We start from the raw sequence: 57,671 nt of genomic DNA on the forward strand, positions 1-57,671 counted from the left end.
TCCATCGTCACCAGCGTCGACATCGACCACATCGAATACCTGGGCGACACCCGCGAGAAAATCGGCTTTGAAAAGGCAGGTATCTTCCGGGCTGGCAAAACCGCGGTGTGCAGCGACCCGGTGCCGCCGCAATCCCTGATCGACCATGCCAACGCGATCGGCGCCGACCTCTGGCTGCTAGGCCGCGATTTCAACTACACCGGCGACAAGCAGCAGTGGAATTACGGCGGCCGCGGCCAGCGCCGCAATGCGCTGGGCTATCCCGGCCTGCGCGGTGCCAGCCAGCTGCTGAATGCCTCAGCAGCATTGGCTGCGCTGGAAGTGTTGCAGCGCGAATTGCCGGTGAGTCTCAACGCATTACACGATGGCCTTCTAGGCATAGATTTGCCAGGGCGTTTCCAGATTTTACCTGGCAAGCCATCGGTCATATTTGATGTTGCACATAATCCGCATGCAGCAGTTGCCTTGGCAAAAAATCTAAAAGACACGGATTTTCATGCACAAACCTATGCGGTATTTGGCGCAATGTTGGACAAGGATATCAAGGGCATTGCAGCACAGCTAAAGTCATGTATCGATCACTGGTGCTTGACGGCATTGCCACCGCCACGTGCCGCCAGCAGTGAACAATTGAAAGAGTGTTTACTTGAGATAGGCGTCCATCCCGATGTAGGGCCAAATGCACAATCCCGTATTACTTCTTTCGACTCTCCCGGGCAGGCCTACGCAGATGCCTTAGATAGAGCAAATGCGAATGATCGAATTGTAGTTTTCGGATCGTTCCTGACCGTGGCCGGCGTAATGGCGGTGAGAAAATTTAATGAAACGCAGGAGTGAACAATACGGTAGCAAGTCAAGAATGAAGAGTCACCAGAAACTGACATGGAATGCCGGCTATCCGCTTGTAATGGGTACGAAGCAGTTAGCGTCGAATAATAATGGTGCGTGGATCAATTATTTTGGCCCGTAAAATGCTTGTATTTGCAAGCATTTTTTGCTGGCTCGTATGCTGTGTCAGCATATTTTCTGTGACTTCTCGAATTTTTTTTCGAATAAAGCAAATTCGCTTGCTATCGATGAGATGATTTTGTTTTTCGGTATTCGTTTTTGAGACTCTAGGTGAATTGATTGGCCCCATAAAGTTGGACTGTTAAAGTATTTTAACTACCCAGATGATCTACTTGGATTTTCTGGACCATTTTCAGAGTTAGTTTTCGGCCGTTATCAACCATGCTGTGGACCGAAGAGTCCCACAGCATGGTTCTCCGGCGATCGGCCATGGCGAGCCATGTGGGCGTAGTCATCGGCGGGGTCTCGCAAACGCGTCGAAGAAACACAAATTGAGTCCGTTGCGACGAAGTGGAATGCGCGCTACGCAAGACCGATTCAGCAACGGTGCATATTGCCCGCATGGGAACCTGGTCTTGGGCGACGCCATTGACATTGGCGGCTCGAACTAGCGGCTGGTAGCCGCTAGAATGAGATCCCGTTTAAGAGGGGGTAAGACAACGTACCCGATGTGGCGCCAGATTCCATAACGAATGATGGAGCTGCAACGCAGGTAGGCAATACCTGCGTTGCCGAGTTCTTCGTACAATTTCCCTCAGTTTCAGTTGCTTGCGAATTTCATCATTCATTGCATCAATTTCAGTTGAAATGATATCTTGCATCGCACACGTGAATCAGACACCTATAGATTGCCTATGCGATCTCAGGCGTGTCGAGTATCGCTTGCTTAAGTTCTGCAGGAAATTTAGGAAGAGTTTTTGGATTGCTTGACTCGTATCGTTCCAAGAAAAGTCTAGCCCGCTCGTAAGGATCAGGTGTTCGCCGAAGTTGATGGGCGTCAACCGCTGAAATCTCCCCGTCAAAGTACGCATAATCTATCAGGCGCGTGAGAGTACCTTTGTTACTGTCGGCAGACAATAATTTAATTAATTCCTTGCGATGTGTTTTCATCGTCGCTTGGTCAAATGGGCCGTTGGCTTCCAGTTTCGCTGGGAGATCTGCAAGTGCGTTCCGATCTTTGACAGCAAAATCAGGCCGAATTCCTTCTTTGGGCGCAAATTCAGGTGTGTCGAGAATCGCCTGCTTAAGTTCTGCAGGAAATTTAGGAAGAGTTTTTGGATTTCTTCCCTCGTATCTTTCCAAGAAAAGTCTAGCGCGCTCGTGAGGATTGGGCGTTCGCCGAAGTTGATGAGCGTCAGCCGCTGAAATCTCCCCGTCAAAGTACGCATAATCTATCAGGCGCGTGAGAGTACCTTTGTTACTGTCGGCAGACAATAATTTCATTAATTCCTTGCGATGTATTTTCATCGCCGCTTGGTCAAATGGGCCGTTAGCTTCCAGTTTCGCCGGGAGATCTGCAAGCGTTTTTCGTTCTTCTGCAATTAACTTCGCCACCGACTCTTTTGCCAATGTCACTTCAGTGCCATTGGCAATCGCCTGCGTCAGTTCTGCTGGAAATGTAGGAAGAGCTTCTGGACTGCGTGATTCGTATAGTTGCAAGAAAAGTCTAGCTCGTTGATTAGGATTCGATTCGGCCAATATTGCGGCACGGTCGTCCAAGCTAATATTACCTTTGGCTGCTTGTATATCGAGCAAATTGGAAAATGTGTCTTTGTTGCTGTCGGCAGACAGTAATTTCATTAATTCCTTGCGATGTATTTTCATCGCCGCTTGGTCAAATGGGCCGTTAGCTTCCAGTTTCGCCGGGAGATCTGCAAGCGTTTTTCGTTCTTCTGCAATTAACTTCGCCACCGACTCTTTTGCCAATGTCACTTCAGTGCCATTGCCAATCGCCTGCATCAGTTCTGCCGGAAATTTAGGAAGAGCTTCTGGACTGCGTGACTCGTATAGTTCCAAGAAAAGTTTAGCTCGCTCATAAGGATCCGATGCGACCAATATTGCGGCACGGTCGTCCAAGCTGATATTACCTTTGGCTGCCTGGATATCGAGAAAATTCAAGAAAGTCTCTTGGTTACCCTCAGTAGACAGGTAATTTATCAGCTCAATGCGATAGTGCATTAAAGCATTCTCATCAAATGGGCGACTGGATAGGTCGGTCGGCAACTCAGCATTCCTTTCTGCACGTGTTTTAGACGGCTTTTCTGGGATCGCGACTTCCTCCTGGAGCTGCGGCACCCACTCTTCGCCAATCTTCTTCATCTCCATGGGTTCCAACGGATTTTGCGGATCGCGAATAAAGCGTTTTTCACCTTGAGTAAATGTTTCAACCCAGGTACTTCGGTACAAGAGATATTGCTTATTGGTGGATGGATCAGCAAAGATATTCTTACCGACATGCTTAAGCTTTGTCGGATCAATGTCGGCGGACAATCTTCTCGAGCTGAGTGAATTCGTTGAGCTTGACGTGCTCGATCTCGGTAACAGATCGATCGTATCTTCTCCTCTCGGACCTCTTTTCTTGAACAGGCGTGGCAAGGTCTTTAATTTCGCGAGTTGCGAACGAATGTTTGGAGATCGGAATAATCCCCTCACTCCGCCAGCTATTCTCCCTGCACCAGGGATCATTAAAAGGTAATTTACTATATCGACTGCAGTGTTAAAAATATTCAGCGCCGACTGCTTGTTACGTTCGGCATTGGTCGTCGATTGGACATTCGCGTTGGCAATCATCATGTTAACGTGGGCGGTATACATTTCGTCTTGTACATTACCCCGAATCTCATGTGTGCCGACCGTGGTAGGCCCTCGGTAGGGTCCACCTGTCGCCGGACCACCTAATTTTGCGACTTCGACCTGACCGTTCTCCGATACGCGTGCCATGAGGTACGCTACCATCTCAGGCGTTCTCAACCGTGGTGACTGCGCCATTTCTTCCCGACTCGCAAATACCTGCATTGTCAAACCGTCGGGCGCCTCAGGAGTGCACAAGACGACGGCGCCATTCTTAGGCCCAATGGCCATCACGCCATCAACACTAAAGCCACGTCGGTAATGTGGCGCTGAACCTCCAATGATCAATGCTTCGGCCTGTATCGCTTGTCCACTAATCTTCGGTCGGGTTTTTGCATCCGGGTACTGAATCACACTTTCGACCCAATCATATGCAGGTCGTTCAGGACTATCTTCCGAAAAAACGCCTTGGAGCCGTGCTTCTTTAGCATCGACGTCCATCTTGGCCGTTTGATACTGCGTCCACGCAACGCGAAGATCTTGCCCGCCAGAAGAAAGAAATGTCTCCTTGAGTTTGTCCTGATATTTCTGACCAACATTCGCGTCAGTCACCATTTTCTTGATCTCGTCGCTTGATAGCTTCTTCCGATTTCCTTTGCTATCGATCAAGGTCATCGATAGTTCTTGTCGTCGAGAACTCGCGTCCCAAGGGGGATTGTTCCCCAAAAAATATTCGACGACCGGAACTTGCTTAACATTAGTCGTTGGTGTCGGCGCCCCAGCTGAACCAACTGTGCCAGGAATCCTAGCTCCGGGTGTGAGTTCAGTGATTGAAACTGTCACTTGCTCAGGATAAATCCGCCAACCAGGGTACTTCTTTTCTATCGCGGCATTGATTTCGTTATTTGTGAATTCTGGCAGAGGCGGTATTTTCTTCTCCGCCGCTAAGTCACGTACTTTTTCTTCGCTTGCCTCGCGTTTCTTCTCTACCTCTTCAAGTTGCCGAAGCTGTGCGTCGGTGGCATTCTGCCGCCAAGCTGGCGAATTGGCTTCCAACAGCTGTGCGTCACGCTCTTCCAGTACACCTCTCGTATCGAAGGACTGTCGCAACGGTGCATTGGCCGACTTGCCTATTGCATCGAATACATTCAAGTCGGCACGCTGCACCTTCGCCTGTCCAAATTCATAGCGGATATCCGCATTTTGTTGATCGATTTGCCCTTGAACACTGTACTCAAAAAAATTGCGATTCGCATCGATGCGAGGTTTTGGGGAATCCGACGGACTTAGGGTAAATCTTGTTTCCCCTACGGCAGATCTTACCTGTGCTTGCAGCAAATTTAGCAGAGATTTACGCTCCTCAGGATGATGTGACCGAGCATCGATATACCCGTTCATTGCGTCTTCGGAGTCGAACTCTCTGAGCGCCTCACCTGGAATGGATAAAACCAACGCTGCATCATCCGCCCCCGAACCTTTCCCTGCGGCTTGAGGAGTCGACATATAAAATGCGCCCGGTATTGGCGTATCGGCCACTTGAGAGTTCAGATCAAACCTGATGCTTAAGGGCGTTACATTGGGTCTCTGATCCACCGGCAGCTTCTCCAGTTCAGCGAGAGTAGGATTGGCCATTACCGTATCGATCAGCTTTTTACTTTTCGGCTGAAGTGTACCGTCGCCAACACGCAGATCTGCTTCTGTACGTATCCGCTCTTTTCGCGTATTAACTAGCCATTGCTTAACGCTTAGGCCACCTGTTTGGGAATTAGGCTGAGAATAATACTCATTGTTTTGATCAATAGCTGTCTTCTCAAGGTCATCGCCCGTACCAGGCTGATCAAGGAAGCGCTGCAAATCACGAACACTAACCCCTCCGATTTCCGCGCTCTCTTCGACGGCCGTCGGATCCGAATAGATTCCTCGACCTAACGTACTATTCGCTAGGATATCGTTATCAAGGGGATTGACACCTGGTCCGCTTGCATATTTATCCGCAATCCAATCAGCCACGCTTTTTGACGACTCCAACGTACGGACAGTTTTGCCGAACACGTATACACCGTTTTCATCGGTATGGCCAGGTACCCGCGTGATCCGATAAGTATTCACATAGGTTTTAGTGAGATCAATCGGTCGCGGTACTTTTGGGTGCTGTGCTGCGAATTTCTCGGCGAGTTTTTCCATCAAACTCGGTTTCTGCGCAAACACCTTTTCACTGTTCGCCGAGGATTGTTCCAGTTTGTCGATTTGTCCATTGACGACATCTGCGCCATTGGTCGTTGGTTGCGATGACGCGCCGCTGCCAGATACGGAAGAACCAGTTAACGCAGAAGCGGTGCTGACGCTGTTCGTCGATCGAGAGGGGCGCTCACTGCCTTTGTCATCGGTTGCTTCATCATTCGGCTCAGGCGCTTTCGATGCACTGACGGACGGGCCGATTGGAGGAGGATTATAGGGCGTGCGAATGACCGGTGGAAATTGTGAAGAAGAGGAAATACTCATAGTCAAGATAGCCTTTCAAAGAAAAAGATAGTGGGAGGACGTGACAATCAGGACTTGCCGATGCGTGCCGTCATCAGACGATCGCGTTGATGTAGTTGGCATTCACCGATTGATGCAGGATATTTTTTGGCGATTCTTACAGTGTTTCGTCAAGGAGTATAGATTTCGCAGTCACTGCAGAGGTGGTGGATATGTATTAAATACATTCCACTGATCTTGCCTTTGTTGATGCATTCCGCTTTCGGCGCATACAGCTTGTTCTTGTCTTTGGGCTGCTGAGCCAGGATGTTTTGGGTGTTATCGGAGTTTTCCTACATTCTTTGACGATAAGTCTGCTAGCGATGAACGATCAGCTATCCGATCATGAGAGCACTTAACGGAGATTTTTATAAATTTCACGATGAATCAAAAATGCGGAATGACGAAATGAAGCTTCGAGATGATCAATGGAAAAAATTGGCGCCTTTGCTGATCGGGAAGCAAGGCGATCCCGGTGCGAAGGCAAAAAACAATCGCTTATATATCGAAGCAGTACTGTGGATAGTATTGAATCAGGCAAGTTGGAGCAGCCTGCCGGCGCAATTCGGAAAAATCAATGCGGTCTATATGCGCTTTCGGCGTTGGAATATGTGTGATGTTTGGCGCCAATTGGCGCAAAGCCAGATTGATGACCCGGACTTGCAGTGTATGTTGGAATCGATCGTTCAGTATGGAGACCAGTACACCCGCCGCATCGAGCGAAGACTGAACAGGAAAGCTAAAAAGAAACAATATATGGCCACAATCAATACGGCGAAGGGCATTCAATCTGTGATGCGAGAAATTGCATTGGCTGGGCCATCAACATTGCATTGGGTTGGGTTGGTCACGCCATAGCGATGCGACGGAATAGATTTGAAGGGTGCATTCTTTGGTCGCCGCTGCGGTGTCGATGTGAGGGATTCCAATAGTCGGAGATAAATGACAGCAATAGACAAAAGACGAACTAATTGTAGGGGCAAGTATATGGTATTCAGTGTGATCAAAGTTTCTATTGCGGCGTTAACTATTTCGGTGGGAAGTTGGCTCTCTTTCAGCCAAATTTCTGAGGCGGCCGATGCGACCAATAGAGATAATGCGGAGCTCAAAGTGCAAGTGACGCAACTAGAGGAGAGGATTCGACGACTAGAAGAACGTTTTGGAAAGTTAGTGAAACCCGAACGGCGTCAAACTCCTTTGACGTAATTTTTTTCACGAATGGCGTTTGTCGAAGTGCTCAAATTCTACAGCCAGATGCGCGTGTGCCGTGGGCGAATTCGACTTACTAAGAAAGGCAATACAGTCGTTCTCAACGACTTTGACGAACGATTCAACGAAGCTATTACTCTGCGGGACCAATTTTCCTGGTGAGCTGATTGAATTTCAAATTTCGATCAGAACGACACGTCTTGTTGTTTATATAGCCGTGTCATTGTCAGGAAATCGTTCGATTTCGGCGGTAGCCTCCGGAAAATCAAAGTGTTGTTCGGCAGCGGCCAAAATGAAATTCTGTACCACATTACTGCCATGTCCATTCATGGTCGTAGTCCAGATCATTGCTTACTGATCCAAGTAGAGGTGCCATGAAAGGTTCATTCTGATGCAGGATTCTGAATTCCATTCTTGTGTTAATTTGTCGGCTCTGCTTCAACGATCCATGCGAATAAATGGCCGTTTAACTTGTCTTCGACTCGAGCGGATATATTGGATAATTTTGGATGAAATCGCGAAAGAACAGCAACAATCAACTGCCAAATTACTATCTGATATTGAAATTCAAGTCTCTCTCAAAAGCAAAGAAATAAAGAATTTTAGTGGTTTTATTCGAGTGCTATGCGTTCGAAGTGTGATGAAAAATTATTCGCTTAAAGAGTTGATCGAGTGATCTTACCTGGCCCTCAATGACATTGAGCACACCAAGACGAAGGTTCGGCATCCGCAGACTAATGGGATCTGCGAGCGCTTTCATAAAACCATTCTGCAGGAGTTTTATCAGGTCACATTCCGGCGCAAGATCTATCGCTCGATTGAAGAGCTACAAAACGATCTCGACGACTGGCTGGCTTATTACAACAACGACCGCACACATCAAGGGAAGATGTGCTGCGGTCGGACGCCCATGCAAACACTAATTGACGGAAAGGAGGCCTGGCAAGATAAAATCACGACACTAAACAACTGAATTTGACCTGACAACTGCACACGTCAAACCGGGGAATGTCCGATCAGATCGCGACTACTACACATTATCCGATCCAGTTGTTTTGCAAGAGCCAGATGCTTGCTGTCGATGAAGGTTTGCATCGGGGATATTGCCAAAGCAATGCTTGCCAGAATTCATTCGCTCTTCATTATAGCTTCGCACCCATTCGTCGACACCACTCTGCAGAGTATAGTTTGCGTCGGAAGATGCTGGCGTAAAACTCATTCTGGATGGTCTGGTAGGATCGTTCCTGCAAGGCGGCTTCGCCGCCTTGCAGGAACGATCCTTGAAACGGTAAAAGCTGCTGCGGCTAAATCTCATCACCTTGCAAGCTTTCGATACGCTATCGAGCTGCTCGGCAAGCTTCAACAGCTCCACCTTATTCTTGATGATCTTCTGTTCCGTCATGACGTTCATTTGACTCTCCTTCATTGCTAGTTTCTAAATTTAACCAGAAATGTCAGATTAAGTCATATTGCACTTAAGGAAGCAAAGTACCTCACTACTTCAGTTCGTCGGATGCAGGCAATTGTCCGTACACGGCTGTTCCAGCACAAAGGGAACCACAGTGTGCTAAAAACGGGATTGACGCGATTCTTTAGTACCAGCTTACATCGACTGATTTCCTGCTAGACGGCTTCGCCGCCTAGCTTGTTGAGATACTTGAAACAGTAAAATCTGTCGCGACTATACACTCATTCTGTGTGCCTCTTTAGGTGGCTTTTCTCAATATTCGCAACCGTGTTCTAAGCGTTAACTTACGTCTTTTGACGTTGATTCCGGCATTGGGTTTCCGATCTTGTGGAGGCCGTCCGTTGTCTCCATGGCTAGTTGTTTCTCAAGATCAGCAATCTCGTCTAACTTGTTGTCCGGCTGTTCTGACGCTGATTTCGGCACTAGCTTTTCGAGCTTGTCGACCCCTGACGACAATCTCTCCATGGCTAGTTGGATCTTAAGATCCGCAGCCTCTTCTTGGGCGCTCGCTAGTTTTTCTGATGTTGTAGCCTGTCCGTCATACCACCACACATCTCCGCTGTCCTGCGGCGAAGTACGTGGATACTGTTCAATTAGCGAAGTTGCCCGATATTTTTTACCATCGACAATGACTTCACTGCCTGGAGCATATTGTCGACGCGGGTCCCACCGTTGAGCGCTTAGATTTTCTGGCATTGATTTTTCCACTAGCTTTTCGAGCTTGTCTGCCCCTGTCGATAATGTCTCCGAGGCTAGTTGGTTCCCAAGGTCCGCAGCCTCTTTTTGGGCGCTCGCAAGTTTTTCTGATGGTGTAGCCTGTCCGGCATACCACCACACATCTCCGCGGTCCTGCGGTGAAGTACGTGGGTACTGTTCAATTAGTGAAGTTGCCCGATATTTTTTACCATCGACAATGACTTCACTGCCTGGAGCATATTGTTGACGCGGGTCCCACCGTTGAGCGCTTAGATTTTCTGGCATTGATTTTTCCACTAGCTTTTCGAGCTTGTCCACCCCTGCCGATAATGTATCCATGGCCAGTTGATTCTTAAGATCCGCACCTTTTTTTTTCTTGTCTGTCAGCTGTTCTGACGTTGATTTCGGAGCCAGCTTATCGAGCTTGTCTGCCTCTGCCGAAAATTTCTCCTTGACTAGTTGTTCCTCAAGATCAGCAATCTCGTTTAACTTGTCATCCAGCTGTTCTGACGTTGATTTCGGTGCTAGCTTATCGAGCTTGTCTGCCCCTGCCGAAAATTTCTCCGTGGCCAGTTGTTTCTCAAGATCAGCAATCTCGTTTAACTTGTCATCCAGCTGTTCTGACGTTGATTTCGGTGCTAGCTCATCGAGCTTGTCTGCCCCTGCCGATAATGTCTCCATGGCTAGTTGGTTCTTAAGATCCTCGCCTTTTTTTTTCCTGTCTGTCAGCTGTTCTGACGTTGATTTCGGTGCTAGCTTATCGAGCTTGTCTGCCTCTGCCGAAAATTTCTCCGTGGCCAGTTGTTTCTCAAGATCAGCAATTTCGCTTAACTTGTTGTCCAGCTGTTCTGACGTTGATTTCGACACTAGCTTTTCGAGCTTATCTGCCCCTGCCGATAATGTCTCCATGGCTAGTTGATTCTTAAGATCCACAGCTTCTTTTTTTGCGCCCGCAAGTTTTTCTGATGGCGTAGCCTGTCCGGCATACAACCACACATCTCCGTTGTCCAGCGGTGAAGTACGTGGATACTGCTCAATTAGTGAAGTTGCCCGATATTTTTTACCATCGACAATGACTTCACTGTCTGGAGCATATTGTCGACGCGGATCCCACTGTTGAGCGCTTAGATTTTCTGGCGTTGAATTCGATTGTGCAACTGACGATTTCGGTTGATTAGCATAGGATGGCACGTTGCGTATTGTAGAGAGTGTTTGTGGTAGCGAGGAATTGATCATAATCGAAATATCCTATTCAAAAAAAGGGGGAGGGGAGGAAAGTCAGTGCATCGACTTTATGTCGGCTGCACTCTAACAAGCCTGTTAAGGCGACTCCAGTTCGCACACTGAAATGGTGCTGGCTCCGCAGGCGAGTGGAGCCAAGTATAGCGACGCGTACACTGCAAGAAGTGGTGGATATGTATGAAATATCTACGATAGATGCAAGGGTAAAGATTGACCATCCTCCAGATACGTTGTCCATCGAAAGCAATCCGATTGAGAGCATCATTCGGTCTATCGCGGTCTGTAAAAAGTTGGTCGTTTGCCTGCCCCGAGCGTACGGATCTCCGCCATTCAGAGTCTGCCGGCGACAGCCGAGCTCAGCGACTTAGAACCGCTACGCTGACTTACCTAAACCTTGAAAACTGCAAATCTTACAGAGCAGCAAATTCAATTCCTTATAACCATCTTCACACTCTCCAGAATTCCGAGATTGCTTGCGAGGTAGGACGGCTGGCCGATCGCAATGCTGCGCCCCCCCCTTTTCTGTTGTCGCGTTTGATTGCGTTGACACCATGTGACTGGGACGCTCGGATTAATGCCGTGCTCGTGATTCAACTTCGATACTGAGGTGCCAAGATCACATGTAGCTGTCGTCAATCATTGTCAGAATGTATCGCCAAGATTCGTCGTCCCGTTGCTTCTATCGATGATTAGCGTTGCGAGTGACTGTGATATCGCAATGTCCATCGCCGTCTAATAGGAATTACTTTGAAATCGCTTTACTTTGCCGTGTCGATAGTGCCGATGCGCGCATACAAATAGTATTTTGTCTTTTCTATATATATTCACCACATTGTTTAACGCATGGGTATTTACAATCCAGTTGTCTTAGGCGTGAAATTTTTAATTTTCCATCTCCTGATGGCAACTTTGCGTGTGCCTTTAGATTATCGGGATCCAGCTGCATATCGCACCGTCGGAAACAGAATTTTCGTGAATTTATGAAGTTTCATAAATGAATAAAAAACAGTCATTATGGTTATGATCACTGACATCGACTACGTGATCGAGAAACGACACGTGCGCAAACGGGATTCTATCCTGCAGTTAATACGCGAGGGCGAAGTTTTTCTTTCCGGCCCCTACCATCTGCTGCTCCGCGTGCAGCAATATTCGCTTGCGATGGACAACCGCTATGTGGTCCTGCGTAAAAAGAGTGTGAAGTTTGTGCGTAAAATTTTTCTCGGTTCGGCATCGGCCGCATTATTTCTATTTCTAATTGCGCCAGCGGCAGTAGCGGCTTCGTTTCCGTGGCGTTCGGCGACTCTATCCTACCAGGCGAAATCGTCGCCGATTTCAAGAGTTTTGGACGATATTTTTGTTACCCAATATCGACCGGTGGTTATCTCCAATGCAGTCAAGTCAATGCCGACACTCAATGGCAATTTTTCTCATTCACCACAGGCCTTTTTCGACTATCTCAGTAAGGCGTACGGACTGATCGGCTACTTTGACGGAACCACCATGTTTGTGACGACTTTGGCGGAAAACCAAGCGGTTCTGCAAACCTTGACGCGCGTAAGTGCCCAAGAAGTTGAGAGAGTAGCTAAGGAATTCGGTTATCTCGATAGTCGTTTCTTGTTCCGTAAGGTCAATCAGCCTTCGGCCCTGCAATTGAGCGGCCCTCCAGCTTTCATAGAGCGCATCAACAACGTGGTCTCGATGCTGGAAGCCGGGGCGGTCGATCGCGCACAAGATGCGCGTTTGGCATTCCGAGTTTTACCACTCAAACACGCTTGGGCTGAAGATGTCGTATATAACGTGGCAGGGCGTGAAGTTGTAATTCGTGGCGTCGCAAGTTCGTTACGCGATCTTGTCGAAGGCTTCGGCGCTGCGCCTACCCAGAAGCAACCGGTGTTGGCGCCACCGACAAAGCCTGTCACACCTGTGCGTCGCCCCGTTTCATTGTTCGAAGGTCTGTTGTCAAGCGATATTGAGCATGAGTTTGCTGCACCGAAGCAGCCATTGGCTGCTGACCTGCCACTGACAGAAAGAGGGCAGGCGGTTGGTGCACGCATCGTCGGCGATACTCGCATGAATGCAGTTGTCGTGATGGCACCACTAGAGATGTTGGGCATGCTGGAGGACGTGGTTCGAGAACTCGATGTAGAACCAGAACTAATTCAGATCGAGGCGACAATCATGGATGTGCAGGGTGACGTTTTAAAAGAAATAGGCTTTGATTGGAAGCTGGCTGGCAGTCGTTACCGAATTGGCTCGTCGACCTCCGGTCGCGGGATAGGGGATAGTCGAGACGGACTTGACGCCTACGGTGCAGCCCGTGGGAATGGCTCCAATTTTTCTATCTTTGGTGGTTCGGAAGCCACCAATTTTCTGGCACGTATTACGGCCTTGCAGACCACGGGAAAAGCCAATATCTTGTCGCGTCCCAAGCTGGCGACGCTTAATGGCATAGAGGCAGTGTTAAGTAATCAAAAAGTCTTCTATCCGCAAGTGAGAGGTGAACGCGTTAGCCAACTGTATCAGATCGATGTTGGTTTGTTGATGCGAGTCATACCGATGGTGGTCAAACGTGAGAACGGTCGATCCGACATCCGGCTGCGAATTTTCATCGAAGACGGCAACATCGGCAATATCGATGTGGACAAGATACCTCTAACTAACAGGAGCAATATTAGTACCCAGGCCATCGTTCAAGACGGACAAAGCCTGCTAATCGGTGGATACGTTACGGATATTGACGACAATAGCGAAGCGAAGGTGCCGTTGTTGGGTGACATTCCGGGGCTAGGTGCCTTGTTCCGCTACCGCAAAAATAAGCTTGAACGCCAGGAACGATTGTTCCTGATCACACCGAGGTTGTTGCGCGGCGCAGAAATCGAAGCTCAAGTCGCCGCCGCCACAGCAATGAATCCGATGCTCGCGCCAACTGCATCAGTGGATATGCCGATTGCAGTTAATTCTATTGCGAAACAAACTGCACGCGGAATAGAAAATAGCTCTCAGTTGGCAGTTATAACGGCTGTCCCTCCAATCTCGGCAGATGTTGCAAGTCCTGCGGCGCAAGGAATACAGCATCTGTGCCAGTTCTTAAAGTCATGTGGCAATGTCGAACGAAAAGGACAGCGATGAAGGGCCGTCAGAGTACAACGACAGGCATCGAGGCCGCAGTGCTGTCTGGCTTGCACGCCGGCGCGTGCATTCAGCTTGGCGTTCGCAGTCATACGGTGATTGGGCGCGACATGGCGTGCGATTTAATGTTGCGTGACACCAGCGTGGCTGAACGCCACTTAATGCTGGTTTTTCAGGAAAGCAAGATTTGCGCCGTTGAACTCGACGCAGCCGTCGACATAGATGGCATTCGGTTACAACAGGGGCAAACGGTAGCTTTGCGCAATGGCGCAAGAATTCAGCTAGGTGGCGTGCTATTGGGAGTGGGAACGACGGGTACCGATTGGACTCAGCATGAAGCATTTCAAGCACTATCTGCAGTCGGTCGAGCGCGAAGATATATCCAACGCTGGCTGGCGCATAGTGCGCGGCGGCGTCAGTCTGTCAGGGCAAGTATCGTTGTTCTAGCAGGCATATGCTTACTGACATCGATATTGCTCCCGGTATATCAATGGAGTCAGCAAAGACGCTTACAGGTGTTCAGTCCAGGCACCATGGTGCGGCAACTGACAGAACGTCTAGAACCACTCCAATTGAGCGACATCAACATAACTCTTGATCAAGCGAGCGGCACGCCGGTGCTTAGCGGATATGTGCAGTCTGACGAGGATTTGCGTCGAGTCGAGGCGGTGATCTTAACGACCTCCATTCGGCCGTTCATGCGCATTTTCTCCAGTGAACGGATACGTAGCGAAGCGCAGCAGTATTTGATTCGTCAATTGCCCGATGCGTCAGTGCGTCTATCGGCAAAAGATACCCTGCATGTCGCCTATGCTGGCTCATTGCGAGCGCAATTCAAAGATTGGTTGCAAGGAGAAATGCAGCGCGATATCCCAGGCTTACGCAGGTTGCTGTTCGACGGTCCAACTGCTAGTGCCTTTGCAGAACTTGCGCCGGCTCCATTTTCCATCATGGCTAGCGGTCCACAAGGCTATCTGGTGGACGCTGATGGCGCACGTTTTTTTCCCGGAGCTGAGCTGGACAAAGGTGTGCATCTGCGTTGGGTGGGAGAGAAAACAGTATCGGTTGAAAGAAAAGAATCAAGTGCTCATTAATGGGGAGAAGGTGTGAATCTATTTCCAGTGCTGTTTGGAACATCTCCATCGCCATTTGAACAAGCCTTAGTGCAGCGCGATGGACCCGGAGGCCGGGATGCGACAATTTTAAAGTTGCAGCAGGCGGAAATGGCGGCCAGGGCATATTTTGAACAAGGTGTCACACCAATCGAACGGGCATCTTTGCAAGCCTATATTGATGTGATCGCCTGCGCCAGGAACGAGTTGGAAAAGTTTACCCTCAAGCTTTAGCTCCAGATCATGCTTAGCAATTTTTTAGCACGGGGAAATCTTCAGAAATTGGTTATGAATATTTATTCTCAAATCGCTCGCAATCGGCGGAGGAACCTGTGGGGGTGATTGTGGTATTTTCAGATCGTGGCAAATAGAGATCGCTGTCAAGCAAGCGCTTCCGTTGACACGCTCAGCTTGAATGATGGCAAGAATTTTGCACAGAAAACCTTCATTCTCAGCGAATGTTGTGAGTTCACGATGGACAATTAGTGCGGGCAATTAGTTCGTATCGATGCTCCGAAAAAATTGTAATTGTCGTTATTTGATCTTAGGTCCTGCCTGAGAAAACCCGCCCAAATTGGGTAAGTAACTAGGAGAAATTTTCATGAATATCAATCACGTATCAAATGCACTGCCAATGCAGTTTCCACAAACAGACGGCGCAAAGCATAACTCTATATCGACACCAGCTACAGCTGTCAAAAATAGCGCCGAATTGAATTTCCTTACCGAGGGGACGATTGCGCCGCGCGGCAATCAAACTGCTCCTGTCGCTACCAAAGATCTCCTGGGTCTCGGCAGTGAAAGAAGAGATGCAACGTCAAACAGTATGAAGTCGGATTCAATCATGGGCCAGCAAGATGGAAAGTCATTTAATTTGATGGACACTTTCAAAGCTCTGTTTGATTCTGTAGAACAGCTTGCTGCTAAGGTGGGTTCGATGGCCAGCTCTGGATTGGCCGCAGTAATGTCAATAGTAACTCCCATCATTGGCTCTCTGAAATCGGTGGCGGGGATGATACCGGGCCTTCCAAAATTCTAGGGAGTGATGGTGTCGCAATGAAAAAAAAGTCAATCTTTTCACGCGAATTTTTGATGAACAAATGGAGATTTTAATATGATCAATAACGGGACTGATCGCTTCTTGGGCAGATCAACTGTGGCAGGTGTTGCGCAAGACAGATGCGCAACCAGTAAGAGGGGAGGGGAAGCCGATCCGATTTTGGACTTCGAGACGAGGAGATTCGGGGAGCAAAAGGAATTCTTCCTTGAATTCGCGCAGACTTGGCAAAATCTCGTAAATCAAGGGAAAGAAGAGCTGGCAAAGCGCATTTAGACATCTATAGCGTCGGAATTAATAGGATTCCTTAGGAATGGCCAAAAATCGATGATGTCGCCACGCCTATCTAAGACGCTGTGTTGACAGTGCGGAGGGTAACGACGAATGTCATTGGATCGTCGCCCCCCTGAAGTCAGGCATGGGCTGATAACCAGATTCACTCAGACTTCTCTTAAATGGAATGAGTGGGTACGCAGTGCAGTTGTCCGAATTTTTCGGGCAAATTTTTAATTTAATTGAATGAAGGAGTATGGATATGATTTCAAGTGTCGGTGCGCAAGCAATGGTATTGCTTATAGAAAAAGGAATTGAGGCCAGCAAAAAGGGACTGGAAAAGGCGCAGTCAATGACGGGTGGTGACGATGATAAGAAAATTGCCCTTGAAGCTGGCGAAATGCTGGCTACGGGTAATTTTTTTGGTCAAGTCGCTATGAATTTACAAAAATCCCAGAATGACGCGAAGCAGGGTATTGCGCAAAAAGTATAGCCATCCATCTGGTTGAAATTAGTATGCCAATTGGCAAAGGAGGGGCCATTGCCCCTCTTTTTCAGGAGCTGAGAATGTATGCCTCCAGTACGATACGTTTGATCAATAGTATTGCGTATTTTCTGCGCTTTCAGAAACAGTATCAGGCTGCCACACGTCTATTTTCTGCATTGCAGCGCTTTCAACCGGCGCGAGCTTTTCATCGCTTTGGTCAAGGGTTGGTATGTGCCGAGGAAGGAAAATATATCGAGGCCCAATCTCTGTTTCGCCAAGTATTGATGTACGAGCCTGAACACAGCTGCGCTTTGGCTTGTTTAGGTTTGGCGATGCGATATACCAATCATCCCGATTGGCGGCTACCCTTGGAACAGGCGAGGCGAATAAGTGACGAATTGGGTGGGAAGGAAATGGCAGAAGAATTATTGAATAGCATGGACCTAGTCGCAAAGAAAACACAACAAGTTCAATTATGTAAACCATCGCTGGCGCGCTTGCAGAAAATGCGCGTGCACTTGGGAGAATTGTAATGAGTATCTCGATTCAAGAAATTGCAGCTGCGAGCGCTGTTCCTGATGTGCGCAATTCGTCGCAGCACAATGAATTGCCGCCCGCAGCAGAGCTTACAGCGATTAATTTGCAGAGTGGAAGAAAGCCTCTCTCCGTGTATACCGCAGTGAGGGATGCTGACCAATTTCTTTCTGGGTTAAAGAGTCGCCAATCCATTGCGACATTACATCTGCTGCAGGCTAGGGAGTTGAATATGGTGGATGCATTCCACTTGTCCCAAGCTGCGAGCAATTATCACGTGACGGCGACGGTAATATCGAGTGTGACGAACAGCCTCAAACAATCGATGACAAGTCTCATGCAGCAACAATAGAGAAAGAGTTGACGTGCGTTCGACAATTTATAGAGGGAAATTTAAGTTGCTGGCGTTGCTGATTGTGATGCTGCTGACGGCATGTGGTAACGCGGCCTTGTATGATCAAATTGGCGAGGCTGATGCCAATGAGATGCTCTCGGTGCTGGGAAAAGCTGGTATCGCTGCTGAAAAAAGTCAACGCAGCGCCGACGGCTGGCGCATTGTTGTTGCAAGCTCAGATGTGTCGCTAGCGTTGGAGGTGCTTAATTCGGGCGGCTTGCCGCGTGAGCGCTTTCGCAATATTGGAGAATTGTTCCCGAAAGAAGGCTTAGTCTCGACTCCGGTGGAAGAACATATGCGTACCATCTATGCAGTTTCCCAAGAGTTGAGCCGCACGATCTCTGGTATCGACGGCGTCATCACCGCCCGTGTACATCTCAACATGCCGCGCAAGGAATCACTATTGCAGGCACCGCAAATAGCTACGGCGTCAGTGTTCGTCAAATACCGAGCGGAAGTTAATATGCAGCAGAACGTTCTGGCAATCAAGGAGTTGGTGATTGGTGCAGTCAAGGGCTTGGATCACAGTAACGTCATGGTAGCGCTGTTTCCTTGGTCACCACAATCAGCAACGACGACCTCGACCGAATATACCCAGGTTCTGGGGGTAGCCGTGTCGCCCAGGAGTTATGGCCGCTTAGTGTGGCTGGTGTACTTGCCGTGGGTGCTGCTAAGTCTGGTGTTTGCGGTGGCTTTGTTTGTTGTCTGGCATATGTTGGAAAGCAATTTTCTGGGTGACGGTGTTGGCGGACGTCTCAAACATTGGTGGCGCCAATTAAGGAGGCGTAATGTCTAAACAAACTTGCTCGACCACCGTCAAACGAATGCTGTGGCGTTTCAATGTCGAAGTGATTGCATATGCGCACCCACTTTGGTTGAAGTCATGGCCGGCACGGGCGTCGAAGAAATTGCACTCACAGACTCTGATCACGCAACTGGAGCTTGGCTTGGTCGACACGGCATGGATGACATCAAGGCGCGAGCGTTTAATGTTGCTGGATGCGTATGATCTCAAGAAATTAGCGAGGCTGGGAGCCGCACTTGGAGTTGCGGAACGTCTCAAATTATCGATACGAGGCAAGGAGGTGCGCGCTTGTGTACGAGTACTCGGACGCGAAACAGTCGATATGGCGTTGCAGTTGGAAAGTCACATATTGGCACAGCAATTCAAGCGGTTGACGGGTACCGACAGCATCACATCGCTGCCGCGGCATCTATTGGATATCCAACGACGCTTGTTGCGTACGTTGTGCGACAGCGTACCGAGCGCCGCGGCACAACGCATGCGACTTCGCTTTCGTCCAGGTTATTTTGATCGAGTAGGTGTTTTTGGTAATGACGCCGCACTTGCAGCGGCATTGCTGGATGCTGTGCCATATGCAAATTTGAGCGAGCAGGCAAAATGCATTTTACATTACTGAAGTCGCCTACAGAGGCACTATTTGTAACGGCAACTTCACGTCTGATTAAAGCCGACGCCTTGCGCGAGCTACACTGGGCAGCAGATTTGCGTGAAAGTTTTTTAGATGAGTTAGCGCAGATGAGGCAGCAGCGAGATGAGGCGTTTGACGCCGCGCGTAGCGATGGTTATCGAGCCGGTGAACGCGCCGCGTATAGCGATCTTACCGAGCGCCTCAGCGCATCCCACAAATTTTTGACGCAAGCACATGCCACATTCGAGCACACTTTCGCACGTGCCGTTGCAAGTGTAATTTCGCAGATTGTACGCAGACAACCGGATGCCGCGCTGATTCAGGCCGTCATACGGCAAGCTTATCTGGCTTTGGGGCGCGAATTGATGATGCGCGTAGTTGTCCATCCAGAGCAGCGCGATGCTACCCAAGAAGCGCTCAAAAATCTGATGCTAGATGCTGTGCCTGTTCTTGAGACGGATACCCGTTTGGCCAGGCATGCTTGTCGAATCGAATCGCAGTTGGCCGTGGTCGAGCATGATCTTGATGCTATGTTGGCAGGGATTGAGCGGGCGACACTATTGGCGCTGCAAGACTCCGTTGAATCCACCATGGTGGGTAATCAGGAAACAGCGTCATGAGCGCCACCGCTAACACTAGAAAGTCGTTTCAATGGCCGTTGCAGAGAATATCTAAGGTCGAATCCGATTTGCTCAAACGCTTGGCGCAGTTGAAGCAAGCGCGTTCGAGCCTATGTTGGTTGCCCGGATACCGAAGCGCGGAAGACACGCAGGCGGTACGACTGACCTTGGATATAGGTGGCGAGAGTGTACCTGTGTATGTCTGTCGCAATCGAACTTCAGAACGCTTGGGGCTTCACAGTTTTCCGACGGCGTCGGCAACACAACAGGCGGCATTGTGGAGCATGCGTGGCGGTCGTCTTTGGCAAGCGTTAGAGAAATTTTGTGGCGCACCAGTGTTAGTCAAGACGGCACTTACGGAAGTGCTACCTAGCGGCTGGCTGCGATTTTCCTTGCGTCTGGGGCGCGCAGAAATTGGCTGTTGGCTGGAGGCGGAGTCGCTATTGCGAGCGCTGCTTTCCCGCGTCGTCATACCACGGCCGTTGTTATCTGCGTTGGGCCAGTTGCGTTTCGTTTGTGCGCTACGAGCGCCATCCATTGTACTGACCTCTGAACAGTTACAAGACCTGAGACCAGGGGACTTACTAGTACTATCCTTTGACAAGGAAGCGCCGTTGATAGGCCAGCTGCTATTGCTTGGTTCTACGCTTGCCTCCCCCATTTTATATGACAGGAGCGGAATCATGACGATCGATAATCGTGTGGTGGAAATCATTGAAGATGTGAAATTGCCGTTGCGTGGTGAGATGGAAATAACGCTTTCAGTGGAATTGGCCACCTGCACTCTTTCGTTAGCTGAGCTAGCGGCATTGCGTAGTGGCAGTACGCTGCGTTTAAACAAGCAGTTGGATGAATTGACTGTGTTACTTAAGCACCATGGGCAGCGAGTGGCCAGTGGTAGCTTGCTGGATATTGGCGGCGTTCTAGGCATCCATGTGATCGACGTCGCATTAAGTACGGAAGCATGATTTTCGATCCACCAGTAGACTTAATTGTCTTGTCGCTGGGGTTGGCAATCGTACCTGCCGCCTGCGTATTGGTGACGTCTTTCACAAAGATCGCCATCGTATTGGCATTACTCAAGAATGCCATAGGCATACAACAGGTGCCTTCGGGCCTTGTCACCAATGCGCTGGCGTTGGTGGTGACGGCCTATATTATGGCGCCGGTCGCGCTCGAAGCGTCTGCTAACATGCAACAGCGGCCGGCGGGACAGCAGACAAAGGGCGAGTGGTTACTGGCCAGCATGGCGCAACCATTGAGTCGTTTCATGCTCAAGCATGTCGATCCTAAGGAACAAGAACGACTGCTGGCGACTTCCGAGCGCATCTGGCCAAAAGAAGTGTTTGCAAAGGCCACGCGCGATGATTTTTTTATTCTGGTACCGGCATTTGCTATTTCAGAAATTACTTCTGCTTTCAAAATCGGTTTCATCCTGTATCTGGCGTTCGTAGCAGTTGATTTGATTGTGGCGAATATTCTCATGGCGATGGGCATGATTATGTTTTCGCCGACGGTGGTATCGATTCCGTTGAAGGTAATTCTTTTTGTTGCGGCGGATGGATGGTCGCGCTTAATTCAATCTCTGATATTGAGCTATCAGTAATGATCGATTTTAGCCTCAGTTTCGCCCTGCATCGCTTTTTGATTCTGGTGTTGATGGTTAGTGCGCCTGTTGTGATAGCGGCATTTCTGGTGGGCATATTGGTTGGTATTGCCCAAGCAGTGACTCAGGTGCAAGATCAATCGATCGCATACGGCATCAAGATCGCTGTGGTGATTGTGATCTTAATCGCTTTCGGTAGCTGGATGGCGCAAGAAGTACTTGCGGTATTCGATAACGGTTTCGATTTGATTCCTGAAGTCGGACGCGGTAGTTTGCCTCGATGAGCTCTTTCGGCGATCTTGCCCATGGCATCATGACGCTAGCATTGCTTGTGACGCGTGGCTACGGTATGTTGTTGGCGATTCCGATGCTGATGAAAGCCGGTCAAGGGCGCTTGCTACGTCTTCCGATCGCGCTGGCGATAGCCTTACCGGCCTTTATTCCGGTCTATCAAGTGAGCATGCAAGATTTTTCGATGAGCAATACCGCGTTGCTGGTATTACGTGAATTCTTTTTGGGAGCGCTAGCCGGTGTATTTTTTTTCCCGTTGTTTGCAGTGCCACGGGCGGCGGGGACATTGGTAGATCAACAGGCAGGATTGATGTCTATTCAATTATTCGATCCGACGTCAGCGGAGCGTAGCTCTACAGTATTTGCCGACTTGTTCGAGCAATGCGCTTTGTTTTTGTTTGTTACAGCAGGTGGCTTTTCGGTATTGAGCGAAATGTACGCTGTCTCTTATTTCTTGTGGCCAGTGACGGCTGTTGGTTTCCCATCTGCGCATGACATTATGATGCTGATCCAGGAGGGAAGCAGTCAGATGTTGGCTGGCTCGATTGTCTATGCCGCACCAATGGTCGTGGTATTGATTGCGCTGGAATACGGCATCGGTCTGGTCGGCCGTGCTGCACCGCAGATCAACATTCTGACTACCGCTGTGGCCATTAAAATGGTGGCGGTCGCGTTGGTTTTGTTGGTGGGAGCTCCCCATTTTGTCGATGAATATCAATACGCAATGGCGGCGTTGTTGCATGGTGGCGAAGCGTTTCTAAAACTGACGTTGCAAAAATGAGTAACAAAAGTGAACGACCAACCGAAAGTCGCTTGCGACAAGCTCGGCGCGATGGAAAAACCTCGAAGTCAAAAGATTTAACGCAAGCTTTATCTGCTTGTATCTGGACCGGTATCTTGGTTTTGCTGTTCTTCCCCAGTTTTACGGGGGCATTGCAAATACTGCTAAATTTAATCAGTTTGATAGGAGCGCCGAAGCTGACGCCGGACCAATCGCTTGCCCACGCTGTCGGCGAATTGCTGTTGCCGGTCGTCCTGATGATATTCGGCGTAGCCATTGTCGGGGTAGTAATTGCGGTGACCCTTGAGCAATTGCAGGTCAAAGGGTTGTTCAGCGCAAAGCCGGTCACTCCCGATTTTACTAAGTTGAATCCCGTTAATCAGTTGAAATCTATTTTTTCTCAGAAAACCATCGTCGAGCTAATCAAAAACTTATGTAAGGTGAGCGTGGTAATTAGTATCACGATCGTTGTTATCCGTTTTTATTTTGCAGACGTATTACAACTATTTCGGGGGAGAGTGCTTGATGGCTTGATCGTCGCCGCCCATATGTTGTGTTGGCTAGGGGTGTTTTCACAAGGGACACTTCTTATTTTTTCCATAGCTGATATTTTCTACCAAAAATATGAATACATCAAAGGATTGAAAATGACGAAGGACGAAGTTCGTCGCGACCATAAACAACAGGAAGGCGATCCACATATCAAGGGCGCACGACGCCAATTGCAGTACGAATTGGCCAACGAACGCGGAGGACACGAGCAATCGTCTGCGCCAACGAATGGATAAACACGCATCATGACGACAAATAACAGTATCAGTGGTCGACTAAGAAAAATCGTAGAGCGCTTTGGTGACCATCTACCGATCTTTGCCGTGCTGGGCGTGTTGTGCCTGATTATTTTTCCTTTGCCGACGCCTGTGTTGGATGTTGCGTTGGCGCTCAATCTCACCCTGTCGGTGTTGATCTTGGCACTGAGCATCTACGTGCCACACGCTTTACATCTATCGACTTTTCCAACTTTGTTGCTGGTAACGACTTTATTTCGTCTTGGATTGAATATCGCATCGACGCGGCAAATCCTGCTCAATGGTTATGCCGGCGAAATCATCACCACTTTTGGTCGTCTGGTGGTGGGGGGCAACGTAATCGTTGGCTTCGTGGTATTTATTATTATCGCCATTATTCAGTTTGTTGTCATCGCCAAAGGTTCGGATCGGGTTGCCGAGGTTGGAGCGCGATTTTCCTTGGATGCCTTACCTGGAAAACAGATGGCGATTGATGCCGATCTAAGGGCAGGAATGTTAACCAAAGCCGACGCTTTGGAGCGGCGTCGACAATTGGAACAGACCAGTCAATTTTATGGTGCGATGGATGGTGCGAGTAAATTTGTAAAAGGCGATGCGGTTGCTGGTTTGCTGATTGCTCTGATCAATGTCATTGGCGGAATTTTGATTGGCTCCGCGGTAAACGGTCATCCATTAGCCGAGACTGCTCGGCTATATACTGTTTTAACAGTCGGTGATGGCTTGGTGTCGCAGATACCATCATTGCTGATTTCATTCGCCGCTGGCATTTTGATCACGCGCGTAGCCTCAATTGATAGCGACACGTCGGTTGGTGCCGACATCGGCAGGCAAATTGCAGCGCAACCTAAGGCAATGATGGCAGCGGCTGTCGTCGCAGTGGTTTTTGCGATGGTTCCAGGCTTTCCACTATTTGCTTTTTTGGGATTGGGCGTATTACTCGCGACCGCCGCACTCCTGATACCACGACTACGTGTCACAGGCAACAGTAAAGCGCAATTAAATCAACATTGGGCTCGCCGGGACGGAAGCACCCCAGGTGACGTTGGTATGTCGTTACCGTTGCATGTGCGAGTGGCGCCAGCTCTCCTCAACCGGTTCAGCGCACTCGAATTGGATCGGCGTTTGCTTGCGCTACGTGAGCGATTTCGTGAAAGCGGCGTGCCATACCCCGGGTTGCGCCTGAGTGGTGACAGTACTTTGGAAGTCAATTATTACGCGATTGATATCGATGAGGTGATGATTGCGCAAGGCAGTATTGTCCCGACTGTAGAGTCCAAAATTGGGGGGGCAATGCAACGTGTCACCCGTTCGGCGGCCTCAAGCGAGTCGGCCGCAGGTATCGAGCAAATTGTAAGCGGAGAGGCTGAGTTGATCGATGCTGTGACTCAGTTAGTGTGCCGCAAACCATGGCATTTTCTGGGGATACAGGAAACGAGCTATTTGCAGGAAGGACTGTCGCGCCATTTTCCGCAATTAGTGCAGCTTCTTAGCGAGAAAATCCCGCTCTTTTTGCTACGTGATGTACTGGTAGAACTATTGAAGTCGAACATAAGTATCCGTAATCTGCGTGCCATTGCAGAAGGATTGACTAAAGGGACGACGCATGCGAGTGATTTCGATGGGTTGGTTGCCGCTGCCAGAAATGCTTTGGCCAGCCAGATTTCGAACGTTTGGTGCGATGTTAATAAATCTCTCTCGTTGGTAGTTCTTTCTCCCGCTTTGGAAGCCTTCTTACGTCGTAAATTAATCGTTAGCGATCGTGGAAGAAGGATAGATGTGGATCTCAACGAACATCAAAGATTTTCGTTACGTATTATGGATGGCATGCGAGATGTGTGGCAACAGCATCAAAATGCTGTGTTGATTACAGGGCATGATTTGCGCAGCTCTGTGGAAGAATTATTACGTAACAGTGACATGCGTACCACCATACTGGCGGTAGATGAAATATCCGACGATGTCAGTTATCGGATTGTTCATACGATAGAATTTGACGACATAAGCACAGAGTCGGAATGAGAAAAAATGGATGTAACTGCGCGTAAAGAAACGAAATTACCTTGGGACTTCGTACGCTTTGAACTTCAGTTGCTACGCCATGTGGCAGGTGAGATACAAGGCACACGCTTCGGACGCTTGACGGAAGTAGTGGGCAATCAAGTGAAAGTGGCAGGAATTGCTTTAAGTATCGGCCAAATGTGCTCGCTGTCGCAACCAGGATGGCATCATGATGTGATGGCCGAGGTCGTCGGGCTTAGCTCCAATGGCGCGCTGTTGACCTTGTTAGGAGATACTGCAGGGCTTAGTAACGCGGCGCTGGTACGGCCGCTGTTGGGTGAACATTGTGTCGGTGTGGGGAACGCCTTGTTGGGGCGGGTGCTGGACGGGTTGGGAAATCCCATCGACGGTGGTTTGACGCTACATGGATTGATGCAGCGCCGCAGCAACGCGCCGCCGCCGGCGCCTCTGTCTCGTCCGTTAATTCGGACAGCGTTGACTACCGGTATTCGAGCAATTGACGGCTTCTTAACGACCGGCCGGGGGCAGCGATTCGGCATCTTTGCGCCTGCAGGAGTTGGTAAGAGCACTTTGCTTGGAATGATTGCAAAAGGTACACCGGACTGTATTTGCGTTATTGCCTTGATTGGGGAGCGCGGACGGGAGGTGCGCGAATTTTTGGACACAATACTGACGCCTCAGCAACTGGCCAACTCTGTGGTGGTTGTGGCGACTTCGGACCGTCCTTCCATGGAGCGAATCAAGGCCGCTTATACAGCTACTACTATCGCTGAATATTTTCGTGATCTTGGTCATGAAGTACTGTTGTTATTTGACTCCGTCACCCGATTTGCCCGCGCCCTTCGTGAAACTGGATTAGCTGCTGGCGAGCCGGCGGTACGCCGTGGCTATCCACCATCGGTTTTCACTACCTTGCCGAAGCTGGTGGAACGCGCGGGGCCGGCCGCAAAGGGAAGTATTACCGCCTTCTATACGGTTTTGCTGGAAGATGCAGAAATGGCTGACCCTATCGGCGAGGAAATCCGCTCCTTATTGGATGGCCATATTGTTTTATCACAAAAATTGGCGGGAGCGGGACATTACCCAGCCATCGACATTCGTGCCAGCATCAGCCGTTTGATGCCTCAACTGGTTGAACACGAATTTTTGCAGCTTGTTGCACAATGCCGGAAATGGCTCGTTAAATACGAAGATGCCGAACTTTTGCTGCAGATTGGAGAATATCAGAAGGGCAATGATCGGGATCTCGATAGCGCAATGCAGGCATACCAAGATCTCGCGGATTTCTTGAGACAAAGCGAGGACGAGCAGCCTATGTCAAATGAAATCAAGGACCATCTGTCAATGATCGTGCGGATGCACACCCCTGCTTAAGGAAAGACAGCACCAATGAAGAAACTTCCTCTGCATTCATTGATTGCTGTCATCGACATACGCATCGTACGAGCGCAAAAAACGTTGAATTTTATGCTGATCGAATTGTCCGAAACCCGAGAAAAATTCTCTCTTGCTATAAAAAAAGAACAGGCCTGGAAAAGGAAAAAAACAGAATGGGAGTGTGAATTTTCAAGTGCTAATAGTTTGGCCTTGTCGGTAAGGAATAGAGTCAATGTTTGCGCGAAAATTGATAGCATCGACGGTATGTTGGCGCGCGAAATACAAGAAAGACGTCTGTTGGAGGCTGATCTTCATGCCATTGAGGAGCAATGCCGGCTGCAACGAAAAATCATCATGAAACAAAATAAATTGAAAGAAATATTTCAAGAGAAAATCGGGGAAATTGTGCAACACCATGCGGAAAATTGCTCGCGGTAACACGCCGCGAATATAAGTTGCAGTAGTCGCGATCTGATCTAACATTCCCCTGTTTGACATGTGCAGTTGTCAGGTTAAATTCAGTTGCTCGGCGTCGTAATTTTATCTTGCCAAGTCTCCTTCTCGTCAATTGGTGTTTGCGTGGGCGTGCGACCGCAGACATCTTCCCTTGATGTGTGCGGTCGTTGTTGTAGTAAGTTAGCCAGTCGTCGAGATCGCTTTGCAGCTCTTCATTTGGGCGATATATCTTGCGTCGGAACGTGATCTGATAAAGCTTCTGCAGAATGGTTTTATGAAAGCGCTCGCCTATCCCATTAGTCTGTGGATGCCGAACCTTCGTCTTGGTGTGTTCCATGTCATTGAAGGCCAGGTAGAGCTGATAATCATGTGCTTCCGGCCTGCCGCAATATTCAGTGCTACGGCCGGTCAGCAGGTGGATCAATCCCATATCCCGTTCTGCCAAGAATGGTAACACCCGGTCATTCAATAGATCTGCTGCGGTGATTGGTGTCTTCGTTGTGTAGAGCTTGTCCGTCGCCCACTTCGAGTAGGTGTCGACACAGGTCTGCTGGTAGATTCGAGCTAGGTCCTCGGTGGTGCCGATATAGAAGGTGTTCTTGCTGCCAGATAGTCCGGGTACATTTAATACGTATACACCACCCTCAACTTAGTGGTGGAACCTATGCTTGATGCAGCATTCTGAAAAACAAAAAAATCTCCGAAAAAATCACTGCCGGATTCAACGTCTTCATCGGGCTTTCGGTCGCTCATGTTGTTCCACACATCATAGCGGATCGCCTGATTGCAACAGAACCAATAGGCAAGCACTTCGATTCACGTTTTTGGTAGGCCACTTTGGCATTATTTCTAATTTATCAATAAACTTGGTGATTTATGATTACGATACAATCCTCGACAAATTCCACAGTCAGTCCCTATTACAATAATGATGCGGATGACGATTCCACTAAAAAAAAAACCGGATATCAAGAAAGAAACGACTCAAAACACTAGCGATACTTCTTCAAGAGTTAAGTACGATCCGGATTCAAGATTGGGAAGGGATATTCAATCCCAAGTCAGGCGAGTCGACGACGTGAATAAGGCATTGATTGGCGACAAAGATTTTTCGGCTCTGACCAAGCAATCGAACGAAAGAATTGTAGCGATTAGAGTCGATACTACGGCGAGCGTGATATATGGAGTAAGTAAGGATGGCCGCGACGTCGCGGAATTATATCGTCGAAACGGCAGCGATAGTCAATCCGTGCCATGGAAGGAAAAGGCCGAGAAAAGTTTGAGTGAAAATAAGGCCTTGGAAGACGGATTTGATGTGCTCCCGGATGGCACCGTCCCGTATGCCACCGTGCAGAAATATCACAGCCGCAATGAGTCCGTTTCGGAACAAAACATAGGTAACCCCGGTGCGAACACCACGACCCCCCCCGCTCCGTCGACAAGCTCACGATTGCAAAAAAGAAGCATATCAGATTTAAATAATCAATCAGGCCAAGTTTTAGATTCAGGGATCGACCCGTTCAAAAGCCTGTCGGGGCAGGCCGACGCCGTGTTTGACCAGCAGCCGCGGCCGAACCTCCAGAAAGACGCGCAGCAGGCATTTGAACAGGCGTTCCCAGCGCTGAGGCCTGCGGATCTAAGCAAGATCGTTGTGAATTTCTGGAAGTGGGAACGTCCTGATCCCGACAGCGCTGCTGAGCCCAAGCTTGTGTCTTCGCGCTCCGCAGCCGAGTATATAACGGAGCGCTATAGTGGTGGCCCAGAGATCAGTCTTCAGGAAGATCACCATAAGAACGTTTTTATCGGCATTTACAACTCGCCCGATGCCTCGGGTGAACAGGATCAGATCCAGCAGATCCCCGTACATAAGTTCGAGACGTTTATTAATGATCTGAAGGCGGACAAAGCCGAAGACGTGAGTTTGGAACAGAAGCGATACTTCGAGACGCCGGGCCCAGATGGCAAGAAGCCGATTGCGAATCTGGGCGAGATCCGCCAGAAGCAAATACAGGCAGACGCGGAGCTGCAATACAGCGACGGGACGCTCAGTGAGGAGGGTAAGGCGCTTGTTGAATCGGTCGTGAAGAATCCGTCCGAGGCCGATCTCGAGCGCGCCTATCCCGACGAGAGCAAGCGTCCGCGTGTCGTCGCTCTACAAATCCGGAACCTCGACTACGACGGGGATCCTATTCCTGCTCAGTATCTGCAGGGCCCCTTTGTCATAATGACGCCGCACGCCGACAACCTTCCCGGCGGAAAGGATCGAGCCGTACTTTTCGTGCCGGGGAAAGGCCTCACGGAATTCAAATCGTTGGACAAGCTGAAGGAAAATTTTTCCAGCTCCTCCATGTCGATCGATTCAACGCTACAGCGCAATTTGCTGAATTTCCTGACGGAGCCGGAACAGGCGGGCTTCTCGGAACATCCGCAGTATCAACTTGAAGTTGCGCGTCCCCCTCTCCGCGGGAATTTTTTCGAACATAGCGTTCAGCAACAGATCGACAAGCAAGGACGCGATACCGAGTACCGGATGGAGCGGGCGGGTAAACGGGGCGTGGACCTGAAGGAGCTTGACGGGATCATGGGCGAATCGACGGACGACCTGCACGAATCGTTCGGCGCGGACGGTCCACTAAGGGAGCGTGATCTCCGTCTGATTGAGCTAAACCGGCCTGACTGGTGGAAGACAAGCTCACCGAAGGATAAAGAAACTCTCGGGGTCTACCAGGAGACCGCCGATCAGCTCGAGAGCAACTTCGAGGAACTCGAATCGGACATCCCCACGCAAGACGCGTATGCCGCTAAGAAAACTCGCGAAGCACTGCAACCGAAGTATCCCGGCATCGATCCGGACAAAACCACGGTCACCATCACTTATCACCAACCGCCCGAACCATCAAATGGGGCTCATCGGAGACCGAAACCCGAGCCTAAGACCGTAACGACCACGCTCACCCAGTACATGGTACTAGACAGGCGGCTCGCCCAGAACCCGCCAGACGATGAAACCGGGATCTCAGGCACGATTCTCGATAGCCTTGCGCCCGGCTCTGATGTAGCCAAGCTCTTCAGAGAGAACAAAGTCAGCGTCACCGCGACGTTGAGCGACACGGATGGCAAGGCCATTACGGACAGAGATGGCAATGCGGTTACGCTTGATAAGCCTACACTGGACGCGCTCGGTAAGCAGCTGGATGTCGGCAAGGGTTATAAGAAACTGTTGAACGACAAATATCTAGGTGTCAACGGACAGAAGCTGCAAGCGACCTGGAAGGCGGCCTACCGGGCAAGAATGCAGGTGGACCTCCAGGAAGCCAGGATGAGTGGTGAAATCGACGCTCGCTATGACGACAAAACCCCTTCCAGCATGGTGCAGGCGGTGCTCAAGAGTCCCGACTCCAAAAACCGGGAGAAGGTGAATGGGCACGACATCCAGACGGAGGAGTTCACCGTCGATATCGAGAGAAAATTCCCTCTCCCGTCAAGCGTTAGCGTGAGCTATCCGGTGAACGGCGTGCTCGTGATCGGCGCAGCCGACAAGGGATTGTCCACGGCTGTGCTCTGTACGCCCGACGCCCCGGACGGCAAGGCGTTTCGTACCTATCTCAGCCGGGAGGACATGAAGCAAGACCCCATGTTCAAAAAGCCGGAATGGATCGCGTATTTCAAGGGTCGCGTCTCGCACGGCAAAGTGCCGGTTTCACGCGAGAAGAACATGACCGAGCAAGAAGGCATCGGCCTATACGCCAAGCCTGACCCGAAATTGAACTATGAGGCAAAATTCAATACCAAGGTCGTCAAAGTCGACTTTACTGATCAGCTGTATAAGGCCGGAGTCTCCGCGAAACTCAGCAACGCCGATGCCTTCTCCGTCACGAATGATGAGCTGCACCAGGAATCGTTGCAGAAGAGAATCAGTGCCGGACTTGGAACCGCGTTTGATGTAGGCGATTTCGTACTCGATGTTGTTCCGTTCGGCAAACTTGGCAAGGGTCTCATGGCACTCGCCCGACAAGTGAATCCGCGCAAGGTTCTCTCCCGGCTTCCAGACATACATCTCCTCCGAAAAACCGGCCGTGCGGACCAGGCCCCGTTCGGCGTTGTGCGTAACAACGCCAGCGTCGGTATCGCTGGCCCCTTATTGAAGGGGTATGAAGTCCCGTTCTCGAGCGACGCGCTCAAGCACCTGAAATATAACAAGGCCGATGATATCTATGCGGACGGGGCGAACAATCAGTATATCCGGATCGGTAACAAGTATTACTGGTCGAACCTCCAGCCCGATTCAAACGGCAAGCTGCAGCGCGGCATCTTCCGGCCCAACAATGTCCTCGATCGCTTCGATGTCGAGCGCGTCGATGGTAAATGGGTCGCGTGGTCCAGAAGTGAGAGATTGTTGGGTGGCGGAGCCGGAAAGCGGCCTCATGACGTGGACGATGATGGAGCATCCGCACCAAAACGTGTGTCTGGCAACACGCCAAATCTCAATCTTCCAGATGGTGGATTTGGTGGCAAAGTTATCGATCAACGGGCTGACCCATTGCCATATTACAGTTATGCGGCGCTTGAGACACCTCAGGTAATTGACACAATTACTCGACAAACCAAGCAAAGATTGGACGATCTGTACGGCAAAGACCAGGTGGAAATTATTGGGTACCACATTAGTCCTGCTAAGAATAAGGCTTCGCTTAGAAAGGATGGATTTTCTTCCAATATTAATGAAGGGCAAGGCGAAGGTGTCGCTGGGCATAACATATACGGACCTGGCATGTATCTAAGTACAAAGCCTACAAATGCTCACATGAGCAAAGACGGTTTATATACTATGTATGCGGTATGTCGTCCGAAAAATGTGCCGTGGGGGAGAGGTGTCAAGCCACAAATGTGGGACGTAGAGTCTAACGCCTCATTGCGGGGCGATTTCATTGACGGAGCCACTGGTGAACTTAAAATCAATCCGGCTGGAATCCCCAAGGTGGGTCTGATGGAGATTGGAGAGGCCAGTCTTAGGAGGAGGGGGCCAGACAGCAGTTCTCCAATCGAAGGTCCTAGACCGCGACCGGCGACTCTTACTTATGAACAGGCGAGTATATGGGCGCGTGAGAAAGTTCAAAATCCTAAATATTCAGGACGCTTCAAGGCAATTCAGTCAGAAACCGATGACAAGACTAGGGACAAGTTAATTGAGCACCTTGCCAAGGATATGCTGGCAGATTATCCCGAAAGTGATGTAAGACTACCTCATCTGAAAAAATGGCTCGATGACAACGCAAAGCAAGCGACTCGTTAGCGACGTCTAGCAATTTTGAGCGAAATGTATGAGTCTACGTGCCCATGTGGATGTGAACCTGGACATGTAGACAAATGACAGGGAAGAACACAGAGTTGAAGGAGCGCCTCATCAAGGGGCGCAAGCGCGATGGCCGCTGTATCTACGCGGAGCCAGCGAAGTTGGAATTGATCGGGGGTGCGGCGTAAAACTCGGACTGATTTATTCCGTAAATCCGAGGCTATCTCGGTATTCGAGGGGACTGAGTGAGTCAAGGGATATCTTGATGCGCTTTTCGTTGTGCCAGCGGATGTAGGAATCAACTATCTGAATGAATTACTCAATGGTCGTAGCCTGCCAGTCCCGAGGGTTGAACAACTCCGTCTTCAGCCGTCCGAAGAAACCCTCACAGGCGGCATTGTCGGGTGAGCATCCTTTGCGTGACATCGAACGAATCAGGTTTGCGTCGTGTTTCCTTGAGAGCCACCCAGGCCAGCGATAGTGGGCGCTACGATCGGAGTGAACAACAGGCCGATCTCCGCCGTTGGCTACCGTCTCGATGGCTGCATCCAGCATCGTGTTCACCAGATCGGCATCTGGACGCGTGCCGATGGACCAACTGATAACCAAGCCATCAAAGCAATCGACCATGGGCGATAGATACACTTTCCCAGCCGGGATCTGGAACTCCGTGATGTCGGTAAGCCATTTCTCATTTGGGGTGGCAGCCTGGAAGTCCCGGTTGATGAGGTTCTCTGGCGCTGGGATGATTTCGCCCAGATAGGATCCATACCGACGCCTTCTGTTAGTGGTGACGACCAAACATTCCTGCCTCATCAAACGTTGTACGACCTTCATTGGCCTTCTTCAATAGGTCGTGTTCAAGCTGTAATCGCCGGATGTTCCGTTGAAGCGATTCGACTTGCCGCTGCAGCTCCGTCTGCTCAGGAACTGGCTTTGAATCGTTCTGGCGTTTCATGGATGGGGGGGCTCATGACCGAGTAATTGATCCTTCCAGTTATACAACGTCGGCCTGCACACTGCTAGTCTTTGAGCAATTGCTTATACACTTGTCTTTCTGGTGCACAGATCAATGACTGCCGTACTCTTGAGCTCAGGGGAGTGCTGTACGTTTGCCGCTCTGCCGACAATGCGATTGCATACTTCGGGGGGGGGGCAGTTCATCAATCCACGCAGTGAGCGTTTCACGGCAGGGGTATCCCAGTGTCTTCATAGTTGCAGCAATACGGCGATCGTGGTCTAGGTAATGTTGAACCGCGGCCTGTTTTTGTTCGTCAGAATACTTCTGCCTTGAGCGCATATACTCAACTAGAAACTCAGTGGGAGGGACACGTTCAGCTATGAACGTCTCCTATCCCGATCAAAGAAATTATTTATTTCTCAAGCAACGGCTTGAGCTTGTTTATTGCGTATTCAGCGCATTGTGCGTCGATTCGCCCATCGGGCGCGCCGCCTACACCGACAGCACCGATAACTTCATCGCCGACCATGATGGGAACCCCGCCGGTCAGCGGTAAGGCTCCTGGAATGTGGGCGATATTGGGATTTTTCAGTGATCGTTCCATGAGGGCACTGGTAGGTGTCTTAAAAGATGCTGCGGTGTAGGCCTTACGTTCGCTGCCCGCTACAGATGTAGGTCCGGCTTTATCTGCACGCAGGACGGCCAGTACAGCCCCAGAGCGATCTACGACAGTGGCAGCGACTGATTGATTGTTGTGCGCACAGACTGCCACAGTGATCTGTGCTAGTTGCATAGCGTGTTCATAAGAGAGATTTTTTTGTGATACCACCGCTTGGCTGGGCGTTTGTGGTGGAGACGGCAGAGGTTTCAAAGGCCGTAGTTGATCTTGAGCATGGAGGGCGGTCGTGAAAAGGGCACAGGTGGCAGCAGTAATAAAAAATTTCATATTGGTTCTATTGAGGTTCAACGTATATGTCTCCATTTTTTTGAAATCTAGCGGACTAGATCGAAATAGTCCGCCTGATATTGGAACAGCAAACAGTCTTCACCTTTAACGCAACCGCTGTAATGAGGGAGCTTGGCAGGTAAATTATAGAAAGAGCCGGCCGGATACTCAACACGTTTGCCGTCGATAATTGCATAGAAAATCCCCTTTAGAACTACGGTTGGCAGGTTTTGCGAATGCGCGTGGAACGGATTGTCTTTACCAGCGGGGAATATCACAAAAGCTTCGTAAGGACCTTTACCGGTAAGATTTCCATACACGTTGGCGTACTTGATCCCGCCACTATTTGGGAGCTCAGTCCACGTCAAATCCGAGACAGGAAGAGAAGTCAGTCGGTTCGCTTGTGTAGTGCTTGTGGTCATGCTTTGGGCAAAAATATGAGTGGAGAGCAAAGCCAAAGCTGCGGCCAGGTACAGCAAAGACTTGGTTTTTCCCGAGGCGGTTGCATCTGTAATGGTGCGTATGGTTGAGTGGTTCATTTTGAGACTCCTGATTATTAGGCAGAATGAACGCCAATTGCTCATCACTGCTTTCGTTTTAACTCGCTGTGCTTCTTAGCGCGAGAACAGGACGAAGTATTGGGTTCTGGCGGCAATAACGAAAGCTGTCTGACGGACAAGATACGATAAGATCGGGCCATGTCAACGTGTTCTGTCCGATAGCTGGAAGCGGTTACGAGGTTGGATTTGCCGACGCGTGTGACTAGCGCGGGTAGAACGCACCTAGCGAGGTATTAGTCGGTCTCACATTGATTGCCGCCAGGCAGAAGCCGACGGTGAATCGGCTGCTGGTCTTGCGGGTGTGCGCGGACAGTACTTTGCGGCTGCTGATTTTGCATCTTGGCGATAGCGTAAACTATGAGTTGAAATACTTGGCGGTGCGCCTGCGGCTCAGGCCTGTTCCGCATTCGGCAGTTGCGCGCCAATTTTTCATACCGGGATCGCTTGAAAAACCATGATTTTTTTAAAAATACACATTTCTTATAAGAGTTAACCAACGCCACGACATAAGCTATGCGTATGTGATACCGCGGCAATGGGCTTTGCGCCGGCGCGCTCACGTCATTGACGGAAGGCCGAATGCCAAACTACGTGATCCACATTTTTGGTGATTGGAGCTCGAAAAGCCATGATCGCGATCACGTACCATCTTGCGATGGTTTGTAAACGGCCCATACCTCCATCTGGCAGGCTGGCCACCGTGTCCTTTCACAAAAACTATCTTCTTTCGCCTCAACTCAAGAAGATAGTTTGGCTAAACACACGAAGACGATAAGGACTGCGCCTAAAAAATATCCTTATCTTATTGAATTGTGAAATTTACAGGAGAGACTGCAAAAAATATACTATCCACACAGCTAATTTTGATGCGGGCGCGGGATGTACTCTTGGAAAAGCGGGGTAGCATGACACTCGCGTTACCGATATTTGGAACCGACGCGGCAAGCGGCTTAGGCAAATAAGTGTGCCCTCCATCTACCGACAGATCAATGCGCACTTGGGCGCAAGAGATTGGCGCTTCATTGGTCCTGGCGACGTTCCATCCAATAGTCTGCATTGAACCGCCCGACAACACCTCGATGTTGCTCGGTATGGTCACACCAAAAGGCGTGGGCGTTTTAATGACATTAATCGTGACATCGGCGCTAGCCGTTGTCGCCTCGGTATCGAGATTGTCGCGCGCGGTTAGACGGAACTGAAGTTTGCGATTGGTCGTTGGATAAACCTCACCATTACCAAGTGACTCCTCGCCCAGTACGGCCGCCAATCGCGGGAAAACGCGCTCACCGCTGGTATTTGGCAACATGGAGCGAAAAATCGGACCTTTACTATCGTCTTTGAGGATTGCACCCTGTATCGGACCAGCATCAAACTGCTCCCAGGTATAGGTCATTATTGCATCGGGGTTGCCTGTGGCAATGCCCTTCAAGACAAATGGTGTTTTTGCCGGAATCGTGAGTGTTTTGAAACCTCCTCCAGGCATAGATTTCGGATCTATCCATGGCGCGTTGTTTGGATTGATACGCTTGACCGCACACTCTCCGCCTTTGGAAGAAATCCAGGCATGGATCTGCTCTCGACTAACCGCGTGGAAATAGGGATCAGAATTGCTTTGCAAATTTTCATTCGGCAAGCATATGCCAGCGTATCCCATGATAGTGGAGCCGCTGCCGGGTTCAAGTGCCGAATCTACCAACGTAGACGTCGCATGATTGCAGCTATTGTAGGTGTGCCAGGCGCCAAATTGATGTCCCAATTCGTGGGCCACGTAATCAATATAGAATGCATCCCCAACCGGGTTATTACGACCGGTGGTGCCGGCGGCTTTGTTGTCCTCGTCCGGCAAGTCCAAGCAGGTGCTACCAATACGACCTACGACGCCACCGCTCCCGGTATCGACCACATGCCCGATATCAAAGTTGCGTGAGCCGATTACCTTGTTCAAATTATCGACATTCTGCCGAAGGATATTCTGGCCACTCGAGTAAGGATCCTTGGCTGGATCTGTATAAATGATCTTGTCGTTGTTGGATACCAGGGTCAAGTGCACCCCTAAGTCCTTTTCATAAATCTCGTTGACGCGATTGAGCATATAGCTAACTGCTGCCAGTCCTCCGACAACAGTACCTCCGAATTTCGCTGTATAGGAACTGGTCGCGGCTATCGCGATACGATAATCGCGACGAATATTGCCCGTGACGAGCCTAGCGTTAGTGCTCTTGATTGCTGCGCCGAGCTTTGAACTCGAAGATATACCCGAGAATACGTTTTCTTGAAAAGGTTGGGCCGAAGCTGGCAGCGCTTTTCGACGAAAACTCCAATATTGCGCACCACTTGCTTTGGCATTAGTCACGTTTCCTGCCAGTGTTTCAGCAGGTTGTACTAGCCAGGCGCCATCCTGTTCATACACCATGGCTTTCATCCCCTGCGGGGAAATATCCAGGCGTAAATTGCGCCCCTTGCCATCGCTTCCTTTATAGCTTCTGATTTCTGGATAGCGTTGGGCCAAATCAGGTGGCAATATCGCCGAATCAGATAAGGTGAATTCGGTGAATCCTCCTTCAGGCAAGGGTAAAGACAATCGAGTATTGACGTTTCCGGATCTCGCGGTGACACCTGGAATGTTAGTTGCTATTGCAGTCGCTTCAGATTTTAAGTTGGAAAAATCTAGAGTGAGAACGCGGAAATGCGTTGGTGTTGATCCTTCTATTCTAGCTGCCCCAGTAGTATCTCGCTGTTGCGGAAGATCATGCCACAACGTGCGCGTGTCGGCTGCAAATACTGTGGATACAAGCAAGCTACTCGACAGAAGCAGTGCAACACAAGGAAAAATACAGTATTTTTTTATTTGCATAAAAACATCCTATTGTTAATGGATTGGAACGGGGAAAAACGAAGGGAGATTTATCCGAGAATTGATAGGACGAACTGATTGTTGAAATCCATTTCTCTTTACGCGAGCGCCGCCATCTCAACGTATGTAATCGTGATGATTTTTTCTTGAAAGAGAGAGGAAATTATTTCTTCCAACTTATCTAGTACGAGATACAGAAGCCGCAAATGGAAATCATAAAATGATACTTTTATCATTTGCCTCAATGGTTGGGTACTGATCAATCTAACAGGTGCGGAAGAAAATTTTTAATAGTAGTCTCATGCCTCTAGCTCGAATACGCAAACTGCATTCGCCTCGTTAGGCTTTCAGATTTTGCTCGACGTCGTGGCCAGATCGCTGACTGCATTGAGGATGTATAGATGCCGAGCCCATCAGTTTCTCAATTTCGAGCATGCCGAGATTGTTCTTTTGCACGAGCCAATAATTGGCTGCTGCAACGTGCATAAATTTCATTTCACGGCGGCGAAAAGTTTTAGTCCGAAGTCTCAGTCCGATTTTTTAATTCACTTGAAATGTCGTTATGATTAGTTGGCGAGAACATAAAATGCGGTCCATTTTAAATGCGGAATCCGTACCCACTCTATTCAACACTTTGTCTGGAATCACCAAGCATCTGGGATTCGATTACTGCGCTTACGATATGCAGCTACCTTGGCCGATAACGCGGCCCCAGAAAATCATGCTGAACAATTACCCTGCAAACTGGCAGCAACGCTATACCCAGCGGGGATATGCAAAAATTGATTCCACCATCACGCACGGAAAACGTTCCACTTTTCCTCTAATCTGGCCGCACAAAGATTTCATCGCCAACATATCGTTTTGGGAAGACGCGCGCGCACGGGCTGCACGCTGGCTGGGCACAATCATGCTACAACGCGAGGGGAGTCGGCGGATTGCTCAATCTGTCGCGCTCGGATGGCAGTATCTCAACTGCATGAAACCGCGTGGAAGCTGTCCTGGCTGGTTGACGTCGCCAACCGAATCGATGCTGCCAGTATTGTGAATTACAGAGTTGCTGCCGATATCTTGTTGGTTCAGAAATTCAGGTACAACCCGGCTATCTGAACAAGTATATACACGCATCCTGGTTCCGGACAGCGGACCATCTCTTTGAACGGAACACGCAGTATGGGGGAAGCCTTTTGTTGGAATCCACGTCTTCGACAATGGACTTCATGGCATGTCTCCGCGCATGAGAATGCATTGTGGCGATGATACTGCGATTTACCTATTGCCCCCTAGATCGATATACAACCCAATCCATAACAATTACCCATAGTTGCCAAACATGTTATTGCGTCACATACGTTATCTTCTTGCCGTGGTCGAGCACGGTAATTTCACGCGCGCCGCCGAGGCGCTATACGTTTCGCAGCCAACCCTGTCGCAGCAGATCAAACAGATAGAAGAGTTGCTTGGGACGCAGTTACTGGATCGCAGCGGCAGAACCGTTTACACCACCGATGCTGGCCAAGTCTATATCGACTATGCGCGTCGGGCCTTGCGAGAACTGGACGCGGGGCGACGCGCCATCCACGATGTGAGCGACCTGACGCGCGGCACGTTACGCTTGGCGACGACTCCGACCTTTACCTCCTATCTGGTCGGTCCGCTGATTGCTCGCTTCAATCGGCGTCATCCCGACATCGCGCTACACATCATTGAAATGCCTTTAGATGCCGTAGAAGTGGCGTTGCTCGAGGACCATGTGGATATCGGCATCGCATTCAGCACCGCGCGCTCGACTGAGATAGAGTGCCAGCCACTATTTATCGAAAAGCTTAGCGTTGTGGTCGGGAGGCAACATCCGTTCGCGAAGCGCTCGGCCACCATCAGTGCGAGCGACCTTGGAAAAGAACCGCTGGCGCTGCTTACTGCCGATTTTGCCACACGGATGCATGTCGACGCCTATCTGCAAAAGCAAAGGGTTGCACCAAAAATCGTGATTGAGGCAAATACTATCAATGCGATTGTTGAAATTATCCGGCATGGAAATGTCGTCACGATACTGCCCTATGCGACTGCCCGTGAAAACGAGGCGCTGCAAGACATCCCGCTACTCCCACCCCTACCACATCGCACTGTCGCCTTGCTGCGTCGCAAGGGCGGCTATCAAAGTACCGCCTGCACTGCTTTTGCCGAATTGGCGGAAGCGTCGTTGTCGGTCAGGCCGGATAGCGCCACCCAAGGTACTGCGGACGCGAAAAGCAGGGCCATCGAATCATTGTCACCTGCAACACCAGCGTCAAATGTGTATTTGGCCCGCTGACACAAATGCGCAGCAACTATTACCCGCATGAATCTTGGCTACACCGGAACACTTCCCGTACAAGTCATTTTTTTTCCATGGTGATACCTGTGTTTCTAATATCGGACTGCGGAACACCAGGCACACCTTGGTTTACATCGGTGTTCCACACCTGCATTTCGCCAGCACCCTTGTATTCATTGGGCTCGCTGGTCATTGGAACACCTGGAACACCCGGAACACCGATATTTAAGATGTTTCCAGGTTTGAGTTTAAACGCATCAAGCCACATGATTACATCTCCCATATTTTGGAAGTAAGAACACAGCATCGTGTTTTTCTCATATCTGGCAATCGTTTGCTTTGCACCGCTTTCCCTGTACCGTCCGGGACAAGCCATCCAGCATCAATGAGCATCTGATTGACCGTTTTTATCTCAAACCCCGCGCACACGTCACCCCTGCGCGCTTCGGTCAGCACAAAATATTCCTGCCCCGCATCTGTCGTTGTTCTGAAGCCGGCACGATTGACTATCACCCGGCCTGACGTATCTTTGATGTCGGAGAATCGTGATTCGCCGTGCGACTCAAAAAAATCTTCACGCTGGACAGAACCGCCATTCTCTGATTACCTTCGTCATCACCGCTCTCTGGCCACGATTTAAAAGACATTGATCAAACAAACATTCGTAGTCAATACGATAATTACCACGATTGGCTGGCTCGTGCCAGAAACCAATATCGAATCTGGGCGCGAGTCTCTATGTCAAAACACACAGAGCTGCCAGCTCGACTTTTTTTAGAGATAGTTGAATTTCGACTGGTAGTGGGGACTACGCGAATTTATTTAAGGAGCTGTTGCCTAAAAGCGCTAGAATCAATCTGATTTAACATTTTTGAAAATCACAAAAATCATGCGCGATCTTGATTTTTATCGACTATTCAAGCGAGCTCGAAAAAAAACTATAGCCATTCTTACGATGGCCACTGTGTTTTTGATAATAAATTCCCCCGCATTGGGCGCACCGCCATCGACAGCATCCGCACAAAACCCTTCACAATTGACTCCTGCCCAGATACTGCAGTACGTTCAAGAGCAAAAGGTAAAGGCGGCCGCGGTGGATGGAAACACCTTATCCTCTGCAACGGCCGCCAAAACCTCCTCCTCAGTCCTGCTAGAGCCAAGCGGCAGACCTTGGTGCGTCCGCTTTGCCTCAAGTACTCGCATTGAAGATTTGAAAGAACCGTTCAAAGGAAATCTAAAGCGCTTCTATGCCGCAATTGCGCAAGCGGGCATACGTATTGTAATTACAACCACCTACCGGCCAGAAGAGCGCTCTTATCTGATGCATTACTCAACGCAGATTGCACGGAACAAGAAGGCAGCCGCCGCCGTGCCGTCATGGCAAGGCGTCAACATCGATTGGATGCACCGAGATCGAAACGGCTCCAAAGCTGATCTGGTGAAAGCAAAGTCTGCAGCACGCGACATGATGTTTGGCTATGGTATTGGCTCGGTGCCGGTCAGCAAGCCAGGACGCTCCTTACACAACTCTTCCCAAGCTATTGATATGTTGCTTTCCAACTTTGTTGGAAAAACCATTCTTGACGCTCAGGACAAACCTAGAAAAATCAAAAGCTTCATCGATCTCAAATCGGTCGGCGCCTCATATGGCGTGATCTGGTATGGGCCGGAAGATCGCGTGCACTGGTCTCTCGACGGCAATTAGACGACAGGTTCACCGTTCGCGTGAATAGACATTCTTAAAATAACACTTTCATGTTCCTCTAAGACCAGCCTTATGAAAATACTAGCTGCTTTACTGTTTCTGGTAACACCAATGAGGATGTTACATGCGGTACCGCCGCCAATAGGATTATGGGAAGACGTGATTGTCGTTGACGATGACACATTGCAATTAATTTCTCATCAGCATTTTATTTTTACGAATCAAAAACTGTCGACTCCTACGCTATTTACTGCGCTAAAAAATTATGGCGGCGAAATCGACACATTTTGCTGTATCGAAGTCCAAAACACTACGTCGTTGTCGGCATCGGAGACGGAGAAGAAATTTAGCCACGATCACGATTTCGTTGAGCGTTTTTCGCATATTCACGGCTTAAGATATATGTATGAGGCAAGGCTAGCTAGCCGCAAGATTTGGAACGATAAGATGCTTCTGCTAAAAGGAAGTAGAAATGATACGAACGACATACCATTTTCAGCACCAGTCATCGCAGGACGGTTTGGATTTTCCGAAATAGCGGGTAATCATTTTTCCAGCCCCGATGGCCATGAAATTCAACTGACAACTGAGGTGTCGAGAAAAAATCAGAAACGGCGACTGATTCATCGCTTTATGATTGACCATCAAAGAACAACATTTACTGTGCCGATTTTGGGAGACTGATTTTTTGTCCACCAACATCGAATATACCGAGAATGAAGAGATTCAATGGTGTTGGTGACCGGCATGATGAGAAATGCCGTCACGCTGTAGGCGCGCTTCAGACTGTTAGCCGCTTCCTTATACATTTTCCAGAGAGCGAAGTTCAGTTTGTTGCGGACCATGTGAACTGTGCCCAGTTGAACAACTGCTCTTGGACGGCGAGATGAGGTTTAACTTCGCCGCGTCTGTACACCCGACCAACATCTTCTTCCGTCGGCATTTCATGCATTTCGCACGCCACGGTACTTTCACATTAATGCGGCAGTATCGTTTATTGCACGCAGTTTGATTTTTTCTAACTGAGACTACTGCTCGTTGTCATCCTGTCTTCAGGTTTTCATACATATTCATCACTTTTTCGACACACACACACCTATACTGAATGTTACTCGCCTGCCGAGATCTGCGTCACTTTATCGTGATGCCATTGGAATTGTCTGAGTAATTTATTTTGGTGTAACTGACATCGCATCAGATGTGCTGACTTTCCTTCAACCTTTACTTTCCTCCCTGAATTGCATACCTCGAACATGATCAATTCCTCGCTACCTCAATCGCTGCCTACTTCATACAATAAGCTCCCGTCTGCAGAACAACCGAAATCTTCACCCGTACAGTCGAAATCAACGCCAAATACATCGACCACACAACAATGGAGTTCAAAAGCACAATACGTTCGCGACAGCGAAGTCATCGTCGACGGGAAAAAATATCGGGCAACCTCATTGATTGAACAGCACCCACATGTACCACCAAAGGACAGCGACAACGTGTGGTGGTACGTAGGAAAGGCAGAATCAACGGATCAGAAAGAATCGGTGGTCAATACCCGACCTGCGTTGAGTCGGAACAAGAGGGCCGAGTCTGAGGCACCCGAGATTAATCACCATGACTTGGAGCTGCCACCTTCAACGCTTGATCCCGCTCAATCCCAGGCTTTCACAATCTTTGGGGCGAGTAAAGTACCGCAGCCTGATTCATCCCTCTCACGGCAGGAATGGGAACAACATATAGATGCCTATGTCCATCGCGTGAAGACTCAATTGGCGGACATAGAAAGTGGTAGCGAAGGTCAAAGGAACGTCAAATTTTTGAGCGCTCGACCATTCATGACGCCCGAGGGTTATTTCAGCGGTGGCTTGTTGGGAGCAGGGTACGACCCTCACGAAAAGATCGTGGTAACGTATATTACCTCTGTTGGAGTGGGAGGAGTCCCAGAAACGCAGACCGGAACCTACGACCGCACCTACGAGGTATGGGAAATCGTAGCGGGTGTCTTTGAGCACGACAAGCCAGAAGGCGGCGGCATAGTTAATTTCACTCGTAGGGAGTTCAAATCACCAGAAGATGAGCGCAAGGCCAAGGATTTCGAATCCGTTGGCAAAAAAATGCAAGCTCATTGGGAGACAGATGTAGCTGAGCCAACGAGGGACTCTACGGGAATACTGGACCGACGCTCCGGCAAGGCGGATGCATTTAGTGTGCAGGCAACGTTGGAAAGTCTACGAGGCGATAGGGGGAGTTTTGGACAACTGAGCTTCGAAGGCCGAATGGCAATAGCGCGGACGCTGGACCAAAATGATCAAGTCATTGTTCCCAACGTATACGGTTATCCACTGGCAGGGTATGCATTTATTCCTTATACACCATATGGTGGAAATTATGAGCATAGGCCCAATCAGGGATTGATGGTTGATTTGAATAGAGGTGTCGTCACCGAAATACATGGGGACAAGGATTTTGCGAATTGGGCCAAAAGAAATCGTACCCCCTTGCTTCAGAGTTTCAATGCCCGTGACATGCAAGGAGGAAAAGATGCTCATTGGCCAAAAGCGGGGGATGTTCTTGAAAATTTGATTAAAGGAAATGGAGCTACTTACGAAGGATATTCCAGTCTCGTCTCAGATCAAGAAATTCCGGTTAGAGAGACATTTAATTACACCAGATCGCGAGGTAGCGATTATCAATTGAAATATGGCAACCTAGCAACAGGTGGTGACTATAAGGACAGTATTGCATCTCAGTTCCAAGTTGTTCGCGCAAAAAATGCTGTATGGTCCGATCAAACTCAGGTATTTGGACATTCTCAGCAAAGCTGGAAATCGGCAAAGGGCATTTGGGATAATACCTTCGGCTACGTGCCCGTTGCCGGCAATGTTGGTAATGTTGTCTTCGGCGCGCACGATGGCATTTATGGTATGACGGCGAACGATCGTATTGGGGGTAATGCTGCAGCAATTCTTTCGAGTCTGCAGCTTGCGCACGACTTAGCGCCAGGTGTGGCAGAGTCAGCATTAGGCGAGACACCTTCAGTATTGACGTCCCCCGCTGCCGATGATTACAGATGGACATCCAATCCAGAGATTGGTGAATTTGAACTCATAAAATTGCCCAAGAATCCTCAGGTTTCAGATGGAACGCCAGCAGAGGGTGGTGGTGACCCCAAACCTCAAGAAAATCCAACACAACCGCCAACTGTTACCGACCCGGAGGATAACTTTATTCAGACGAATGAAATAGAGCAGAGCCCCCTTTCCTTGCAACCACCGTCCAATGGAAAGGGAATTAACTTTAATGGGAAAAAATATTTTGTCGCAAAAAACCCCGATACTGCGGACGGGTATTACCTGTTGTGGATACGAGACCCAAATGACTCATCGAAGCTAGTTAGCAGTGGAATCATCGCTAGGGAGAACGAGGCTGGAGTGTGGACGCGAAGAGGGGTCGCGGGCGGCGGATGGTTCGAAAAGACTACGATAGTAAAGCTAGCTGATTCCAGCAAATTGAAGTTGACCGAAAACAGCGCTTACCCGACGATGTATGTGGTGAACGACGATCCAAATTTGATGGTGTCGAAACAATTATTTGACATCAATGCGCAGAGAATCGCTACATTTAAAAGTCCAGTAGGAGAAACTGCATTCCTAGATTTTGCGAAAGCTAGAAAAGACATTACAGCGAAAGTTTATCGGGGATTTTCAACCAACCATTTTAGTATGGATGAATTGAAGAGGAGCGGCATACTCAAATCCGAAGGAGTCGCTGATATTCCCACCTTCACGATGGGTAATAGTCAGCCAACACGCTGGTTACCCACGGCTCCCCATTTACCGGAAACGGTTGGTATTTCATTGGGGAATGACTCTCGTTTCCTTACGGGCAAGGGTAGTACGGTCCCATACGGCGTTATTGTTGAAATTCCAGCAGGTAAAAATGTCAAGGCGGCTTTTTTAAATCCTGGAGAAATTCTCGTCGACGGGCCACTAACAGCGGGCAAATATCATATTAAAGGAATTGTTTTTATGGATGACCGGCGGGGTCCCATTATTCGTACTTTCGACGGAATACAAGCATCCGATTTACCCAATCCCCGGCCCTATAGAATGACATCGGAAAACGACTCAGTCTACCAAGCCCGCATTGACGCATGGGCCGGTGATATACAGAGGGATTGGTTTCCAAAATTTTTTGGTCATGACATTACTGAGATTCCAATTCAGTAGGGCGCCACGAATTGACCTGCTCTTCGAAATTAGTAACACAGCTCAGTAGGATCGGTGGTTACAAATTGATGTTTGGTCGCAAATTCGATTGGCGTGGCGTAGCCAAGGGAACTATGCGGTCTGGTTGAGTTGTGCGATTCACAGATATCGTTTCAATTTTCGAAGGGCTAGTTCGGCGCGAGAACATGATTCCTCCATTCCAGAAGCCGTTCCTGAAATTTCGTGACAAAGAATTTCCGCCGAGCCGTGCGGGTATCGCGTCTAAAAAACTCTCAAGCAGAATAGTAATTTCATCACTATATTCTCTCCTATTTGATTTTTTAGTTGGCACGCGAGGAAATGAGAAATTTTTTTGACGGTATTAGTAACGGTATAAATTATTTTTTAAATTCAAATTCTTTTATTTTAAATGGTTGTGGAGGATAATTCGAATCCCCGTCTCCGCCAAAGAGTCAGCTGCTCAGATAATTATCTGGGAGAGCAAGAAAAAAGCGCTTAATAATCAAATAGATAATTTGATTATTAAGCGCTTTTTTCTTTTGGCTGCTCGTGTCCACTCTCACAAGTCAAGCAATGCCGACAGGAGTCGACCATGCACCCGACGCCAACGGCGTCACCATACCTGAAGCTTCAGAATTCCTGATGTGTAGGACGGAAGAGGATTTCATTGATATCTACCTCTTCTGGTTGGCTGATGGCAAACAGCACGCAGCGCGCGAAGCTGCTGGCGGGAATGGCGTTGCGCTCGTAGAACGCCTGCATGACCTGCGCCATGCCTTCGGCCTTGGTAGAAGAAGGTAACTCGGTATCCACCGCCCCCGGTGAGAGGATGGTAGAGCGGATGTTGTAGGGCTTGACCTCTTTGCGCAGTCCTTCAGCAATCGCGCGCACAGCGAACTTGCTGGCGCTGTACACCACGCCGCCGACGCTTACCACGTGACCAGCCACCGATGAGACGTTAATGATTTGCCCGCTCTTTTGTGTTTGCATGTGAGGAAGTGCGGCAGCGATTCCATACAATACGCCCTTGATGTTCACGTCGATGGTCTGGTTCCACTCCTCGATGCGCTGCATCTCCAACGGCGAGAGCGGCATCACTCCCGCGTTGTTAAGCATCACATCGATGCGACCATGCAAGTCCACGGCGCGGTTCACGAGCACCTGAACTTGTGCGTGATCGGTGACGTCGGTTTGCACGACGCTCTCGGCACCCAGGCCGAGCTCTTCCGCGAGCGCGTGCAGGCGATCCAAGCGCCGCGCCCCCAGCACGACCTTGGCGCCGGCCCGTGTCAAATGACGCGCTGTTTCCGCGCCCAGACCACTGCTGCCGCCGGTGATGACGACCACTTTATTGTCGATTCCTTGTGTCATGCTGGTTCCTTCTCGATGTCAGATTACAAATGCAACAGCCGTTCAGCGTTGCCGTGGGCGATGAGGGCCTTGTCGATGTCGCTGACAGGCAGGCGCTCGATGAAGGCCCGCGCGCCGTCCAGACTCTGATAGGGGTAGTCGACAGAGTACAGAATGCGCTCCGCTCCCATCAGTGCGTGTATGAACTGGAAGTGCGGCAGCGTGAGCATGCCGCTGGGCGATACGTACACATGCTCGCGATAGGTCTGCACGATCGGACGCTGGAGGCCGGAGGCTTCTTGCGGAATCGAGTCTTCCAGCCTTTGCAGGAAGAACGGCACCATCTCACCCCAATGGCCGCTGATAAGCTGCAGTCCGGGATAGCGGTCGAACACGCCTGCGAGCAGCATGCGAACAACCTGGATACCTGCTTCGTTGTGCCAGCCCCAGGCAAACATGGCAAGCCGTGCGCTGAGTTCGCGCTCGAAGCCGCCATAGTACGGCGCTTGCACGGCGGGCAGCGGCAGGCCGGGGTGGACATATAGCGGCACCTTCAGTTCGTCGAGAGCGGCGAGGACGGGCGCGTAGCGCGGATCGTCCAGGAAGGTGCCGCCGGGACGGCCATTGATGAGCGCACCTTTGAGGCCCAACTGTTTCACCGCCCGCTCCAGTTCGCGGGCGGCTGCCTCCGGCGCTTGCCAAGGCGGGTGGCGAAGCCGGCGAAGCGGGCAGGATGGGCCTGCGCTGCCAGCGCCAGTCTGTCGTTGGCGGCACGATTCAGGTCGATGGATTGCGCGACAGGCAGCAACTGAGGAAAGCCGCCATAGGAGAGCACCTGCATGTCAATGCTTGCCGCGTCCATGTCGGCCAGGCGCGGTTCGCCCGTTGCGAAGGCTTTGCGGGCGGACTCGCTGGGTGCGATGACATGCGGACGGCTGGGATCGACAACTTGCCGACCATCGACCACGCGGCTGCCCCAGTCGGGAAGGTAGGGGGCCTCGGCGCGGACTAGGCCCTGCGTGGCCGCTCCGATGGCGGGATCGAGTACGTGCTCTTCGACGCAGATCAGTTTCACGATATTCTCTTTCTCGTGTCAGTGGCTGATCACGCCAATAAGGCGTCGCGCAGCGCTTCGCCCAGGCTCGCAGCGGACTGCGGATTCTGTCCGGTGATGAGGCGGCCATCGACGACCACGTTGTCGGCCCAGTTGGCGGCGTTCTGGTGGTGTGCACCGCGTTCGTTAAGCGTGGACGCCAGCAGAAAAGGCACAACGTGCGTGGATTGCACTTCCTCTTCCTCGCCGTCGGTAAAGGCTGCCACTCGCTTGTTTGCCACCAGCAGGCTGCCATCGGCACGGCGCGCGTTGACCAGGGCCGCCGGGCCATGGCACACCGCCGAGACGATACCTCCTGCCGCATCGATTTCGCGAATGGCTTTTTGCGCGGCGACGCTGTCGGGGAAGTCCCACATCGTGCCGTGACCGCCCGCAAAGAAGATCGCCGAATAGCGCGAAGGATCGACATCATCCAGGCACAGCGTGTGAGCGATGGCGTGGCGGAAATCGGCATCGGCCCAATAATGGGCAATGACCGGATCGTTCATGTCTTCCAGCCCGTCCAGCGGCGCGGCGCCGCCCAAGGGCGAGGCGTATTCCACCTGAAGGCCTGCTGCTTGTAATTTTTCCAGCGGATGAGTAATTTCGGCCAGGTTAAAACCGGTCGGAATACCCGTCGCTCCCTTTACTGCATTGCTGGTGACGACGAAAAGGATCGGCTTGAGTTCAGAAGCTTGCTTGGTCATGATGGTGGATTCCTGTTTGAAGGGGCCATAAAGGCTTGGAGGCCTGCTTCGCAAGTCGTCGGGCATACAGACCGACGACTTGCAAGTGTCAGTTGTTGCCAGGCGCGAAGAGCGCTTCCCAGTGGAAAGGGCCAAGTGGGATGACGTCCCAGCCAATCAGCCCAGCCTTGGCCAGCGGAAACTCGCCCAAGACTTGCCTCGCGGCTTCAACCGATTCGCACTCGGCGATGATGGCGACGCCGGGGCGATCCTGGCGAAAATAGATGTCGCGCACGATACCGCCCTTGTACAACTGCCAGGTGTGACGGAGTTCGTCCAGCATATGTGGTTGGTATTTTTCCAGGCTAGCACCTGGCTGCGGGATGTCGAGGCAAAGCAGTTTCATATGAGGCTCCTTGGTCAAAAAAATGGGTCAAACGGCTTGAAGTCGGCGCACGGTCTCCGCCACGCGCTGCCCAAGGTAGGCAGCGGTGTCGAGGTCGCTCTTGATGGGGGTGTCATCCGGTCCCTGGTCGCCATTGGATTGCGCCATCGCGCCCAACCAGCTGCCCAGGCGATTGAGGTCATGCACGCTGCCACGACTGCTATCGTTGCCGGGCATCAGATCGAGCCCGACCCACAACATGCCGTGCTGCGCCGCAAACAGCGCCATCGAGATCAGCGAGTGCAGCTTGTCGCCGTTTTGCGCGCCCGAGTTGGTGAAACCGGCGGCCACCTTGTCACGCCATTTCATCTCGCTCCAGACCGGCTTGGTCGAGTCTTCGCAAAACTGCTTGAAGCGCGCGCTGGGAGCGCCGTTGTACGTCGGCGAACCGAAGACGATGGCATCGCTGGCCGCAAACACGTCCCAGGGGATAGCACCTTCCGCCACTGGAATCAGTCGTGCCTCGGCGTCTGCCACCCGGCGCACGCCCTCGGCTACGCTTTGCGCCTGCCTGGCGGTATGGCCCCAGCCGCTGTCGTAAACAATTGAAATCAGCATGTAGTTTTCCTGTCCAAAATTTTCTGGTTTGTCGCCCTGAATTCCCACTACAGCAAGTAATCGTATGATAAAGTTGAAAAATACGATCCAATGTAGAAAGATATTCCAATGGCGAAGGAACTGGATTCCCCAATAGCTTTGATGAGCGCGGTTCCCGAGCGGCAGGAACGTTTCGATGGGGTCACTGTGTTTCTGGAAGTGGTACGCTTGGGCGGCTTCACCAGCGCGGCGGAGCACCTGGGGCTGACGCGCTCGGCGGTAGGCAAGGCGATGGCCCGACTGGAGGCGCGTTTGGCCACCCGGCTGTTCCATCGCACGACGCGGGTACAGAGCCTGACCGACGATGGCCAGATCTACTACGAGCACTGCGCTCGAGCGCAGGCTGAGCTGCAAGCGGCGGAGGCACAGATGGCGTCCGGCCGGCACGAAATGACGGGGCGGCTGCGCGTCTCCATGCCTGTGCTGTTCGGTCGCCACTGCATCGCACCCATCTTGCTGAATCTGGCGCGGCAGCATCCATCGCTTGACCTGCATTTGAGTTTCAGCGACCGTACTGTGGATGTGCTGGCTGAAGGCTTTGATCTCGCCATCCGCAGCGGCTTACTTGGGACCGAGAGCGAAGGCCTGCGGGCGCGCAAGCTGGGGGTGCAGCGCAAGCTGGTGTGCGCGTCGCCGGCCTACCTCGCTGCACATGGGCGTCCGCAGAGCACGACCGAACTGGCCGCGCATAGTATCTTGCTTTACCGCCGTGCCGATCGCATTAATGTCTGGCAGTTGCCCGATGCGACCGGCCGCATTGTGAATACGCCACTGAACTCCCGCCTGCAACTAGATGACCTGGAGGCCATTGCGGACGCAGCCACGGTTGGCCTAGGCCTAGCCTGGCTACCCGAATGGCTGGTCCGGGAGCGCCTGCGCAGGGGGCAATTGGTGAGCGTATTGGACGACCAACCCGGTGCCGCGGTGGACTGTTACGCCCTCTGGCCTAGTGTGGCTCACATGCCGTTGCGCTTGCGGCTGGCGGTGGATGCACTCGTTGAACAACTGCCGAAAAGCATGGATCCAATCGCCGACTAAACGCAAAAACCGCACTGCGTCAACGGGCAGCTGTCTGCCCGGAAGCGATTGGGAGGCATTGTCAATGGGTGCCGTTTACGCTATAAAGCTACCGTCGAAAGAGCGCAGACCAGATGGTAGCCCGGTCACCGTCCAACAGGGCGGCAGCTTTTCCCTTACAGGGTATCCGCGACACCTGCGCCGGCTTGCCGGTCGTCTAGGTGTGCCCGCTGGATTCCCAAAGTCTTTCGTCGGCACACCTTCTCATTTTTCAAACAAGAAGGATAGTCGACATGAACCTAACAGCAAACACCATTCTTATTACGGGCGGCGCCGCCGGCATCGGCTTAGAACTGGCACGGCAACTTTCCAAACGCGGCAATCGCGTCATCATCTGCGGCCGCAGCGAGGAAGCGTTGCTGAAAGCGCGAGCCCAGATGCCCGGCTTGGTCACCCGCGTCTGCGACATTACTGATCAAGCAAGTCGCCAGTCGATGGTGAGCTGGCTAAACACCGAATACCCCGGATTCAACATGGTCATCAACAACGCGGGAGTGCAATACCGCCGGTTGTTCGCAGAGGCGGACGCGCTGGAATGCCTCGAGCAAGAGGTGGCTACCAATTTCACCGCGCCAGTGCGGCTCATCGGCGAGTTGCTGCCATTGCTGAAGAGACAATCCCAAGCTGCGATCATCAACGTTACCTCAGGCCTGGCATTTGCACCAATGGCCGATGTTCCCGTCTACTGTGCGACCAAGGCAGCGATGCATTCCTTCACGCTTACCCTGCGTCACCAGCTCAAAGCGACGAGCGTCAAGGTCGTGGAAATGGCGCCACCCATCGTTGACACCGGACTGGGTGGAGGAACCAGGAGCGGAGGTGTCGCCAGCCAGCAGATGATGTCCGCTGACGAGTTCGCTATCGACGCTCTTATCCAGTTAGAAAACGATCAGGACGAAGTGCTGGTCGGCTTGTCTGCAGGTGCGCGTAAGATGGGCGAAGCCTTGTTCGAGCGCATGAATGGTGCCTGACGGCCTTTCTCCCTACGCAGAAAGGCAGAAGCGGTGAACCATGGTGCCAGAAATTGGCACCATGGTGAACTAGACTGCGTTTTCCGACACAACAAAAGAGAACCATCCATGACTACTAATACGAAGGGCTCTGCTCAGCAAACCCCCCGGTTTTGCCTCGCTGCACCAGAGGGATATGGCCTGCCATGAAACGTATCCAATATAACAAGTACGGCGGCCCGGAACTGATGCGGCTCGACGACTTCGAAGTGGCCACGCCGGGTAAAGGCGAAGTGGCCGTTAAGGTCAAATTTGCAGCCATCAACCCAATCGACTGGAAGCTACGCAACGGCCAGATGAAGATTGTTACGGGAAATGCCTTCCCCCGCGCGATGGGCATGGATTTCTCTGGGGTGGTGACCGCGATCGGTCCAGGCGTAACGCGCTTTCGTCCGGGGGATGCCGTGTTCGGTCTGGCCCGTTTCAAGGAGAGCGGCGCCCTGGGCCAGACTGTGGTGACCAAAGAAGCCTTCTTGGCAAAGAAGTCCGACGAAGTTTCTTTCGAGGACGCGGCTTGCATCGGCACTCCGGGTATAACAGCCTGGAACGGTTTGGTAGATAAGGCGAAACTGAGCGCTGGCCAACACGTTTTCGTCAATGGCTGCGCTGGTGCAGTAGGCGAAGCGACCGTGCAGATAGCGCGTATGCTCGGAGCCTCGGTTGCAGGCAGCTGCAGCGCAGGGTCGATGGAAAGGATACGCTCGCTCGGCGTTCAAACCGTCTTTGACTATCGAGCCACCGATTTGTCGGCGATCAGTGAACGTTTCGATGTGGTGTACGACACAGCCGCCACGATGACCACCGAGATAGGACTCAGCCTGCTGAAAAAGGATGGCGTGTTCCTCGACCTCAATCCAACCCCGGGCAAGTTCATCCGTTCGATCTTTAACCGCCGACTGAAGCCGATTGTCGGCACACCGAGGCCCGACATTCTTGATAGCCTTGCCGATGCCGCAAGAAAAGGAAAATTTCGACTGCCGATCGCCAGAGTCGTACCTTTGGGGGACGCGATCCAATTGATCACCGAGCTTGAAGCGGGTCTTAAGCTCGGTGGAAAGTGCCTCGTCGTAATGGATTGAGCATGTCGCGAAGTCATCGGTTATTCGATCTTTTGCAAGTTCTTCGCCGGCACCGTGGAACGGTGTCCGGTGAAGTACTTGCACGCGAGGTTGGCGTATCGCTACGCACCATCCGTCGCGACATTGCGACACTGCAAGCATTAGGTGCTGATATCAATGGCGAGCCGGGTATCGGTTACATACTCCGACCAGGCTTCCTTCTGCCGCCGCTGTCCTTCACAGCAGAAGAAATTCATGCACTTGCGGCCGGCGCCCAATGGGTCAGCCGCCAAACGGATGATGCCCTGGCGCATGCCATGCTGAACGCGATTGCAAAAATCGATGCAGTGCTTCCGTCAGAAATGCGGCGAGCGCTGGATGACAATACGCTGTATATCAGCCGGCAAAGCGAAAATACGGGGGTTGATCTGGCGCGGGTTCGACAGATGCTACGCGAACAGCGCAAAATGCACATCGTGTATAGAGAAGAAAACGGACCCGGGCTGGAGCAAACGATCTGGCCGATCATGCTCGGTTTCGTGGAGTCACGATGGTCCATTGCTGCCTGGTGCGAGTCGCTTGGCGATTTTCGTCGCTTTCGTGCCGACTGCATTGTGACGGTAGATTTTTTGGATGAGCACTATCCCGGCACTCGCCGGCAATTGGTCAAGGAATGGCAGGCTCAGGAAGGGCATCCCTGTAAGCGACGAAAAAACGCCTGCTAAATTTCATCGAGTCCGCCAATGGGCTGCTGGCATAACGCAAATTCGACCAGTGTTCACGCAACGTACGACTGCAGTTTCTTCAATGGCACATGCAAGAAGTCATCTTTGCTGAATACTTCCAACAAATAATTAATCACAGCGTGTACGCGCGGCGCCAACAACGCCCGATGCGGGTATTGAAGCAGCATTTCATAGCCGCCCGGATGATGACAGTCATTGAGTACGACTTTCAACGTTCCTGCGCGCAGATGAGGCCAGGCATGGTGAACGCCTACCTGAGCAATTCCGAGGCCTGACAAAGCTGCCTGCGCCAACGTTTCGGGGGCGAGCGCGTCACCGCTGATGCTTCCGGTTCGAATGTTTCAACGCTCCCATCCGTGCTGCGAAATGACCATTTCGAATACGAACCGTTGAGGAAGCGCCTGTTGATGATCTGGTGCTGTTTCAAATCTCGAGGCGTGCGCGGCACACCATGACGTGCCAGATAAGCAGGCGAGGCAAACAACGGATGCCGCATAGGGAATTCCTGACAAGGCACTTCGCAAATCCCGCGCAAATATCAAGATCCCCTGATATCCCTGCCGCCGCACAGTGTTTACCCTTGCGCTGAGTGACCGTTCAAGGTGGCATCTTTCACGGGACCAGACATGGCGCCAAGCTTGCGCCAAGCTCCAATGCGATTTTTGAAGTCGCACAAAAAATAATCACTCTTGCCGGCCTGGCTTTGTTACTGCACTAAGCATGGCGTTTTCCTCAGGCAATGCGGAGCCCTTGCTCACGGCCATTTGCTACCAGCCTCTCGCTTAATTTTCCGTTTTATTCACGTCATCAAGTAGTCCATTACTGCAAATTACAGTCACTTTATATAAGACCAATCATGAATAGAACCTACCGCACCGTTTACAACGAAACGCTTGGCACCTGGATTGCTGTCTCCGAAAACACCAACGCGCGTGGCAAACGAAGCAGCACAAAAACTGCCACAGCAGTGGCTGCATCGCTTGTATTGGGCGGGACGGTGTTATCCGGCGTTGCGTACGCGGGTGGGGGAATCTATGTCAACGATAATGGCGACTCCACTTGCGCCCACGTTACAGATGGGGGAACTACGGGTGGAACAACTTCAAACTGCGATCGCAGTACTGCAACGACGCAGACTAACCATGTTCTCTTTTACCAATCCGGCGCTAGCGCCGGAGAGTCTACAAATATTTCCGTTGGCGGGAAGATCAACGTGAATAGCACGGGATCTGTGATTAACGGATTGGACCTTGCAAACCAAAAACTGACAAGCGTGGCCGCGGGTACCGCGAACGGAGATGCCGTCAATGTCAGCCAGTTGAACTCCTTGTCCATCTCCACTTCGACTGGCCTGAGCACTGCAAGTAGTAATGTGACTTCGCTGTCGACGGGCCTAAGTACGACCAGAAGCAATGTGACTTCGCTATCGACCTCGGCGTCGACTGGTCTTAGCACAGCAACAAGCGGTATCAACTCGCTGTCCACCTCCGTATCCACTGGTATCAGCATTACTCAAAGCGGAGTTGCATCGCTGTCGACAGGTCTCAGCACGACGATCAATTCACTCTCAACTGGGATTACTACCGGGGCACTCACCGTAACTGGCTCGGCCACCACCAACGGCATCAATAACAGCGGTCAGAAAATTACGAATCTGGCGGCAGGTACTACAAGCACAGATGCAGTGAATGTCGGTCAATTGGCATCCTTATCGACGTCGACCTTGTCCAGCATTGCGTCGCTGTCGACCTCGACTTCGACCGGCTTAAGCACGACAAACAGCAATGTAAGTTCATTGTCGGGCTCCACCGCAACTGGCTTGTCGACCAATACCAGCAGCATCAATTCACTGTCGATTGGCCTCTCGAGCAATATGTCGAACGTCACGTCACTGTCCACCGGCCTGTCGACGACCAACAGCAACGCGACATCGTTGTCTACCTCGGCTTCGACCGGTATTGCTTCCCTGTCGACCGGGCTTTCATCCTTGTCGACCAGTTTTAGCCAGGTGACTTCGCTCTCCTCAGGCTTGCAGGGCATCGCTACCGATGCAGCCTCTTTGTCGACATCGCTGAAACCATTGGTAGATGGGGCAAGTGCCGCCGCCGGCAAGGGCGCAACCATCGGCGCAACGACCATAGGCGGCGCTAATAGCGATGGTACGGTGCAGACGCGCGGCACAAGCGGCACGGTCATCGGGAATGTAAACGCCGCTACTTGCACCAGTGTTAATGGCGTGGACGCCACTGGTTCTGGACTGTGCGCTCAGGCGACCAAGGATGGCGCGACGGCTCTTGGCTCGAATGCACGGGCGACCGGCACCAACGCCACGGCAGTGGGCTTCCGGGCCCTGGCTTCGCAAGCCGGCTCGGTGGCAATTGGCTACAACGCGCGGGCGACGGGCGATCCGACGGTAGCGCTGGGTAGCAATGCGCTGGCCTCGGGTAATGACGCGGTGGCACTGGGCGCCGGAACACAGGCGACGGGCAACAACTCGGTGGCGCTGGGCGCGAATTCGATCGCAGATCAGGCTAATACGGTGTCGGTTGGCTCTCCGGGCAGCGAGCGCCGCATCACGAATGTTGCTGCTGGCGTCAATTCGACTGATGCGGTCAACGTTTCGCAGTTGCGGCAGGTCACATCGCAAGTCGGCGATGTCCAGCGCCTGGCCTATAGCGGGGTGGCGATGGCCGGAGCGCTTGCCGCTCTACCGCAAGTAGAGGCGGACAAGACCTTCTCGCTGGGTGCAGGCATTGGAAGTTACGCTGGTTATGCGGCGCTGGCAATCGGCGCCAGCGCTCATATGAGGCGCGATACGGTTGCTAAATTCGGAATCAGCACCATTTCCGGCAGCCATACCTTGATCAATGCTGGGGTAGGTTACTCGTGGTAAGAATGGATGGAGGGCAGATGGGCTTAGGGCCCGTCAACAATTAAGAGCAAGTAGGGATAATCACAGTCATCTGTATTAATCGGTAAAAATAGAAACGTATTTTTTCAACGTCTTCGTTCAGCAGCTTAGCCAGCTCTGAAGCGCTGACACCAGTCATCAACTGCGCCGTGCTGCGATCCAGGAATCGTTGTAGTACATAGTTATCCATCACCTGGTCCTTCAGATTTAAGGTAAAACGCGTATCGGCATGCGGCAATAGTTTTTTCATGCCGCGATGTTCAAAAACGGACAGCAGGGGTGGTTTTTGAGATGAGATTTCTTCCTGCGACGAGATATTGCCTGTATTGTCCAGATCATTTAGATCCAGCTGAAAATCTCTACGCAGCGGCGAGGTATGAGCCGACAGATAACGAAATGTACCGGTGGAGGAGGAAAACAATTTGGCCATCACGGCTTTTACCTGCTCTGGACAACTGAAATTGTCCGCATTTATTTGCAGAGCGGTTAATGCTTGTTCTGAAACGTGCAAACAATACTGATTGCCATCTCCCGCATCGATGTGAATGATGCCGGAGCGATACTCTCTAAGACTGGTAAGTACAGCATGTAACGAAAAATCCGACAGACGTCCCCAAATGGCCATTCAGACTCCGAAAATAGAAAAACATACAGACACAATTTTCTGAAATTTGAGCCGCT

Annotated in this window: 47 protein-coding genes and 4 pseudogenes; 34 read left to right on the forward strand and 17 right to left on the reverse strand. The window is 50.9% G+C overall.

The features are described 5' to 3' along the window. A partial coding sequence (locus V8G57_RS17030) for a bifunctional folylpolyglutamate synthase/dihydrofolate synthase (protein WP_342830374.1) occupies positions 1–837 on the forward strand: 837 nt, incomplete at its 5' end. A gap of 864 nt (positions 838–1,701) precedes the next feature. Here V8G57_RS17030 and V8G57_RS17035 read toward each other — a convergent pair. Further along, positions 1,702–6,141, reverse strand: coding sequence for a dermonecrotic toxin domain-containing protein (locus V8G57_RS17035; protein ID WP_342830375.1), 4,440 nt, complete (start codon positions 6,139–6,141; stop codon positions 1,702–1,704). A gap of 363 nt (positions 6,142–6,504) precedes the next feature. On the opposite strand from V8G57_RS17035, the gene V8G57_RS17040 reads away from it, so the two are divergent. The 4 genes and pseudogenes from V8G57_RS17040 to V8G57_RS17050 form a co-directional block, all read left to right on the forward strand. After that, on the forward strand, positions 6,505–7,017 hold the full coding sequence (locus V8G57_RS17040; RefSeq protein ID WP_342830376.1) for a transposase: 513 nt from the start codon (positions 6,505–6,507) through the stop codon (positions 7,015–7,017). Positions 7,018–7,101: 84 nt separating this feature from the next. Next, on the forward strand, positions 7,102–7,365 hold the full coding sequence (locus V8G57_RS17045) for a hypothetical protein (protein ID WP_342830377.1): 264 nt from the start codon (positions 7,102–7,104) through the stop codon (positions 7,363–7,365). Between the two features lie 451 nt (positions 7,366–7,816). Then, positions 7,817–8,044, forward strand: a complete 228-nt coding sequence (locus tag V8G57_RS26280) for a ribbon-helix-helix domain-containing protein (RefSeq protein ID WP_425458301.1) — start codon at positions 7,817–7,819, stop codon at positions 8,042–8,044. A 3-nt stretch (positions 8,045–8,047) separates the two neighbouring features. Continuing rightward, positions 8,048–8,341, forward strand: a pseudogene (locus V8G57_RS17050) (integrase core domain-containing protein); the annotation flags it as partial. A gap of 308 nt (positions 8,342–8,649) precedes the next feature. Here the strand turns inward: V8G57_RS17050 and V8G57_RS17055 are convergent. Beyond that, a pseudogene (locus tag V8G57_RS17055) lies at positions 8,650–8,770 on the reverse strand (helix-turn-helix domain-containing protein); the annotation flags it as partial. Positions 8,771–9,115: 345 nt separating this feature from the next. After that, entirely contained in the window at positions 9,116–10,768 is a 1,653-nt protein-coding gene (locus V8G57_RS17060) for a hypothetical protein (RefSeq protein ID WP_342830378.1), read from the reverse strand. Positions 10,769–11,788: 1,020 nt separating this feature from the next. Between V8G57_RS17060 and sctC the strand changes: the two genes are divergently transcribed. From sctC to V8G57_RS17150, 18 genes are all read left to right on the forward strand, one after another. Beyond that, positions 11,789–13,906 carry a type III secretion system outer membrane ring subunit SctC gene (sctC, locus tag V8G57_RS17065; RefSeq protein ID WP_342830379.1) on the forward strand — a complete coding sequence of 706 codons (2,118 nt, stop codon included), beginning with the start codon at positions 11,789–11,791 and terminating at the stop codon, positions 13,904–13,906. After that, positions 13,903–15,000 carry an FHA domain-containing protein gene (locus tag V8G57_RS17070; RefSeq protein ID WP_342830380.1) on the forward strand — a complete coding sequence of 366 codons (1,098 nt, stop codon included), beginning with the start codon at positions 13,903–13,905 and terminating at the stop codon, positions 14,998–15,000. The genes sctC and V8G57_RS17070 overlap by 4 nt, the downstream gene beginning before the upstream one ends. A 12-nt stretch (positions 15,001–15,012) precedes the next feature. Beyond that, positions 15,013–15,252, forward strand: coding sequence for a hypothetical protein (locus V8G57_RS17075; protein WP_342830381.1), 240 nt, complete (start codon positions 15,013–15,015; stop codon positions 15,250–15,252). Between the two features lie 367 nt (positions 15,253–15,619). Next, complete coding sequence (locus tag V8G57_RS17080; RefSeq protein WP_342830383.1) at positions 15,620–16,057, forward strand: hypothetical protein; 438 nt, start codon at positions 15,620–15,622, stop codon at positions 16,055–16,057. Positions 16,058–16,610: 553 nt separating this feature from the next. Continuing rightward, on the forward strand, positions 16,611–16,841 hold the full coding sequence (locus V8G57_RS17085) for a hypothetical protein (RefSeq protein ID WP_342830384.1): 231 nt from the start codon (positions 16,611–16,613) through the stop codon (positions 16,839–16,841). 23 nt (positions 16,842–16,864) lie between these two features. After that, positions 16,865–17,368 (forward strand): HrpB1 family type III secretion system apparatus protein, encoded by a 504-nt coding sequence (locus tag V8G57_RS17090; RefSeq protein ID WP_342830385.1) that lies wholly within the window; start codon positions 16,865–16,867, stop codon positions 17,366–17,368. Next, the gene (locus V8G57_RS17095; protein ID WP_342830386.1) at positions 17,368–17,721 is read left to right on the forward strand and encodes a hypothetical protein; all 354 of its coding nucleotides are present in this window, start codon (positions 17,368–17,370) and stop codon (positions 17,719–17,721) included. Before V8G57_RS17090 ends, V8G57_RS17095 begins: the two co-directional genes overlap by 1 nt. Positions 17,722–17,734: 13 nt before the next feature. After that, positions 17,735–18,559: a type III secretion system inner membrane ring lipoprotein SctJ gene (gene sctJ, locus V8G57_RS17100; RefSeq protein ID WP_342830387.1), complete on the forward strand. Its 825-nt coding sequence runs from the start codon at positions 17,735–17,737 to the stop codon at positions 18,557–18,559. Then, entirely contained in the window at positions 18,552–19,184 is a 633-nt protein-coding gene (locus tag V8G57_RS17105) for a SctK family type III secretion system sorting platform protein (protein WP_342830388.1), read from the forward strand. The genes sctJ and V8G57_RS17105 overlap by 8 nt, the downstream gene beginning before the upstream one ends. After that, the gene (locus tag V8G57_RS17110) at positions 19,166–19,816 is read left to right on the forward strand and encodes a FliH/SctL family protein (RefSeq protein ID WP_342830389.1); all 651 of its coding nucleotides are present in this window, start codon (positions 19,166–19,168) and stop codon (positions 19,814–19,816) included. Before V8G57_RS17105 ends, V8G57_RS17110 begins: the two co-directional genes overlap by 19 nt. Continuing rightward, positions 19,813–20,784 (forward strand): FliM/FliN family flagellar motor switch protein, encoded by a 972-nt coding sequence (locus V8G57_RS17115; protein ID WP_342830390.1) that lies wholly within the window; start codon positions 19,813–19,815, stop codon positions 20,782–20,784. Before V8G57_RS17110 ends, V8G57_RS17115 begins: the two co-directional genes overlap by 4 nt. Then, the gene (gene sctR / locus V8G57_RS17120) at positions 20,781–21,422 is read left to right on the forward strand and encodes a type III secretion system export apparatus subunit SctR (RefSeq protein WP_342830391.1); all 642 of its coding nucleotides are present in this window, start codon (positions 20,781–20,783) and stop codon (positions 21,420–21,422) included. The genes V8G57_RS17115 and sctR overlap by 4 nt, the downstream gene beginning before the upstream one ends. Further along, entirely contained in the window at positions 21,422–21,706 is a 285-nt protein-coding gene (locus V8G57_RS17125) for an EscS/YscS/HrcS family type III secretion system export apparatus protein (RefSeq protein ID WP_342830392.1), read from the forward strand. Before sctR ends, V8G57_RS17125 begins: the two co-directional genes overlap by 1 nt. Continuing rightward, entirely contained in the window at positions 21,703–22,494 is a 792-nt protein-coding gene (locus V8G57_RS17130) for an EscT/YscT/HrcT family type III secretion system export apparatus protein (RefSeq protein WP_342830393.1), read from the forward strand. The genes V8G57_RS17125 and V8G57_RS17130 overlap by 4 nt, the downstream gene beginning before the upstream one ends. Beyond that, complete coding sequence (locus V8G57_RS17135; RefSeq protein WP_342830394.1) at positions 22,491–23,282, forward strand: EscU/YscU/HrcU family type III secretion system export apparatus switch protein; 792 nt, start codon at positions 22,491–22,493, stop codon at positions 23,280–23,282. Before V8G57_RS17130 ends, V8G57_RS17135 begins: the two co-directional genes overlap by 4 nt. 9 nt (positions 23,283–23,291) lie before the next feature. Continuing rightward, positions 23,292–25,322 carry a flagellar biosynthesis protein FlhA gene (locus V8G57_RS17140; RefSeq protein WP_342830395.1) on the forward strand — a complete coding sequence of 677 codons (2,031 nt, stop codon included), beginning with the start codon at positions 23,292–23,294 and terminating at the stop codon, positions 25,320–25,322. 6 nt (positions 25,323–25,328) lie between these two features. Continuing rightward, positions 25,329–26,696, forward strand: a complete 1,368-nt coding sequence (locus V8G57_RS17145) for a FliI/YscN family ATPase (RefSeq protein WP_342830396.1) — start codon at positions 25,329–25,331, stop codon at positions 26,694–26,696. A gap of 15 nt (positions 26,697–26,711) precedes the next feature. Then, the gene (locus V8G57_RS17150; protein ID WP_342830397.1) at positions 26,712–27,137 is read left to right on the forward strand and encodes a hypothetical protein; all 426 of its coding nucleotides are present in this window, start codon (positions 26,712–26,714) and stop codon (positions 27,135–27,137) included. Positions 27,138–27,217: 80 nt separating this feature from the next. Here the strand turns inward: V8G57_RS17150 and V8G57_RS17155 are convergent. After that, positions 27,218–27,774 (reverse strand): annotated as a pseudogene (locus tag V8G57_RS17155) (integrase core domain-containing protein); the annotation flags it as partial. Between the two features lie 318 nt (positions 27,775–28,092). On the opposite strand from V8G57_RS17155, the gene V8G57_RS17160 reads away from it, so the two are divergent. After that, the gene (locus V8G57_RS17160; protein WP_342830398.1) at positions 28,093–32,448 is read left to right on the forward strand and encodes a dermonecrotic toxin domain-containing protein; all 4,356 of its coding nucleotides are present in this window, start codon (positions 28,093–28,095) and stop codon (positions 32,446–32,448) included. Positions 32,449–32,649: 201 nt separating this feature from the next. On the opposite strand, the pseudogene V8G57_RS17165 reads toward V8G57_RS17160, so the two are convergent. The 4 genes and pseudogenes from V8G57_RS17165 to V8G57_RS17180 form a co-directional block, all read right to left on the reverse strand. After that, positions 32,650–33,751: pseudogene (locus V8G57_RS17165) on the reverse strand (IS3 family transposase); the annotation flags it as partial. A 70-nt stretch (positions 33,752–33,821) separates the two neighbouring features. Then, positions 33,822–34,376, reverse strand: a complete 555-nt coding sequence (locus tag V8G57_RS17170) for a GlcG/HbpS family heme-binding protein (RefSeq protein ID WP_342830399.1) — start codon at positions 34,374–34,376, stop codon at positions 33,822–33,824. Between the two features lie 26 nt (positions 34,377–34,402). Beyond that, entirely contained in the window at positions 34,403–34,894 is a 492-nt protein-coding gene (locus V8G57_RS17175) for a cupin domain-containing protein (protein ID WP_342830400.1), read from the reverse strand. An 823-nt stretch (positions 34,895–35,717) separates the two neighbouring features. Continuing rightward, on the reverse strand, positions 35,718–37,769 hold the full coding sequence (locus V8G57_RS17180; protein ID WP_342830401.1) for a reprolysin-like metallopeptidase: 2,052 nt from the start codon (positions 37,767–37,769) through the stop codon (positions 35,718–35,720). A gap of 586 nt (positions 37,770–38,355) precedes the next feature. Here V8G57_RS17180 and V8G57_RS17185 point away from each other — a divergent pair. Both V8G57_RS17185 and cynR read left to right on the forward strand, forming a co-directional pair. After that, complete coding sequence (locus V8G57_RS17185) at positions 38,356–38,817, forward strand: autoinducer binding domain-containing protein (RefSeq protein ID WP_342830402.1); 462 nt, start codon at positions 38,356–38,358, stop codon at positions 38,815–38,817. A 285-nt stretch (positions 38,818–39,102) separates the two neighbouring features. Further along, complete coding sequence (gene cynR, locus V8G57_RS17190) at positions 39,103–40,083, forward strand: transcriptional regulator CynR (RefSeq protein WP_342830403.1); 981 nt, start codon at positions 39,103–39,105, stop codon at positions 40,081–40,083. Positions 40,084–40,147: 64 nt separating this feature from the next. On the opposite strand, the gene V8G57_RS17195 is transcribed toward cynR, so the two are convergent. Beyond that, complete coding sequence (locus V8G57_RS17195; protein ID WP_342830404.1) at positions 40,148–40,354, reverse strand: hypothetical protein; 207 nt, start codon at positions 40,352–40,354, stop codon at positions 40,148–40,150. Between the two features lie 603 nt (positions 40,355–40,957). Between V8G57_RS17195 and V8G57_RS17200 the strand changes: the two genes are divergently transcribed. The 3 genes from V8G57_RS17200 (at position 40,958) to V8G57_RS17210 (ending at position 46,017) form a co-directional block, all read left to right on the forward strand. Then, positions 40,958–41,791 carry a hypothetical protein gene (locus tag V8G57_RS17200; protein ID WP_342830405.1) on the forward strand — a complete coding sequence of 278 codons (834 nt, stop codon included), beginning with the start codon at positions 40,958–40,960 and terminating at the stop codon, positions 41,789–41,791. A 72-nt stretch (positions 41,792–41,863) separates the two neighbouring features. Then, complete coding sequence (locus tag V8G57_RS17205) at positions 41,864–42,475, forward strand: hypothetical protein (protein WP_342830407.1); 612 nt, start codon at positions 41,864–41,866, stop codon at positions 42,473–42,475. Positions 42,476–43,044: 569 nt separating this feature from the next. Beyond that, positions 43,045–46,017, forward strand: a complete 2,973-nt coding sequence (locus V8G57_RS17210; protein ID WP_342830409.1) for a hypothetical protein — start codon at positions 43,045–43,047, stop codon at positions 46,015–46,017. A gap of 630 nt (positions 46,018–46,647) precedes the next feature. Here V8G57_RS17210 and V8G57_RS17215 read toward each other — a convergent pair. The 6 genes from V8G57_RS17215 to V8G57_RS17235 form a co-directional block, all read right to left on the reverse strand. After that, positions 46,648–47,388: an SDR family oxidoreductase gene (locus V8G57_RS17215; RefSeq protein ID WP_342830410.1), complete on the reverse strand. Its 741-nt coding sequence runs from the start codon at positions 47,386–47,388 to the stop codon at positions 46,648–46,650. A gap of 23 nt (positions 47,389–47,411) precedes the next feature. Continuing rightward, the gene (locus tag V8G57_RS17220) at positions 47,412–48,038 is read right to left on the reverse strand and encodes an amidohydrolase family protein (RefSeq protein ID WP_484038980.1); all 627 of its coding nucleotides are present in this window, start codon (positions 48,036–48,038) and stop codon (positions 47,412–47,414) included. After that, the gene (locus V8G57_RS26350) at positions 48,023–48,442 is read right to left on the reverse strand and encodes a hypothetical protein (protein ID WP_484038979.1); all 420 of its coding nucleotides are present in this window, start codon (positions 48,440–48,442) and stop codon (positions 48,023–48,025) included. The genes V8G57_RS17220 and V8G57_RS26350 overlap by 16 nt, the downstream gene beginning before the upstream one ends. A gap of 29 nt (positions 48,443–48,471) precedes the next feature. Further along, positions 48,472–49,167 (reverse strand): type 1 glutamine amidotransferase domain-containing protein, encoded by a 696-nt coding sequence (locus V8G57_RS17225; RefSeq protein WP_342830412.1) that lies wholly within the window; start codon positions 49,165–49,167, stop codon positions 48,472–48,474. Positions 49,168–49,255: 88 nt separating this feature from the next. Continuing rightward, the gene (locus tag V8G57_RS17230; RefSeq protein WP_092401031.1) at positions 49,256–49,552 is read right to left on the reverse strand and encodes a superoxide dismutase; all 297 of its coding nucleotides are present in this window, start codon (positions 49,550–49,552) and stop codon (positions 49,256–49,258) included. Positions 49,553–49,579: 27 nt separating this feature from the next. Beyond that, positions 49,580–50,149: a flavodoxin family protein gene (locus V8G57_RS17235; RefSeq protein WP_092401028.1), complete on the reverse strand. Its 570-nt coding sequence runs from the start codon at positions 50,147–50,149 to the stop codon at positions 49,580–49,582. 108 nt (positions 50,150–50,257) lie between these two features. Here V8G57_RS17235 and V8G57_RS17240 point away from each other — a divergent pair, with 108 nt between their 5' ends. From V8G57_RS17240 to V8G57_RS17255, 4 genes are all read left to right on the forward strand, one after another. Continuing rightward, positions 50,258–51,226, forward strand: coding sequence for a LysR family transcriptional regulator (locus V8G57_RS17240; RefSeq protein ID WP_342830414.1), 969 nt, complete (start codon positions 50,258–50,260; stop codon positions 51,224–51,226). A gap of 272 nt (positions 51,227–51,498) precedes the next feature. Then, positions 51,499–52,236: an SDR family oxidoreductase gene (locus tag V8G57_RS17245; protein WP_342830415.1), complete on the forward strand. Its 738-nt coding sequence runs from the start codon at positions 51,499–51,501 to the stop codon at positions 52,234–52,236. Positions 52,237–52,421: 185 nt separating this feature from the next. Further along, positions 52,422–53,354, forward strand: coding sequence for an NAD(P)-dependent alcohol dehydrogenase (locus V8G57_RS17250; RefSeq protein WP_342830416.1), 933 nt, complete (start codon positions 52,422–52,424; stop codon positions 53,352–53,354). Positions 53,355–53,356: 2 nt separating this feature from the next. Continuing rightward, a complete protein-coding gene (locus V8G57_RS17255) occupies positions 53,357–54,058 on the forward strand; it encodes a helix-turn-helix transcriptional regulator (protein WP_342830417.1) in 702 nt (233 codons plus the stop codon). A 53-nt stretch (positions 54,059–54,111) separates the two neighbouring features. Here the strand turns inward: V8G57_RS17255 and V8G57_RS17260 are convergent, their stop codons facing one another. Further along, positions 54,112–54,372: a LysR substrate-binding domain-containing protein gene (locus V8G57_RS17260; protein ID WP_342830418.1), complete on the reverse strand. Its 261-nt coding sequence runs from the start codon at positions 54,370–54,372 to the stop codon at positions 54,112–54,114. A 563-nt stretch (positions 54,373–54,935) separates the two neighbouring features. Here V8G57_RS17260 and V8G57_RS17265 point away from each other — a divergent pair. Beyond that, positions 54,936–56,972 carry a YadA family autotransporter adhesin gene (locus tag V8G57_RS17265; RefSeq protein ID WP_342830419.1) on the forward strand — a complete coding sequence of 679 codons (2,037 nt, stop codon included), beginning with the start codon at positions 54,936–54,938 and terminating at the stop codon, positions 56,970–56,972. Positions 56,973–57,012: 40 nt separating this feature from the next. On the opposite strand, the gene V8G57_RS17270 is transcribed toward V8G57_RS17265, so the two are convergent. Next, positions 57,013–57,615: a hypothetical protein gene (locus V8G57_RS17270; RefSeq protein WP_342830420.1), complete on the reverse strand. Its 603-nt coding sequence runs from the start codon at positions 57,613–57,615 to the stop codon at positions 57,013–57,015. Positions 57,616–57,671 lie beyond the last annotated feature (56 nt).

Origin of the sequence: Collimonas rhizosphaerae, assembly GCF_038896935.1 — a bacterium.
GTDB classification, from domain to species: Bacteria; Pseudomonadota; Gammaproteobacteria; order Burkholderiales; family Burkholderiaceae_D; genus Collimonas; species Collimonas rhizosphaerae.

What these genes read in the sequence shown, in the direction of transcription:
- V8G57_RS17195 (WP_342830404.1), bottom strand. Translation starts at nt 40,354, where the DNA reads ATGTGGCTTGATGCGTTTAAACTCAAACCTGGAAACATCTTAAATATC.
- V8G57_RS17240 (WP_342830414.1), top strand. Translation starts at nt 50,258, where the DNA reads ATGGCGAAGGAACTGGATTCCCCAATAGCTTTGATGAGCGCGGTTCCC.
- V8G57_RS17205 (WP_342830407.1), top strand. Translation starts at nt 41,864, where the DNA reads ATGAAAATACTAGCTGCTTTACTGTTTCTGGTAACACCAATGAGGATG.
- V8G57_RS17135 (WP_342830394.1), top strand. Translation starts at nt 22,491, where the DNA reads ATGAGTAACAAAAGTGAACGACCAACCGAAAGTCGCTTGCGACAAGCT.
- V8G57_RS17255 (WP_342830417.1), top strand. Translation starts at nt 53,357, where the DNA reads ATGTCGCGAAGTCATCGGTTATTCGATCTTTTGCAAGTTCTTCGCCGG.
- cynR (WP_342830403.1), top strand. Translation starts at nt 39,103, where the DNA reads ATGTTATTGCGTCACATACGTTATCTTCTTGCCGTGGTCGAGCACGGT.
- V8G57_RS17090 (WP_342830385.1), top strand. Translation starts at nt 16,865, where the DNA reads ATGCCAATTGGCAAAGGAGGGGCCATTGCCCCTCTTTTTCAGGAGCTG.
- V8G57_RS17105 (WP_342830388.1), top strand. Translation starts at nt 18,552, where the DNA reads ATGTCTAAACAAACTTGCTCGACCACCGTCAAACGAATGCTGTGGCGT.
- V8G57_RS17145 (WP_342830396.1), top strand. Translation starts at nt 25,329, where the DNA reads ATGGATGTAACTGCGCGTAAAGAAACGAAATTACCTTGGGACTTCGTA.
- V8G57_RS17130 (WP_342830393.1), top strand. Translation starts at nt 21,703, where the DNA reads ATGAGCTCTTTCGGCGATCTTGCCCATGGCATCATGACGCTAGCATTG.
- V8G57_RS17235 (WP_092401028.1), bottom strand. Translation starts at nt 50,149, where the DNA reads ATGCTGATTTCAATTGTTTACGACAGCGGCTGGGGCCATACCGCCAGG.
- V8G57_RS17045 (WP_342830377.1), top strand. Translation starts at nt 7,102, where the DNA reads ATGACAGCAATAGACAAAAGACGAACTAATTGTAGGGGCAAGTATATG.
- V8G57_RS17040 (WP_342830376.1), top strand. Translation starts at nt 6,505, where the DNA reads ATGAGAGCACTTAACGGAGATTTTTATAAATTTCACGATGAATCAAAA.
- V8G57_RS17210 (WP_342830409.1), top strand. Translation starts at nt 43,045, where the DNA reads ATGATCAATTCCTCGCTACCTCAATCGCTGCCTACTTCATACAATAAG.
- V8G57_RS17140 (WP_342830395.1), top strand. Translation starts at nt 23,292, where the DNA reads ATGACGACAAATAACAGTATCAGTGGTCGACTAAGAAAAATCGTAGAG.
- V8G57_RS17215 (WP_342830410.1), bottom strand. Translation starts at nt 47,388, where the DNA reads ATGACACAAGGAATCGACAATAAAGTGGTCGTCATCACCGGCGGCAGC.
- V8G57_RS17180 (WP_342830401.1), bottom strand. Translation starts at nt 37,769, where the DNA reads ATGCAAATAAAAAAATACTGTATTTTTCCTTGTGTTGCACTGCTTCTG.
- V8G57_RS26280 (WP_425458301.1), top strand. Translation starts at nt 7,817, where the DNA reads ATGCGAATAAATGGCCGTTTAACTTGTCTTCGACTCGAGCGGATATAT.
- V8G57_RS17125 (WP_342830392.1), top strand. Translation starts at nt 21,422, where the DNA reads ATGATCGATTTTAGCCTCAGTTTCGCCCTGCATCGCTTTTTGATTCTG.
- V8G57_RS17265 (WP_342830419.1), top strand. Translation starts at nt 54,936, where the DNA reads ATGAATAGAACCTACCGCACCGTTTACAACGAAACGCTTGGCACCTGG.
- V8G57_RS17250 (WP_342830416.1), top strand. Translation starts at nt 52,422, where the DNA reads ATGAAACGTATCCAATATAACAAGTACGGCGGCCCGGAACTGATGCGG.
- V8G57_RS17150 (WP_342830397.1), top strand. Translation starts at nt 26,712, where the DNA reads ATGAAGAAACTTCCTCTGCATTCATTGATTGCTGTCATCGACATACGC.
- V8G57_RS17035 (WP_342830375.1), bottom strand. Translation starts at nt 6,141, where the DNA reads ATGAGTATTTCCTCTTCTTCACAATTTCCACCGGTCATTCGCACGCCC.
- V8G57_RS17225 (WP_342830412.1), bottom strand. Translation starts at nt 49,167, where the DNA reads ATGACCAAGCAAGCTTCTGAACTCAAGCCGATCCTTTTCGTCGTCACC.
- V8G57_RS17070 (WP_342830380.1), top strand. Translation starts at nt 13,903, where the DNA reads ATGAAGGGCCGTCAGAGTACAACGACAGGCATCGAGGCCGCAGTGCTG.
- V8G57_RS17185 (WP_342830402.1), top strand. Translation starts at nt 38,356, where the DNA reads ATGCGGTCCATTTTAAATGCGGAATCCGTACCCACTCTATTCAACACT.
- V8G57_RS17160 (WP_342830398.1), top strand. Translation starts at nt 28,093, where the DNA reads ATGACGATTCCACTAAAAAAAAAACCGGATATCAAGAAAGAAACGACT.
- sctR (WP_342830391.1), top strand. Translation starts at nt 20,781, where the DNA reads ATGATTTTCGATCCACCAGTAGACTTAATTGTCTTGTCGCTGGGGTTG.
- V8G57_RS17095 (WP_342830386.1), top strand. Translation starts at nt 17,368, where the DNA reads ATGAGTATCTCGATTCAAGAAATTGCAGCTGCGAGCGCTGTTCCTGAT.
- V8G57_RS17080 (WP_342830383.1), top strand. Translation starts at nt 15,620, where the DNA reads ATGAATATCAATCACGTATCAAATGCACTGCCAATGCAGTTTCCACAA.
- V8G57_RS17245 (WP_342830415.1), top strand. Translation starts at nt 51,499, where the DNA reads ATGAACCTAACAGCAAACACCATTCTTATTACGGGCGGCGCCGCCGGC.
- V8G57_RS17060 (WP_342830378.1), bottom strand. Translation starts at nt 10,768, where the DNA reads ATGATCAATTCCTCGCTACCACAAACACTCTCTACAATACGCAACGTG.
- V8G57_RS17270 (WP_342830420.1), bottom strand. Translation starts at nt 57,615, where the DNA reads ATGGCCATTTGGGGACGTCTGTCGGATTTTTCGTTACATGCTGTACTT.
- V8G57_RS17115 (WP_342830390.1), top strand. Translation starts at nt 19,813, where the DNA reads ATGAGCGCCACCGCTAACACTAGAAAGTCGTTTCAATGGCCGTTGCAG.
- sctC (WP_342830379.1), top strand. Translation starts at nt 11,789, where the DNA reads ATGGTTATGATCACTGACATCGACTACGTGATCGAGAAACGACACGTG.
- V8G57_RS17110 (WP_342830389.1), top strand. Translation starts at nt 19,166, where the DNA reads ATGCATTTTACATTACTGAAGTCGCCTACAGAGGCACTATTTGTAACG.
- V8G57_RS17085 (WP_342830384.1), top strand. Translation starts at nt 16,611, where the DNA reads ATGATTTCAAGTGTCGGTGCGCAAGCAATGGTATTGCTTATAGAAAAA.
- V8G57_RS17230 (WP_092401031.1), bottom strand. Translation starts at nt 49,552, where the DNA reads ATGAAACTGCTTTGCCTCGACATCCCGCAGCCAGGTGCTAGCCTGGAA.
- V8G57_RS17175 (WP_342830400.1), bottom strand. Translation starts at nt 34,894, where the DNA reads ATGAACCACTCAACCATACGCACCATTACAGATGCAACCGCCTCGGGA.